Below are 57,671 nucleotides of genomic sequence, written 5' to 3'. Positions count from 1 at the left end.
TGGCCGGGTCCATCAAGCCGACCGCCAGGTTAAAACCGCCCATGTCCGGGGTCCGATAAGTGATTTGGGAGTTCGGGAATGGATACAGATAACCAGCGCCAATATTACCGAACGAGACATTGTTGCCATCGTCGCCGGTGGTCATGGTCTGACCGAAACCCAGCAGGATTTCGTCACCGAGGATGTTGGAGCGGTTGAACAGCGCAAAGTCCTTACCAATCAATATCTGACCAAAGCTGCCGTCTACCGTAGCGTAGAACTGACGAGTGTCGATCAAGGAATCAGTGAGGTTGGAGTTACCGTCGTTGATGGTCGCCCAGAAGGACGAGCGGCCACCCAGCTTGAGGTCATCTACCTGCTTGCTGAAGTTAAAACCAATCACGTTTGGCAGGAAGCCCATTTTGATCCGGGCCTGGGATACGTCGTTGGCACCGTCAGCGCTGGAGTCGCTGTTCACATAGAAAGTGTTGAACAGGCCATCGACGGAGAAAGTGGTCTCTTCATGATCGTACAAGGTGATCGCGGCGGATGCCTGTGAGCTGATGGCAACGGCTGCCGCGAGCGGCAGAAGTTTGGCAATATTATTATTTTTCATTGTCTAACCCTGATTGTGTTGTTGTTGTGTTCAGGAGAAGTGTTGCCCTGTTTGCCACAGCCAGCCGTCCGGCTAACTTCAGCAAACCCGTGCGCCCGCCGGGTCAGATGTCTGTATATGAAAAGGGGGTGGGCTTACGCCCACCCCAAACAGGAACACTCTGAAGCGGTGCAGGACACGAGCCCTGAACAACTGCTTCACTATCCCTGCGGCAGCGGCTGGCCGGTATGCTTCCTTCATTGGCATTGGCGCGCTCTTTGGTTGCTCGCCTTTGGTGCATTGGCTTCCTCACACCAAAGTCTTCGTCCCTACTCCCTGAGTACTGGAAATGCGGTAAAGCTGTCAGTTAAGTCATGAAACAGCTGTTAGAAAGCTGCTATCTAACGTATCAGAGCTCGTGTACCAGAGCGCCTTTACCGGTGAGAGCCCACCTTCTCAGTTCCCTGACCTGCGCGACCAGCCCGCCATCTACCGCTTTGGTAGCGCCCTGACCAACCCCAAAGAAGCATTGAGTTTGTGCCGCCCGGCTCTAGCATCGAATGATTCCCTGCAAACTCTGCAAACCAATAAGAACAACAAATCGGGAGTCGTTATGTCGGCGTTAAAGGAACTGACAGTCCGTCACGATGGTGTCTGGCTGTGGTTGCCAATTCTGTTATTACTCTGGTGTCTGCCGGTTGCTCCGGCACAGGCAAGCGATGAGGCTCAGCCACAGCTATCCATCGAACAGCATATTCAGCAGCTGTTTCCCAAGGCGACCCGCATAGAGCCGAAGCAAGCCGACTACCCGGTTTATCCGGTTTACCAGCTCAACGAATTGCTTGGCTATGCTTATGAATCCCGCGATATCAGCGACCTGCCCGGCTTCTCGGGCAAGCCCCTGAGTCTGCTGATTGGTATTTCGGCGATTGGGGAATTTGTGGGCGTCAGGGTGCTGGATCACCACGAACCTGTGTTTCTGCATGGGCTTGGCCCGCAGCCGCTGTTGGACTTTGTTGGCCAGTACCAGGGCAACTCACTCACCGACCATATTGTGATTGATTCCAGCAAGGGCGATGGCAGCACCACCGAGGGTGTGGTGTATTTCGACGGCGTCTCCAAGGCGACGGTGTCGGTGATAATCATCAACGACGTTGTACTGTCGTCGGCACTCAAGGTTGCCCGCCACAAGCTTGAAGGATTTGCCCAGCCGCCAGCGGCCCGAGCGTTGATGGATCTCTATCAGCCGCTCGATTGGCAAGGCTTGCTGGATAAAGGTTATGTCGATCACTGGCGCCTGGACATCAACGCCGCAGAACGGGCGTTGGGTACCAGTCTCGACAGTTACCCGTCGCTGCGTGAACCCGACCCGGATGAAGCCTTCAGTGAAATCTGGTACAGCTATATCAATGCGCCGTCGATTGGCCGCAACCTGCTGGGTGACGATGGCTACAACAAGCTGATGGCGTCACTGAAACCGGATCAACAGGTCATGGTGGTGATGTCTAACGGCCTGTTTACCCATGTGCCAGACGACTTCAAACCCGGCACAGTGCCAAGCCGATTAGCACTGGAACAAGGTGGTCTGTCGGTCGAAATGCGAGATATGAACGCCCTGGGGGGGACCATCCAGTTACAGGTTGCCGGGCTGCCGGAATTTGAACAGGCCAACCTGTTTGCAGTCGGCGGCAACGCCGGTTTTAACCCGGGCGCCCCCAGCCAGCTGGTGTTGAACCTGCAACTACCGCGCAACCACCTGGTCACTGACCATGCCCACTTCGAAGCGCCGGTCTCCTTCCCTCCCGAACTGTTTGAATTTATTGAAGTGGACGACAGCGCCAACCAGCGTGCACCTTTATGGGTGGGACTGTGGAAAGATCGTTGGCTGTCGATCACGCTGGTCAGTATCGCATTGGTGCTGCTGACGGCGCTGTTCGTCTGGCAACGCTATCTCACCCGTTTTCCGAAACTGCTGCACCGTTTCCGCTGGGGCTTCCTGTTTTTCACCCTCTTCTATCTCGGTTTTTACGCTCAGGGACAGTTGTCGGTGGTGAACATCTACACCCTGTTCCTCAACATCGTCGACGGCTTTGACCTCAATATATTCCTGCTCGACCCGGTGATTTTTATCCTCTGGAGCTACACCTTTGTCAGCCTGTTTATCTGGGGACGCGGGCTGTTCTGCGGCTGGCTGTGTCCGTTTGGAGCCTTGCAGGAAATGGCTTCCTGGCTCGGTAAAAAGCTGGGTTTTAGACAGTACAAGGTGCCAGATACCATTCACCGCAAATTGATCCTGCTGAAGTACCCGATTCTGCTCGGGCTGGTGGCCACTGCCTTTGGCTCGCTGACACTGGCCGAACGCCTGGCAGAAATCGAGCCTTTCAAAACCAGTATCACCCTCTACTTCGATCGTTATTGGCCATTTGTCTTGTATGCCGTGGCCCTGGTGGTCGGCAGCATGTTTATCCATAAATTCTACTGCCGGTACCTGTGTCCACTGGGTGCCGGGCTGGCGGTACTGGGGAAACTGCGGCTGTTCAGCTGGCTCGACCGGGTCGATATGTGTGGCACGCCCTGCCAGCTCTGTAGCCATCGCTGCGAAATCAAGGCGATCAAAAAGACCGGTGAAATCGATTACAACGAGTGCATTCAGTGTCTGGAATGCGTGGTGATCCTGCACGATCCGCAGCAGTGCGTCAGCAGTATCACCGAGCAGAAAAAGGCCCAACGGCAACAGCGGCAGTCTGCTAATAAAGAAGAAACCAACACCTTGATCGCAACAGGTTGATGGCAGCGCAATCCGCTGTCCCGACATGTCGAGCCCCTGCGAAGGTGATACAAGATTCACTTTCGTAGGGGCAAGGCATGCCTTGCCCGATTCCCATCCTCATGGCGGTCAAATCGCGCATTGTCGTTCGGGATGTCGTTCGAGTCGTCGTTCTGAATGTCGTTCGGAAAAAGCTGTATAAACAGCGTACAAACCAATACCTGCGAACGAATCTCACTAGACTAACGGATCAAATTTCCCCGTGGGGTTTGCGCTGTCCCGATTCGCGGTATAACTTGCTGCCAATCCCTACATCAAAATAACAACAATATGACTACCAGCATCTCCAGCCTCCGCAAATTTGTCGCTCCGGAAATCATTTTTGGCGTTGGTGCCCGCAAGGCCGTGGGTAATTTTGCCCGCAACTTTGGCGCCCAGCGGGTGCTGATCGTGACCGACCCTGGTGTGATCGCCAGTGGCTGGGTCAAGGATGTGCAGGACAGTCTGGATGAAATTGCTATCGAATACCGGGTATTTGCGGGCGTCAGCCCCAACCCGCGTGCTGAAGAAGTCATGACGGGAGCCCGTCTCTATAACGAAGAAGGCTGCAACCTGATTGTTGCCGTCGGTGGCGGCAGCCCGATGGACTGCGCCAAGGGCATTGGCATTGTTTCGGCCAATAACCAGCATATTCTGATGTTTGAAGGCGTCGACCGCATTCATTCGCCAATTCCGCCGCTGGTGTTTATCCCTACCACAGCCGGCACCTCGGCCGACGTATCCCAGTTCGCGATTATTTCGGATCAGGACACCCGTATGAAGGTGTCGATTGTCAGCAAGGCGGTGGTGCCGGACGTAACCCTGATCGACCCGGAAACAACCCTCACCATGGACCCATTCCTGACCGCCTGTACCGGTGTGGACGCCATGGTGCATGCGATTGAAGCTTTTGTGTCTACCGCCTCCGGGCCGCTGACGGATTCGATGGCGCTGGAAGCCATCAATCTGGTCTCCACCAATCTGCCAAACCTGATCAGGAACCCCAACGATGTGGCATTACGCGAGCAGCTAATGCTGGCGTCGCTGAAGGCCGGGTTGGCATTTTCCAATGCCATTCTAGGCGCGGTACATGCCATGTCGCACAGTCTGGGCGGTTTTCTCGACCTGCCTCACGGTCTCTGTAACTCGATTCTGATTGAACGAGTCGTCGATTTTAATTTCAGTGCCGCTCCCGACCGCTTCAAGGTCATTGCCAACACGCTGGGGATCGACACCCGCCAGCTGTCGACACCCCAGCTGCAAAAGGCGTTGGTGACTCATATTCGTGACCTCAAAACCGAGCTTGGGCTGACCCAGACACTGGGAGAAGCCGGTGTCAGCATGGCCGATATTCCAGCGTTGTCAGGTAACGCCATTACTGACCCTTGCATCCTCACCAACCCGCGCAAGTCGAACAAACGTGACGTTGAGGTCGTCTATGAAGAAGCCCTTTGAGGCTGGCTCGGGATGGCCATTCGATGTCACTGGCAGCGCTGGTGCACCACCACGCAAGCGTCAGGCGGTGGCTGAAACCAAACAACCTGACAGCGCCGTACGGCAGCCAACGCACTACAGCGAGCAGCAAAATCAGGAAGACAATACGCTGGTGCAAAGCCTGATCGGGCTGGGAGCCTTCTCTGCCCGCAAGAGTTATTACCCCGAATTACTGGAAAAAATCGACGAGCTGGAAGTCGAAAAGGAACGCTATCAATGGCTGTTTGAAAACGCCCTGCACGGTATTTTTCAGGCCAGCACCCATGATGGTATTCGTAACGCCAACCCGGCCATGGCGCACATTTGTGGTTATCGCAATGCCACAGAATTTCTGCGCGCCATGCACTCGGTGCGCGATGACCTGTTTGATGTTGCCGATGATTTCGACCGTCTGATGGAAGATCTGCTCGATCATTCCTCGATCCGCTCATTTGAAACCCGTTTCAAGCGCAACAACGCTCAGGAACCGGTGCCGGTTTCCATCAACGTGCTGTTAAAAGACGCCAGCCAGGGCCTGGTGGAAGTGTTTGTCTACGATATTACCGAACGCAAACGCGCCCAGGCTGCCATGGCTCGCATCAATACCGAGCTGGAGCAACGCGTCACCGAACGCACCCGGGAGCTGGAAGCGGCCAAACAGGAAGCCGAAGCCGCCAACCTCAGCAAGGACAAATACCTCGCTGCCGCCAGTCACGACCTGCTGCAACCAATGAACGCCGCTCGGTTGCTGGTGGCCACCCTGCAGGAAAAGCAATTAGGCCCGGATAATCAGATACTGGTCGAACGCATCCACACCGCGCTCGGCGGGGCGGAGGAATTACTGGGAGATCTGCTGGATATTTCCCGCCTTGACGCCAACGCAGTGACCCCCGACGTCGAAGAGTTTGCCGTCGCCGAACTGCTGCAGCCCTTGTTCAGCGAATTTCAGCCGGTTGCCGAACAAGCCGGGCTGGAACTGCGCATGGTTGGCAGCAACCACAGGATTCGCAGCGACTCCCGTTTGTTGATGCGCATCTTGCGTAACTTCGTCAGCAACGCCATTCGTTATACGCCGTCTGGCCGGGTACTGATTGGCTGCCGTCGCAAGGGGGATGAGCTGGAGCTGATGGTGGCGGACTCAGGCCCCGGTATCGCCGAGCACCTGCGAGCTGAAATTTTCCGCGAATTCCGTCAGCTCGACAACGCCACCAAGGGCCGCAGCAAAGGGGTTGGCCTGGGGCTGGCCATCGTCGAACGAATCAGCCGCATGTTAGGGCATCAGGTGTATGTCGATTCCCGGGTCGGTGTTGGCAGCCGCTTTTCAGTGCGGGTGCCAAGATTGGAGAACTTGCCCAATCAGGCTACCGAACAGCCGTTAAAGGCCGATACCTTGCCATTAATCGGCAACCTGCAACCCAGATTTGACCGCGCCCGGGTGCTGGTGATCGATAACGAGGAAAGTATTCGGGTCAGCATGATAAGCCTGCTGCAAGCCTGGGGCTGTCAGGTGATTACCGCCAGCAATGGTGAAGTTGCCCACGAAGCCTGGCTGTCGTTCCAGCCAGATATCGTGATGGCTGATTACCATCTCGATCATGGTGAAACCGGCACGGAAGTGATTCGCCAACTGCGCCAGCAACATCCAGATATGCTTTACACCCCGACGGTATTGATCACCGCCGATCGCAGCGATCCAGTGCGTCAGGAAATCCAGCAACTCGGCGCAGCCCGCCTCAACAAGCCGGTCAAACCGGCCAAGCTGCGGGTATTAATGTCGTATTTGCTGGATCGGGATTAACAGGGCGTTACTTCGACTCAATGAGCCACCACGGTATAGGGAATGGTCGCAATCGGCTCGAAACCGTGATCCGTGAGCTGGCTCAGCTCCACCTGCCAGCGGCCAACATGCGCCGTCTCCAGATATCGGGTGACCCGATAACGCATGCCTTTGGCGGTTTTCAGCAAGGTGTGCGGATACGGTCGGCTTTCATAACGGAAGCTCATACGGACTTCCGCATCCGCCTGTTTGGGAACCAGGAAACTCATCCACAGCAATGGCCGCGAGCCTTGCACAATACGATTGGTGTCCAGCTCGCCAGCACACTGGGCGGCATTATCAGCGCCTCTCACCACCTGACTACAGGCCTTGGCTTCCAGCAACAGCGGATACTGGCCTTCGTAGATATAGGAAAAAACCCGGTTTACCTCATCTGCTGAGGGATTTTCTGCGGCTATGGCAACTGGTGCTGCCAATAACAGTGGCAACAGACCAGCCAGCAACTTCAAGCGCATTTCAACGGCTCCTGATTAGCAATTCCGCCCGGCCAATTACCAGGCGGCGCTGACTATACCGTATCCTTACGACAGCATCACTGCACCAGCAGTATGATTTGTTGCTGCAAATTTGATCCCGCCAGCGCAGTAATCAGCCTTTTAAATAGGTCTGCACCGCCGTCACCAGTCCGTCGGTAAGTTTGCCAAGGTCCTCTTCGCTCATAACAAACGGTGGCATCACGTAGACATTGTCGGCAAATGGGCGAATCCAGATGCCCTGCTCAACGCACAGCGGCTGCAGTCTGGCCAGTTCGGCAGGCTGCTCCAGCTGCACCACCCCAATCGCACCTAACACGCGTACATCCCTGACACCAGCATGGCCTCGTAATGGCGCCAGCCCCTTGTTCAAACCGGCGGCAATACGTTCGACTTTTTGCTGCCAGCCAGATTGCATCAGCACGTCAATACTTTCGCAGGCCACCCGGCAAGCCAGTGGGTTGGCCATAAAGGTTGGCCCGTGCATAAAACAACCGGCTTCGCCCTTGCTGATGGTTTCCGCCACATGGGTCGTCGCCAGCGTGGCTGCCAGGGTCATGTAACCGCCGGTGATGGCTTTACCGACACACAGAATGTCCGGGCTGATATCCGCATGTTCACAGGCGAACAGCTTGCCGGTACGGCCAAAGCCGGTAGCGATTTCATCAGCGATCAGCAGTACGTCAAACTCATCACACAGCAGCCGCGCAGCTTTCAGGTAGTCCGGATGATAGAAGCGCATACCGCCGGCGCCCTGCACGATTGGCTCCACAATCAGCGCTGCCAGTTCGTGGTGATGCAGGCTGAGTTTTTCATGTAACGCGGCGATGTCCCGATCCAGCTGCTCAGCATCGAATTCGACATCATCACGAGGGAAACAAACCTGCGGCTCTTTCAAAAACAACTGCTGTGGCAACATGCCTGCGAACAGATGGTGCATGCCGCGCTGCGGGTCACATACCGACATGGCGCCCATGGTGTCACCATGATAGCCACGCTCCAGCGCCAGCAAACGCTGCTTCTGCGGATACCCACGGGCATGCTGGTATTGAATCGCCATCTTGATCGCGACTTCGACCGACACAGACCCCGAATCCGCCAGGAACACCTTGTCGAGCCCGGCAGGCGTCAGTGCCACCAGACGTTTGGCCAGTTCCACCGCCGGTTCGTGAGTCAGACCACCGAACATCACGTGCGACATGGCATCGAGCTGCTCGCGCGCGGCCTGATTCAGGCGTGGATGATTGTAACCATGCACCGCACACCACCAGGACGCCATGCCGTCGATCAGCTCACGGCCATCTTTCAGCCGCAACCGCACACCATGTGCCGAGACCACTTCCCACACCGGACCGGGCTGGGTCATGGAGCTGTAGGGGTGCCAGATGTGCTGACGATCAAACGCCAGGGTATCCAGTGGTGAGTAGCTTGGGCTGCGGGAAAAACCGCCAGCAGAACGGGAATCAGACATGCTGTACCTTCGGCAAATCGTTCAGAATTCAATTGCCGGCAAGACTACCGCAAATCTGTGACGATCCGCAGATCGAAAGCGCAACCAAGGCAACTACAGCGCCCGAAAATCTAACCAGAGTGGTATCAATCAGCACCAGTAAACCCCGGCGTCACATGCTGATTGACCTGTGCTGATGCTGGATTAGTGTCGATGCTGACGAATTCCACAAGGTTTATTCATGGCCAACGCCACTACTCCCATCTGGCAACAACGTATTGCCAGCGCCAATCAGCAACGGCAGCAGGCTAATCAATGGCGCCGTCGCCGTACATTGGCATCGGCGCAAGCGATTGAAGTAGAACAGGATGGCCGGACGCTGCTGAACTTCTGCAGCAATGATTATCTGGGGCTGGCCAATCAGGCCGGTGAAGACCTTGCCAAGGCGGCGCTGCAATGGGGCCTCGGCAGCGGCGCTTCGCATCTGGTGTGTGGCCATTCCAGTGTCCATGATGAACTGGAACAGGCACTGGCCGCCCATACGGGTTACCCCCGTGCCTTGCTGTTTTCGACCGGTTTTATGGCCAATCTGGGGTGTATCAATGCACTGACCCAGCGTGGCGACCTGATTCTGCAGGACAAACTCAATCACGCCTCGCTGATCGACGGCGCCTTGTTAAGCAGGGCCGATTTCCAGCGTTATCGCCATCTCGACTACGACCAGCTGCAACGCCAGTTAGAACAACGCAAGCAGGAAATGGCACTGGTCGTGTCCGACAGTATTTTCAGCATGGACGGCGACCTTGCCGATGTCGCCCGGCTCAGCCAGCTGTGCCAGCAACAGAATGCCATGTTGATGATTGATGATGCCCATGGCCTTGGCGTTTTGGGTCAACACGGCGCTGGCGTCCGCGATCACTTCGATTTGAGTGCTGCTGAACTGCCGCTGTATATCGGTACGCTGGGCAAGGCGCTTGGCGGTTTTGGAGCCTTTGCCGCCGGTGACGAAGCGACCATGGATTATCTGGTGCAGTTCGCCCGTCCCTACATTTATACCACCGCATTGCCACCGGCCGTTGCAGCGGCGATGCTGGCCAATCTCGAACGCATGAAAAACGATCAGCTGCGGCTGCAACTGCATGACTCGATCCGTTATTTCCGCCAGCGCGCCAGTGAACTGGGTTTGAATCTGATGGCTTCTGACTCACCGATCCAGCCGCTTATGGTTGGCCCGGAAACCGATACTCTGGCAATCAGTGCCGCGCTGGAAGCCGATGGCATCTGGGTTACGGCTATTCGGCCCCCCACCGTGCCAGAAGGCAGCAGCCGTTTGCGTATTACCCTTACCGCTGCCCATCAGAGCCAGCACATTGACCGGCTGCTGGTGGCACTCGACCGCCATGTACCTGCGGAGCAACGTCTATGACCGCTATCTGGCACGCCTTGCCATCTGCGACCGCCAAACTAGGTTCAAATGAAGGCGCTGTTTATTATTGGCTGCCGGGCTGGAGCTTCAGCGCCGATATTTTTGCCGCCATCAGCCAGCAACTGCCCGGTCAACACTACGGCCTTGACTACCGGGCCTTGTGGGCAGCGCTGCAAGAAAAGTCTGCCACAGCAGATTTTGCAGCGGCGGTTGAATTGATAAGCAGCAGCCCAGGCCATACAGATCAACAACAAACAGCACAATCGCGACCAGCCCACTGGATCGGCTGGTCATTGGGCGGCGCGCTGGCGCAAGCCTGTTGCAGCCAGCTCGCTAACAAGCCGCAAGCGGCTCAAAGCCTGACCGTGTTGGCCACCGGCAACCGCTTTTTACAGCAACAAGCCGGTGACAGCGGTATGGCGTCGGATACCTTTGAAGCATTCTGTGCCGGTTTCGACAAGCTGCCCGCCAAAACCCTCAAACGCTTTTTGATGTTGTGCTGTCAGGGTGCGGATAACGCCAAAAATCTGGCCAGCGAACTGGCTCAATTCCAGTTACCGCTGCAGAACAGCGATGAGTCCAGCAATCAAACCTTGCTGGCCACCACGTTGCAGTGGCTGACCCAATACGACCTCAATCAGCAATATCCGCTGCAGAACCTGACCGACAGTGCCGTTTGGTACGCCAGCAGTGATGCCCTGACGCCGGGCGACTTGCAGGCCAAACAGCTTGCAAACCACGGCCAAAGCCACGCAGCTGTGCTGGAAGCCGATCTACAAGATGCCCTGATCCAACGCCTGCAACTGCTGGCAGGAAGTCATTAATGAGCAATTTAACTCCAGCTACTCTGGCAGCTGATCAACAAGCGACCGATCAACAAGCAGCGGATCAACAAACGACTGACCAGCAAACCAGCAGCCCACAGCCGCTGCGTGACAAAAACCAGGTCAGCCGCCAGTTCAGTCGTGCGGCCAGCAGCTATGACAGCGCCGCGTCGATTCAACAACAGGCACTGAATCAGCTGATCCGCTTGCTGCAACAACAGCACCCGGACGGTATCAACGGCCACTGGCTCGATATCGGTTGTGGCACCGGCATGGGTCTGCAGCCACTGCAGTTGCTCGGTGCCAGCAGCCTGCACGGCATCGACCTGGCCGATGGCATGCTCAGAATCGCCCGCCAGAAAGCTGAATCCCTGCCCTGCCCGGTGCGTTTCAGCCAGGCCGATGCGGATCAGCTGCCGATTCAGCCGGAGAGTACCGGCGGTGGTCAGAATGGCAAAAGCAGGCTGCTCGCCAATGGCATTTTGTCCAGCCTGATGCTGCAGTGGTCGGAAGATCCGGAGTTAACCCTGAGAGAATGGTTTCGGGCGGCACAGCCAGGCGCCACCCTCGCCGTCGCCACCCTGCTGCCGGGCACCCATGCAGAAATTGCCAGCACCTGGCAACAGATCGACCAGTACCGTCACGTTAACAACTTCGTGACTGAACCGGTGCTGCAACAGGCGTTGGCCAACAGTGGCTGGCAGCTGCAGCAATGGCAAACCGGCCTGCTGCAGGAAGATTACTCGTCGGTCACTGCCTTGTTAAAAGGTCTGAAAGCCATTGGTGCCACCAATGTAAACAGTGGCCGCCGCCCGGGTTTGGCCGGACGTCAGCTGGTACGACTGTTCGAGCAGTACTACCCCAAAGACAACAACGGCCATTGTCCGCTCAGTTATCAGCTGTGCTGGTTTATTGCGTACAAACCTGAATCTCAAACGACCTGAATACCAGCAACCTGAATACCAGCAACCTGAATCTCAGCACCTGATCATCTCGAATTTCCGGAGTTTCCCCATGGCTGCCAAACAGCGCTTTTTCATTACCGGCACCGATACTGACGCTGGCAAAACCCTGGTATCGGCCGCCATCCTGGCGTCGGCACAACAACACGGGTTGTCGACTTTTGGTCTGAAACCCGTGGCTGCGGGCTGTGAACAGGATGCCGATGGTCAGCTGAAAAATTCCGATGCTCTACTGCACCAGATGTTCAGTGCTCCGGCGCTGGACTATGCCGTACACAACCCGATTGCACTGCAGGCCGCTATCGCGCCGCATATCGCCGCTGAACAAACAGGCAGCCCACTGACACTGGATGGCCTGCTGGCAGCCTGCCACCACAGTCTGGATCAAAGCAGCGCCGACGTTGAACTGGTCGAAGGTGCCGGTGGCTGGCTGGTGCCAATCAACAACCAGCATACGCTGGCGGACCTGGCGGTCGAGCTGAACAAAACCCGACCATTAAAAGTGATTCTGGTGGTTGGCCTGCGCCTCGGCTGTATCAACCACGCCATGCTGACCTTGCAGGCAATTCAGGCATCCGGACTGGACGTCGCGGGCTGGGTTGCCAACAGCCTGAGCCCGGCGATGGAAGTCGAAAACGCCAATATGGATTATTTGCTGCAGGCCTTCGCAAAACACAAGGTTCCAAATTTGGGTCATATCCCTTATTTCAGCAATCTTGAAACCGATCTGGCAGAAACCCCTCTGGACCTCAAGCAGCATGCAGCAAGGCTCGCGGCAGATTCACTGAGCTTGTTTGAAGGGTGAACAACCAGACCAGAGACAGCTGCGACAATGAGAAGCGGTCGCGAGTAATTCCCTTTTTGTTCAGGTCTATTTAAGATTCAAGTAATAACATCACCTGTTACACCCATGACCGTTAAAAAGGGAACCTCATGAAACTGAATTTCAAGGCCATCGTAACTGCTTCCATGATTACCGCAGCCAGTATTGCTTCTGCTCACGCCATGGAAGACGCTGAAGACGCCATCGAATTTCGTCAGTCCGTATTTCACCTGGTCGGTGCACACACTGGCCAGATGGGCGACATGATCAAGGGTAAAAAGGATTTCGACGCCGCTGAATTCCAATACCGTGCAGACAGCATGGCGGCACTGGCCAAGATGGGTCTGGAAGGTTTTACCTATCCAGGTTCCGACAAGGGCGACACCAAGGCCAAACCAGCCGTATGGGAAGACATGGACGGCTTCAAGACCAAAATGAACAAGTTTGTGTCTGATACCGCTGCGCTGTCTGCGGCTGCCAAATCCGGCAATCTGGACACCATCAAGCCAGCCTTTATGGAAGCCGCCAAAAACTGCAAGGCTTGCCATACCGATTACAAAAATCGTTAATTTGTAAAAGGCCTGCCAGCATACCAGAGCCGTTGTCCCGACATGTCGGGACCCTACGCAGGCGGTGTAAATTCACCTGCGTAGGGGCAAGGCATGCCTTGCCAGGTTGATCAAGCCGGGTTGCAACAGCAACCCGGCTTTGTCTGTTCTCCGAATCAACCAACAATCCAGTAGTAACAACCACCCCAGATTGGCAAAAACATTGCCCAGGCGATCAGGCCATTTTTCAGCTTCGGCGCAGTGACGTCAGCATCTACCATATCCTTGCGTTTGCCGCTAACCATGGCCTCCGCCAGCCGCTCACCCTTGATCCGATATACAATCACCGCCAGTACGTGGATCACCACAAAACCGATAATAAAATTAAATATCAGGTGATGCAGTTGCGAAAACGTCGTGGCGGTTTCAGCCGATACATATTGCACCAGTGGTCCTTCGGTAAAAATTTCATCGGTGGCAAATAAACCAGATACCCATTGCATGCCGATAACCAGTAACAATGCTACAACCATCAACGCCCCCATTGGATTGTGACCGGTATGATTTGTCGGTTTGCCTGACAATATGCTGGCAGCATATTGGCGAATAGCACCTGGGCCTTTGATAAAGGATGTAAAACGGGCGTTTTCCGAACCGATAAAACCCCACAGGATACGGGTAATCCACAATGCCCCCAGACAGGCCGCCAACGTCATATGCCAGCCCATTTCAGCCTCCTCGGCAGTCCACCAGCAGCCTCCAATTAACACCAGCTGCAGCCAGTGGTAGCCACGAATAAATCCGTCCCAGATTTTCACTGTCCATTCCCCTCTGTTTAACGCGTTATACTGTAAAAAAGTTATTAAGCTGTCGGCATTACCCATAACATCGGGTAAAGTTTCATTCGCCTTGTTGTAATGGATTTTGCCAGACAAGAATAGTTCTCGCCTCATTCACTGATGGAATATCACCAGAATATGAACAAGCCCAGTATTTTCGGTCTGTTTATCTGCTTGTCGCTGGCAGGCTGTAGCGCTCCTTCCTACATTCCAATGACCCAGGAGTTGCGCCAACAGGAAAAAATCTCTGACGAAGAGATGATGAAGCTGCAATATTTTGTGTGTCCGGGGGTAAGCATCTCGTTCCACGACAAGATCGATGACAGCATGGTCAAGAAGGGCGTGCTGATTCAGCGTGATGGCACTTATGACATCAAACTGCAGGCCGACGAATGGACTCCCGGGGTTTCACTGCTTGCAACTGAAAATATTGTCGCAATCAGCTTCGAACGTGGTCTTGGGTTACCATTCGGGGTAGAAAATGTTGGCGATCAGGGCGCCTACAAGATTCTTGGTCGCCAGCAAAATGGCAGTTTCGAAGTTTTCTACGATGGTAAATGGTTCACCATGCAAACTGGTCTGGCAATGGAATGTGGCCCGCAGCAGTTTCAGGTGCCACAGCTCTGGGTTGATACAGACTCTTTGCAGGAAGTAATTGATGAACGGCGGGAATTCAAGGGCCGGATGGTGGAAGACTACCGTGGTCGCGACAAGAAGCTGGAGCTGAATCCCTGAGTCGATCCATGCTGATTCGTCCAGCCGCTCCGCTTTATAAAATAACCAACCGTTGAACCCGGTATTGCCGTATGGATCCCGAATCTCGCAAGCTCGTTCGGGAAGACGGGTTAAAATCAATCAAACCGCTATACCACCACCGTCATCCCGGGCTTGCCCCGGGATTCATTCTGATTCGCCCGGCCGCTCCGCTTTATACAATAACGTCACTGCGGACCAACCGCTGGTAAAACGCCAACTCCCGTTCTAATAACAAAGCCCGGTTTGCTGCCTTGCGGAAGCCGTGGCCCTCGCCTTCAAACAGCTGGTATTCCGATTCAATTCCCCGATGCTGCAGGGCATCAAAAATATCCCGCGTCTGGGCCGGAGGCACTACTTTGTCGAGGCTGCCCTGAAAGAAGATCACTGGCAGCTGAAAGCTGTCGAGCTGCTCAATCGGCGAACGTTGCCGGTAGATATCCTGCTCCGTTGCCGCATCACCAATCAGCCAGTGCAAATAGTGCGACTCAAATTTGTGAGTGAATTGATTCAGCAGCAGTAAGTCGCTGATGCCATATAAACTGGCGCCACCGGCAATACCGTGTTGAGCCGCTTCCGCCTGAGCTAACACCTGCAAGACGCTATAACCACCAGCACTGTTGCCGCGCACAAAAATCTGGCCATGGTTTGCCAGCCCTTGCTGACAGATAAAATCGCAGGCGACAAACACGTCTTCAATGTCGGTGATTCCCCAGCGTCGCTGCAGGGCATGACGATAACTGCGACCAAAGCCGGAGCTGCCGCGATAATTCAGCACCAGCACAGCAAAGCCCTGATCGCACCAGAACTGCCGCTGAGCATCAAAGCTGCTGTCGGCAAAGGCCGTCGGACCGCCATGCAGCTGGATAATCAAACGCTTGTCAGCCGCTGCCGCAACGGCCGGATAAAACCAGCCATATAACTGTTGTACGGCGGCTGTCGCCATCGAGTCAGGCAACGGAATCGTTAATAGCTGCGGGCGGCTGATCGCTATTGATGTCTCGACCAGCTCTTCAGCACCCGGCTGCAGGCGAAACAAACAGGAAGCCGATGCCTGCAGGCCATAATCCATCTGCTGCCAGCTGGCAATCATCGGCCCACCCAACTGGCTTTCAACCATGGTAAAGCATTGCAACCGCTGATGATTGGCGACCACTGAATGATAGCGGGCGGCATCTGATATTCCCTGCGTCAGCGTCTGTATGCCTTGCTCAAACAGCTGGCCAAATCCCGCCTGTCCTTGCTGCGTAAATGCGGCGACCAATGTATTACCCGGTAAACAGGCCCAATGACGGCCGCCCAGCTGCCATTGTGCTGCTGCAAATTCCGCGTCGGAGGGACACAGGGATTCAACCTCGGCAGCTGAATCTGCAGAGATTGAATGATAACGGTATAAATTCCAGCTGGATTCCGCCTGATCCATCCCGGCTGTCGGGCTCAGATGATCACTAACCCAAACCAGCCGATCAGCAGAGTCAAATCCCGGCTGTACACAGGAGATGTCATCCAGCTCGGCATTAAACTGCCAGCTAATATCAGCAACGCCCCCGGTGTCGTCCAGCGAAGCCAGTGTCAGACTGGTTGCCAGCCAGGGTTGCCAGGGGTGGTTCCAGCTTAACCAGGCCAGTTGTGAGGAAGTTGAATCCAGCGCAGGGCTGGAATAAAAATCACAGCCCTCGGCCAGCACCGAGCGCTCCCCCGTCAGCGCAATCGCCACCAGCCGGTTCACTGCTTCCTTGGCAGTGCCCTGCTCAACTCCGCTGTGGTCTTCTTCCACCGCAACAATACGCTGGAACACAGGATCGAATATCAGATCGCCGTAGCGACAGTGCGGAGCCCACCAGAGGCAGACTGGCTCTGGCAATTGTGATACATCCCCGTCGTCGGTTAACTCCAGCCAATAAATGCGCTGATCTTTTTCGTTCACAAACGCGAGGCCTGCAGCAGTCTCCTGATGTGCTGAGCCAGACCACAAACACCAGCTACCACCACCGTATTCATGCACCCGGCTGCGACTGCTGAACTGCGGCAAGGGATACTCAAACAGATCCGGGCGATTCAGATTGGCCAGACAAATGCGGTTACTGGCCAGCAGCGGATCGAATTCCAGCCAGCCCAACCAGTTACCCGCGGTTCTCAGTTCTGCCCACTGTTTACCCTGTTGGGCCGCTCGCAGGCTGTCCTTATGAACGGGCGATGATGTTGCGTTCATTTAACGCCAGTGCTGCTTGCTGGTTATGCGTGTTACGGGCCAGTTTGGGACTGTGACCAGCTCCGCCAGCCGCCATCGACTCGGCCTCGTAACGGGCTTGCAGAATCTTGCCGTGGGCAGACGATTTGCTGCAAACCGGGTCGGCGTTGGCGGCATCACCGGTGAGCTTGAACGCCTGACAACGGCAACCACCAAAATCCTTTTCCTTTTCATCACAGGAGCGACAAGGTTCTTTCATCCACTCGTAACCACGGAAGTGGTTAAAGCCGGTCGAGCGATACCAGATTTCCTCTAACGAGTGATCGAGCACATTGGGGAAGTCGATCGGTAGTTCACGGGCACTGTGGCACGGCAAGGCAGTGCCGTCCGGAGCGATGGTAAGGAAAATATTACCCCAGCCATTCATACAGGCTTTGGGTCGCTCTTCGTAATAGTCCGGCGTTACGAAAATCAGCTTCGGCCCGGCACCGCCAAGCTTGTCGCGATACTGATTGGTAATGGCTTCCGCCCGTTGTAGCTGGGCTTTGGTCGGCAGCAGATGCTCGCGATTGATAAAGGCCCAGCCGTAGTACTGGGCGATTGCCAGTTCCACAAAATCTGCTTTCAGCTCAATCGACAGTTCAATGATCTTGTCGATTTCATCAATATTGTCACGATGAATCACGAAGTTGAGCACCATCGGATAACCCTGCTCTTTCACTTCACGCGCCATCGCCAGTTTTTGCTGAAAGGCTTTCTGACTACCGGCCAGCCGATTGTTGAGTTCTTCGGAACTGGCCTGAAAGCTGACCTGAATATGATCCAGCCCGGCGGCCTTGAAATCAGCCACCCGGCGATCATCCATCCCCAACCCGGAGGTAATCAGGTTGGTGTAATAGCCCATCGCGCGAGCTTCACGGATCAGGATTTCCAGATCCTGTCGCACCAGCGGTTCACCGCCGGAAAAACCCAGCTGAGCGGCTCCCATCTTGCGCCCCTGCTCAAACACACTGATCCACTGATCAGTCGTCAGCTCCTTGCCGCTACCCTTGAGGTCGAGCGGGTTTGAGCAATAGGTGCATTGCAGCGGGCACTTGTAAGTCAGCTCCGCCAGTAGCCAGAACGGTCGTCCGGCACCGTGCGGGTTGGCTGGTGTTTTGGCTGGCATCTCAGGCGAATTGAATCCACTGTCGCTCATGGGCTACTCCCAGAAATTCAACGATGTCGTCAGTCAAATCACCAGCTTCGGGGAATTTGGCCTGCAGTGCACTGATAATCTCAGCGACCGAACGCTCACCATCCACCATCACCATGATTTCACCGGCGCTGCCGTTCAGCTGCACCATACCTTCCGGGTACAAGAGTACGTGCGACTGCTGGCTGTCTTCCCACTGCAGGCGGTAAATCGAGCTGATAACCGGCACCTGTTCAGGTGTCATCAGAGCCATTAGTAAACTCCCTTGTGATACTGCACCGGGTTGCCCATGCCATCGGCATCTACCGTGTGATAGGGCTTGCGGTCGAGATAATAGGCCATGGTCATGGCATCCAGCATGGTCCAGAGGATATCCAGTTTGAATTGCAGGATATCCAGAGCCTGTTCCTGCTGGGCACGGGTCTGGAAGTGATCCAGCGTGACTCGCAAACCGTGTTGGACATCCCGGCGGGCCTCACTGAGACGACCACGGAAATATTGCAGCCCTTGCTGGTCAATCCAGGGGTAATTCTGTGGCCAGGTATCCAGTCGTGACTGGTGGATTTCCGGCGCAAACATTTCGGTCAGCGACGAACAGGCCGCTTCCTGCCAGCTGGCGCGCCGGGCAAAGTTGACGTAGGCATCAACGGCGAAACGTACGCCGGGCAATACCAGCTCCTGTGACAGCATGGTGTCACGATCAATACCGACGGCTTCACCGAGCTGCAACCAGGCCTCGATACCCCCTTGGGCACCGCCATAACCATCGTGATCCAGAATCCGCTGCACCCACTGACGACGCTCTTCGCGGTCCCGGCAGTTGGCCATGATGTTGGCATCTTTCACCGGGATCATGATCTGGTAATAAAACCGGTTGGCAACCCAGCCCCGAATCTGTTCCGGGGTACATTCACCCATGTGCATGGCTACATGGTACGGGTGATGAATATGGTACAGCGCGCCCTTGGCACGCAGGCGTTGTTCAAATTCCTCGCGGGACCAGGGCTGGTTGCTGTTTTGATCTGTCATGCGTTAACACCTCATATATGGTTCGCAGCCTTACTGCGATGGGGAATTTATTATTGTTCTGCGCTTTCCCCAGTGGTCGGATGGCACAGGCTGATCCGACCAACAATAGTTCACCGTTAAATCTCGATTTCCATTCCGTCGAAGGAAATCTCAACACCCTGACTTTCAACAATGGCACGTTGTTCAGAGTTCTCGTCCAGAATCGGATTGGTGTTGTTAATGTGGATCAACACCTTGCGCTTGTCGGGATACTGCGCCAGCACTTCCAGCATGCCGCCAGGGCCGGACTGCGCCAGATGCCCCATCTGCTGGCCGGTGGATTTACCCGCTCCCAGCACAATCATTTCGTCATCGCGCCAGACGGTGCCATCCACCAGCAGTACGTCGGCTTTTTCCATCCACGGAATCAGGTGCGGTTCAATCTTGCCAAGACCCGGCGCATAGAACACCGAACCACCGGTGTTGGTGTCTTGCAGGAACACACCAATGTTGTCGCCCGGCACCGGATTGTCACGGCGTGGCGAATACGGCGGAGCGTTGCTGTCGAGTGGCATCGCATGAACACGCAGGTTATCGATACCCGGCACTGTGAAACCGCTGTCGGTATCCAGTGAAATAGCCTTGCGCTGCAAACCGCCATTCCATTTTTTCAGCATGGTAAACAGCGGGTAGCCTGTGCTCAGGTCTTCATAAACCGGGTCGGTACAATAAACATCCAGTGGCAGACCTTCGCGCAACATCAATAGCCCGGTGGTGTGATCAATCTGGGCGTCCATCACCACCACGGCTTCGATACCGGTATCACGCAGCTTGCGCGCCGGTTGCAACGGCGCAAAGGAGGCCAGCTGATTACGAATATCCGGCGAGGCATTAAACAGCAGCCAGTGTTCACCATCGGTGGAAACACAAATTGAAGATTGGGTACGAGCCTGAGCCTGCACGGTGCCATCACGGAAGCCCTTGCAGTTGGCGCAGTTACAATTCCACTGCGGGAAGCCACCGCCAGCTGCGGAGCCAAGAACGTGGATTTTCATGAGATGTCCTGTACGACGCTTTTTCTAATTATTGTTGCTAACGGTCATTCAGTCTTTAGCGGAACAGTCTTTTCGGCACTACAAAAAGTTATGGATAGAATACCGAAATTCATACATCAGACCGTTTAAGCGAAAATGCCCGGAATATCACTACCCCGGGCATTCCCAGCCCTTCGGCATAGCCGAGGGCAATCAGCTCACGAGAGCGCTCTGAAACGGCATGGACAGGTTAAAAAGGTATAACCTGCTGTGCTGTATCATCACGCCCTGGCTTGCTTAGCGATGGCTGAAGTACATGGTTACTTCGAAGCCGATACGCAGATCTTTGTAGGCTGGTTTAGTCCACATAGTTGTTTCCTCTTATTGTTATGAGACAGGGTAATTCCTGTCCCTTGAACACCTTCCCAAAGGCTTCTGGTTTATACCATCCGCACTTGGGTCTATGGAGAGGTATCAGTAGTCGTAGACCTTTACGGCTAATATCGCCTTTCCGATACCAATGATATCACCAGCCTTTGCAGGTTCCAGCCGGAACGAATACCGATGATGATGTTGACAGTGTGTGGCAGGACTGGCCGCAAAAAAACACTACTTTAGCTGTTTCAGAATAGGCCCAAAGTATTGCTTTTAACGGTTGCTTGATGACTGTCCTGCGCGGGCATCCGGCTGCAGCTGTTCCAGCAGGAAGTCGATAAATACCCGAACCCGGGCAGGCATGTTGGCACCGCCCACAAACAGGGCGTGGATCTCTTCCCGGTCGCAGGGGTTAAAGTCTTCCAGCAAGGCCACCAGCTGGCCGCAGGCCAGTTCTGGTCCGACATGAAAACAGCCAATGCGGGTAATTCCCAGCCCCTGTAACGCAAGCTGCACCAGGGTTTCACCATTGTTTGCCCGCAAATTGCCATTGACCGGTAACAATTGATCTTTGCCCTCCAGGCGGAATGGCCAGCCAGGTTCAATCCGTCGAAAGCTGAAATCGAGGCAGTTGTGCTGTGTCAGGTCGAATGGATGTTGTGGCTCACCATGTCTTTGCAGATAGCTGGGGGAAGCCACTACCACGCGTCCGGTGCTGCCCAGATAACGAGCCGTCAGCGCGCTGTCCGGCAAGCTGCCAAAACGAATCGCCACATCCACGTGGCCGCCCTGAACATCCGCCAGTTCATCACTGATCTGTACTTCCAGTTGGATACCCGGGTAGCGTGCCAGGAATTCCTGCAGCAGTGGCACTATGATCAAACGCCCGTGCGCGTGGGCCATGCTGACCCGCAGCTGACCTTTAGGGCTGGCCCTGTCGGCAATGGCAGATTCAGTTTGCTGCAAATCGGCCAGAATACGCCGCGCCGCCAGGGCGTAATCCTCGCCTTCTCGGGTCAGCCGCAAGCTGCGCGTCGTCCGCACCAGCAAGCGAATGCCAAGTCGTTCTTCAATCCGAGAGACCACCCGACTGACTGCCGATGGTGTCAGCCCCAACGTCCGGGCGGCACCACTCAGGCTGCCCGCACAAGCCACCGCCAGAAAGGTTTCCATTTCACTGGTGCGATCAATTCGCCGGTTGTTCAAAGCCATTTATCCACCTGCTGCAGTTGTCCATCAACAACGCAAGAATCGCTCTTATTTGTGCGCCGTATGCAAAGCTGGCTAACAGTATGCCTCTCTAATCCGCACATTCAAGCTCCTGTATATTCGCCACATTCACAAATTACGGAGAGTAAAAATGAAGATAAATCCTCCCCTGCTGGCGCTGGCACTGGGTGCTTTTGGGATTGGTGTCACCGAGTTCGGCCCGATGGGTATGCTATCCAGCATCGCGGAAGATCTACAGGTCAGCATCCCCACTGCCGGTATGTTGATTAGTGCCTATGCGCTGGGAGTGGTGGTTGGTGCGCCCATCATGACGCTGGGGTTTGCCAATATGTCACGCCGTAACCTGCTGTTGCTGGCGATGAGTATTTTCACTATCGGTAATCTGGTATCCGCATTGGCCGACAGCTACAACACCTTGTTGATTGGCCGCATCATTACATCCTTCAACCATGGCGCATTTTTTGGTGTCGGTACCGTCGTCGCCACCACCCTGGTGGCGCCGGACAAACGGGCGGGTGCCGTGGCAGCCGTGTTCTCCGGTCTGACCATCGCCAATATTGGTGGCGTGCCGTTGGCAGCCTATGTTGGCGAAACAATCGGCTGGCGCACCTCCTTTTATGGCATGGCCGCCATCGGCCTGATCACCCTGATTGCCTTGCGGATTTGGCTGCCGAAACTGGCCTCCAATGGTGCAACCAGTATTCGCGATGAACTGGCCGTCCTTGGCCGCGGCTCAGTGCTGTTTGCGCTGCTGTTAACTGTGGTCGGCGCCAGTTCCATGTTCACGGTATTCACCTATATCGTACCGATTCTGGAAGACGAAACTCTCGCCAGCACCGGCTTCATAACCACAATACTGATTATTTATGGCTGTGGTCTGGCAGTCGGCAACTGGCTGGCCGGACGCTTTGCCGACCGTTCGCTCGACGGTACTCTGGTCATTGCGCTGCTGGTCACTGTGCTGTTATTGGTACTGTTCGCCTTTACCATGCAAAGCCAGTGGCTGGTCGCACCACTGATCTTCTGCTGGGGGATCGTCAGCTTTGCCATTGTGCCGCCGCTGCAAGCACTGGTGGTGCAGCAAGCCAGTGATGCACCGAACCTGGCCTCATCCATGAATATCGCGGCCTTTAATCTTGGGAATGCCTTCGGTGCAGCGCTGGGTGGCGCGGTAATTTATGCCGGCCTGGGGTTGCCGTCAGTGGCACTGGCAGGCGCGGCCACCTCGGCCAGCGGGCTAGTACTGGTGCTACTGTTCCAGCGCAGCAAACAAAATGCCGCCATCAGCACCGTGGTTAATGAGTAACCAGCGAAGTTCGAATGGATCTGATAACGGCTCTGACGACGGCCAGGAGACTGGCCGCCCGTCAACTGAGAGTCTGCGCTGTGACGGCTTCAATATGCGCCCGAATCACTTCCAGAACGTGTCGCACGCGTAATGGCGTCACTTCACGTTGCGGCGTCACCACCCGTACAAATCTGGCTGTTCCCAGGGTGTATTCCGGCAGCAGCCGCTGTAACAGGCCCCGGTTGATATATTCCTGTACCGACCATTCGGATTTCACCGTGATACCGGCGCCATCAATGGCCAGCCAGCTCAGATAATCACCAGTGTTGCAGTACATCACCCGCTGCAGCGGCACCCTTACCGTCTCGCCATTGCCGACCAGATCCCAATGCCGCATGTGCAAATGACTCAGAATCAGATGATCCTTCAGCTGCGCCGGCCGCTCAGGCTCACCGTAACGCTGCAAATAGTCCGGGCTGGCGATCAGAATACGTTTATCGACAATCAGATCCTGGCTGGCGACATGGCTCTCACCGAGGTAACCAATACGAAACGACAGATCAATGCCCTCACGCACCAATGGTGTCAGCTGATCATCTAACAAGAGTTCGATTGTCAGTCCGGGGAATTGCTGGTGCAGCATTCGAATCGGTTGGAGCAGAAATACCCGGGCAAACGAATGCGGTGCGCCAATGCGCACCTGACCCTGAATCGCCTGGCGATCATCTGACGCCCGTGAGGAAGTCATCAATTCCGCCAGATCCAGTGTCTGCTCCGCCAGCTGCAGTAACTCGCGGCCCTCCTCCGTGATGGCGATGTGGCGCGTCGACCTCAGAAACAGGGTTTTACCTGTCACAGTTTCAAGCCGCTTCACCCGCATACTGACCACTGCTGGCGAGTAGCCCAGCTGCTCTCCCGCCTGACGAAAGTTGAGGGTTTTACTGATCTCCCGAAACAACCGCAAATCCGACAAATACTCGATCATTATCAAATATTTCCAAACAAATAGTTCACGAAAAAGCCAATTATAAATTTGCAACAAACAACGAACATATCACTCAAGGATATATTCCGAAATGCACAGGAGCTTCGTCATGCAAAAACAATTTCTGGGTCGTTCGAAACTGCAAATTGCCCCCGTGGTGTTTGGTGGCAACGTATTTGGATGGACTGCAGATCAGCAGCGCTCATTTGAATTACTGGATGCCTGTCTTGACCATGGCATCAATATGATTGACAGCGCCAACGTCTATTCGGCCTGGGCTGAGGGCAATCAGGGAGGAGAATCAGAAACCGTCATTGGTAACTGGCTGCAAAAGTCCGGCAAACGGCAGCAGGTCATCATAGCGACCAAGGTAGGCATGCCATTGACTGACGGTTCCAGAGGACTCGGCAGACAGTACATCATAGACCAGACAGAAGCGTCTCTGGAGCGTCTTAAAACCGACTACGTTGATGTGCTCTACGCCCATATCGACGACCCCACCGTTCCCTTTGAAGAAACCTTTGCGGCTTTTCAGCAATTGATTGAAGCAGGCAAGGTACGCCACATTGCTTCCTCCAACTATTCTGCCGAACGGCTACAAGCTGCACTCAGCTTCAGCAAGCAGAACAATCTGCCCGCATTTATCGCCCATCAGCCGGAATACAACCTGTTTGATCGAGCAGGCTATGAGGATGAACTGGAATCCGTTTGCCAGCAAAATGAGCTTGGCGTTGTCACCTATTTTTCACTGGCCAGTGGATTTTTGTCTGGTAAATACCGTAATGCAGAAGACCTCAAACAATCCAGGCGCGGTATCTTCCTCGACAAATACATGACCGAACGGGGATTGAAAATTCTGGCCGCGCTTGATCAGGTTTCCCGGGCTTATAACTGCCCTGCAGCCACGGTTGCACTTGCCTGGATTATCAATCGTCCATCCGTCACAGCGCCCATTGCCAGCGCCACCAACGTTGAACAGCTGCGGCAGATTGCAGCCGCTGCTGACCTCAAACTTGCGGCATCAGACATACAGCTGCTCAACGATGCCAGTGCCTGTTAAATGCAACGCCTCCTGCGTCGACACAAGGCAAAGGGATGCAACCCTTTGCCATTGCATTCACGAAAAACGTCTCCCACCAGCCACGGAGTTCTGGCATGAGTTCAGACAAACTTTTTTCTTCATTCACTCACGGTGATCTGACCTTCGCCAACCGGATCGTCATGCCGCCCATGACCCGTTGCCGCTCAGCCCAACCGGGCAATATTCCAACAGCTCTGATGGCTGAATATTATGGTCAGCGCGCCAGTGCCGGTTTGATTATTGCCGAGGCGACCCAGGTCTCTGCCGATGCCCAGGGCTATTCCTTTACGCCCGGCATTCACACCCCGGAACAAATCGCTGGCTGGCAGCTGGTGACCCGAGAAGTTCACCAGCAAGGTGGCAAGATTTTCCTGCAACTCTGGCATACCGGCCGGATGTCGCATACCAGCTTCCACGCAGGCCTGCCCCCCAAGGCACCATCCGCCATTGCTACCCCACCGGGTACAGGCGTGTGGATTGCCAACCCCGATGGCAATGGTGGTACGGTACATGAGTGCACGCCGCCAACCGCCATGACACTGGAGGATATCAAGAACGTGCAGGATGCCTTTGTGCAGGCGACGGTAAATGCCCGTGAAGCCGGTTTTGACGGTGTCGAATTACATGGTGGTAACGGCTATTTGATTGACCAGTTCCTGCGTAAAAGCTCGAATCAGCGAACCGACCAGTATGGAGGCAGCCCGGCCAACCACATTCGCTTTGTGATTGAAATACTGCAACGCATGGCTGAGGTGTTCCCGTCGGAGCGTCTGGGAGTGCGTTTTGCTCCCCATAACCAGACCCGTGGTATGGACGACCCGGACACCCCGGAAACCGTATTGCTGGCGATGAAAAAAATGGCCGATCTACAGATTGGTTTTGTGCATTTTGCCGAGGTCGACTGGGACGCCGAACCAGATGTGCCAGAGGAATTCCGGGCGCTGGCACGGGCAATCTATCCGAATATGATCATTGTCGCGGGCAACTACACCTACGAACGGGCGGAATGGGTATTACAACAAGGCTATGCCGACATGGTCGGTTTTGGCCGCCCGTTTATTGCCAACCCGGACCTGCCCCACCGCCTGCAACAGGCGATCCCATTAAATGAGGTACGGGCGGACCTGCTATTTGGTGGTGGTGCCGAAGGTTTGCTGGACTACCCGACCGCACAATAGCCTCAGCCAATCAACGGTAAGCAATCAGCGCTGGCGGGCCCAATCACGGGCATCCGCCAGCTGACGGAACAGTCGACACTGGAACACCGCATCGCGCATGTGCTGCAGATAGGCCTCACAAACCTCGGTATATTCATCGTTGTCGATGACCAGGGCGATTTTCATTTCCCCCAGCGACACGGCGATAACTTCATCCGCCCCTGCAAGAATACGAGTCTGACCAGGCGTGACGCTATGACCTGTGATGGCACTGAAATCGTTAATGACGTAACGCATCTGAAAATAGGCCGGGTTGCGGTGCATATCGAAATTGGCCTGCAGAATTTCTTCCGCACTGGTGACGCCGTAAAAACGCCGGTAAATGCCAGCGGCCTCCCAGTGAGTATGATAGGCCATACGCCAATAACTCCCATGCTCAAGCTTTTAAACCAACAAAGGCTCAAATTAAGACCACTAAAAAGAAGTACCTATATCACAAAATAAGCATTGAGTAATTTTTTCTAATAAATAACTTCTCTGAGTGTAGGGATTTGTTGACCTCTGTTGCGGTCGTTGACAAGCCGACGCAACTGGTTTTCTATCACCCGGTCAAGACCCTTCAGCACCTCAAAGGAGCAAGTTGTGAGCCTGAAAAAACTGGCAGTTGCCGTTCTATGCAGTTGTTCATCCATTTCGGCCATGGCCGGCGTGGGCTATATCACCGCAGGCCACAATCGGCTGACCTACTCCGAATCAGGCCTGGCTGATTTTAACGCCCAGGCTATTGAGGGTGCGATCGGCTATAAGTATGACCCTTATATCGGCACAGAACTGCGTTATGGTCTGGGCCTTAATGACGATGAGCACAGCGGTTTCAAACTGGATCCGGATTATTATTTTCAACTGATGGCAGTGCCGTCGTACCCCATCAACCCTCGTATTTCGGTGTTTGGAGCGCTGGGTTTTACCATGTTTAACGCGACCGCTACAGGTGGTGGTGTTGCCGCCAATGACTTCACCGATACCGGCATTTCGTGGGGATTTGGAGCCTCATTCAAATTCACCCCGGACTGGGGCATGAAGATCGAATACGACAATATGCTCAGCACCGGACGTTACGATCTGACCGGGTTCTCCGCACGGGCGACTTACACCTTCTGAGCATAGGCGGCACGGTGCGGCTGGCGCTACCCGTGCCGATCCCACCACACCACACCACACCAGTTATCCTTTACAGGGTTAGCGCCTGCTACGCCCAAAATCCACCGTGACAATATTGTCTTCAATCGATGTCACCGCTACCGGCAAGTCGGGCTCAGCAACCGCTGGATTTTCCTCCAGATATTGCTCCAGCCAGTTCAGGCAGTGATTGCCCATCATCTCCAGTGCAGTCGGTGCATCTTTGTTACGCCCCTGACGGCTGTTAAAGGCGAAGCCAAATTCAAACGCTGAACGGCCATCGGCTGGCAGCGGTTGCTGTTTATAAAGGAAATGCCGCTCCAGCTTTTCACTGGCCTTGAGCACTCGCCCTTCTTCGATGGGATAAGGGTCATGATGGTAATACTGATCGGCAAACAGCGCCTGAAAACCACTCGCCAGCGTCTGGCTGTCGTAAGCACCGGTATGTTTGCAAATAGCCGCCAGCTCGCGCCAGAACCGATCCCGAAACAGCTGTGGGAATCGGCCGAAATCGCGCTCATCCAGACAACAAAAGACCATCACATAGCCGGTCTGGATTTCTTCCGCCACCACGCAGGGTTCGGTGCCAATCACCACCAGGTCAGCGCGCCAGTAGAGGTCTGGCGAGGTCGGCGCACCACTGCGAATATGACGTGCCAGAGGTTTCGCCAGCATGGTCGAGACATCACAGCGGATCATGATAACTACCCTTCATCACCGGTCGGTTCTGCTCGAACTCACTCATCATCTGAATACTCTGGGCCGGACCGTAGAACTTGCTGTTCATGTATTCCTGCAAGGCTGGTTCGTAGCCCATATCCGCCAGTGCCTGCTGCATGCAATCGAGCCAGCTGCGGGTGGTGTCGTTGTCGATAATAAAATGTTTATGGGTCATCGCCAGGCTGCGGCCACCATAACGTTCGGCATACAGCGCCGGACCGCCGCTCCAGCCGGAGATAAAGGCCACCAGCTTGTTGCGGGCGCCCGTCAGATCAGCCGGATGCATGTCGCGCAGCTCACGGGCATGCGGCTCGCTGTCCATCAATTCATAAAAGCGGTTTACCAGCCGGGTAATACCATCCAGCTCTCCCAGCGCTTTGTACGCCTGATCGCCGTCGTTATAGTTCGGGGTTGGATTCTGTGTCTCAGTCAAGGTTTGCTCCAGACTCTGTTTATCCATTGGCATGCGCGCCGAACAGCGCGCACGTTGTGGTTGCTGGCGAGGTCATTCAACAACGGAAGCCCGCCGGCCCAGCGAACGACAACCAACGCCGGCGTCGTACAACCGCTCCAGCAGCTGCCGCCGGCCCTCTTCGCCCTTGCCGACCAACCAGCTCAATTCCTTGCCTGTCAGCAGCGTCGCGGCGATCAGCTGCACCGGTCCGAATTCGGTATCAATCTGACTGACCATGTCCCTCGGCTGGTGCAGCAACGCCCCCACCAACCCGCGGCCGTCCTTGATATGTTCGATGTTGAAGCGCAACGACAGCGGTTCAGCTGCCAGCAACTTGCTGCACAACCGCGGATAGCAGGCCAGGGTGTGGCTGATCTCGGCAATCATCGGGAACATCCAGGTGTCGGCCATGACCATGGCCGACTCACCTTCCACCAGCTGAAAATCAGATGACACCAACAACACTTCCAGCCCCAGCCCGGTTTGTGGCCGGTCGGGTTCCACCCAGGGGTCCGACAATCCATCCGAGATCAGGCACGCCTCTCCTTCCAGCTTGCTGACCAGCCAGGCCGCATCCGACGGCCAGTCCGGCCCGTCAACAGGCCCCATCAGTGACGTCAGCGAAAACAGTGGATAGTCAAACAGCTGTTGCAAAGCCTGCTGGCGAGAGCCTGCGGCCAGTTCCAGCTTGTCGGCGTAGCTGAGTGCAGTGGTGTTCATCAATATTCCCCATCAAGCATTTTTTGATTGTTGTAAGGCTGACGAAGCAAACGCCGAACCATCAGACCCGCGTATCCAGAGCATCATTAGTTATTTGAAATCAATGAGTTAGGAAAAATAAGCGAAAGCTTCAGCGAGGCAAGCCCAACAATTTGGAGCAAAGCCGCCAAATCCGACAGTGCATTCAAATGGAGCAGGCAGGCACGTCGAGTGCCGCAAACAAGCAATCAGACAATCCGGCAATCGAGGATTATTGACCCAAGTCAACTTTTACACCCTGCCATGGGGAGCCTTGAGAGAACGCCATGAACCGAGTTAGCCAATCCCTGTTTGCCGGACTGCTGAGTATCAGCAGTGTTCTACTGCCGACCGCTGCGGTTCAGGCTGATCCGGCCAGTTGTCACAATGTCACCCTGGGACTGGTGGAATGGACCGATCTGGAAGTGACCAGTACCGTGGCTGAGGTGTTACTGGAAAAACTCGGTTATAAGGTCAATACCGTGACCGACAGCGTTGATGGCATCTACCAGCAAATGGCCAGCAAAAACGCCGATGCCTTCCTCGGTAACTGGATTCCAACCTCTTCCGAATCAATCGCTCCCTATCTCGGTCGTCGCGAGCTGGAGGTACTGGAAACCAATCTCAACGGTGCCATGTACACCCTCGCAGTACCACAATATGTCTACGACCAGGGCGTCACCAGCGTAGCTGATCTGGCCCGATATGCCGACCGTTTCGGCGACCGCATTTATGGTCTGGAAGCCGGTAACGACGGCAACAAGGAAGTCCAGTCAATGATCGACAAGAACGCCTTTGGTCTTGGCAAATTCAAGCTGATCGAAACCTCCGAACGCCTGATGCTGGCCCAGGTAAAAGGCAAAACCCGCAAGGGCGACTGGATCGCGTTCCTGGCCTGGACGCCACACCCGATGAACCAGAACTTCGACATCGCTTATCTTGACGGTGCCGACGACTATTTTGGCCCCAACAAGGGCGCCGCCCAGGTTCGTACGATTGTCCGTGGTGGTCTGAAAGAAGAGTGTCCGAACGTTGCACGGCTGCTGACCAATCTGACCTTCTCACTGGAGATGGAAGAGAAAGTCATGGATCAGGTGATGAACGGTTTTGTGCCAACCAAGCGTGCAGTGCACATGTGGATGAACCAGAACGAGGCTCAACTGGCCCATTGGCTTAAAGGCGTCAAAACCCTGGATGGCCAAAGTCCGGACAGCATGGCGATTGCCAGCTCCCTCAAGGTTGGTCTGGGCCGTGATCCTGATTGATCAACAACCAACAGGATGGGGTCAGTAGTCTGTACTGACCCGACCCTGTATCGCCATCAGGCCGTTAAGCCACAGCGGTAATCCAGTCTTTCGCCCACATCGCCGCTTCCAGCGCTGGCTTGTCGTGCTGTTGGGCGTCCAGGGTAAACACCTCTCCCAGGCGGGTCGCGCCACTGCGATAGAACGCATCTTCCAGCAACAAGCCAGCATGGGCAAAACGCGGATAACCACTGTCACCGAGTGAAATCACCCCATACTGACGTCCCTTGAGCGACACCGCTTCGTTATCCAGCGCCGCATAAACAGGGTAAATATTGCGCGGCACCTCGCCGTCGCCAGTGGTGGCACAACAAACCAGCAGAATTTCTTCCGGATCACGCAGTAAATCCGCTGGCACCGACTCCTCATTGGTCTCCACGTCATGCCCCAGTTTGCGCAACAAGGCAGCAACCACCTCGCCTACTTGCCAGGCCGTGCCATTAACCGTACCCACTATCAGCTGAATTTTTGCCATTCGGATCCACTCCTGAATACAGACCATTTCTGTGTGTGCTGACAGGGCACTGCAAAAATCCGACCGCCTCAAAACCCTGCGAAAGCAACCGATTCCAGCCCCAAACTCCCATACAACCAACAAAATCCGCCAGCATTTGTACCAAAGCTGACAGCCCCGGCACTTTGCCATCCTGCCAAAGTCGCCAGGGCCAATTTCAGGATCAGGCTCAGACTGGCAAGATTTACCAGCCACCCAAGCGAGACTGGCACGAATCATGATGCCAGACACAGGCCCGGCAGCCCCTGGCTGCAGCGCCAATCATTTTCCCAGCCAGACAACGGATTGACTTATATGTCCCGACCGCCATTTCCGATCACCGCCAAATCGCCCCACCTGCGCCTGATCAAAACTGCCCAGGACAACAATCAACCACGACCGGAACACCGCCCAGCCCTGATCATTCGGGGCCTGGCGTATCCGGCAGAAACCCTGATGGATGCTGACGAAGAGGGTTGTGTCAGCGGTCAGAACCTGACGCTGACCAGCGGCAGCGCCGATGCTTCCCCGACCCAAACCGCCTTTGTCTGGGACAACGACGCACTGCCTGCCAGCCAGCTGGCGGCCAATGAGTTCCAGCTGATGAAATCGGCTCTGGAGGGGCCGGAAATTCTGGCTGGTGCCAATGGTTCATGGCTGTCAATCCTGGCGGTGTTTCATGTCCGTTATCTGGCTCGGGACTATGCCGTGCGACTGGGAGAGGTCCGGCTGGTCAGTTCCAAACGCCTGCTGACCCTGGAAGATGGCTCGACGCTGGTGCTACAAGACAGTGAGGACGATGCGCTGTTGTACCTACAGGACCACGAAGACCAACAGGTTGTACGTCAGCAAGCACCCTGGCAACCGCAGGGCAGTACCCGCGATCATGTATTTGACTACCGCATTGAGCAGTTCTTGCCTCGCCAGGCCAGCGGGCTGGCCGTGAAAAGTGTGACGGTACTGGAGCAATTCTGCAGTTATTTTATGGAACGGCCCCTGTCAGACGTGCCAGAAAACTCCATCTGGGTGCCCGCCTATGCACCGATCAGCTGGGGCTGGAGTATGCGGGTCGAACCCACCGACAGCAGCTGGACAATCAGCCGTCGTAAATTGATGCCACCCGTTGTTGGTCATGAAGGCTGGCAGCTGCCACAGTGGCAATCCAATACCCTGAGCGGCTCGGACCAGCTCTGATGGCGATTCTCGATCTGGCAATTATTGGTGGCGGTTTATCGGGTCTGGCCCTCGCCGCTCAACTAAGCCAACAGGCGCCTGACAAGCGACTGGCTGTCTTTGAGGCGAACAACCGGCTGGGTGGCCGTATTCTCTCAACGCCGCTATCAAGCGAAAGCCCGCATACAAGCGAAAGCCCGAATAGCCGCTTTGATCTTGGCCCTACCTGGATCTGGCCGGATGACCAAAGCCATATTCGCCAGTTTGCTATCCAGCACCAGTTACCGGTTTTTCCGCAGTACCAGCGTGGTCAGGCGGTCTACAAAAGCGCGCTGGAACAGCCCACCGTGCAGTTCCCCGATCAGCAGGGTTATCGGGGTGCCTACCGCATTGAAGGTGGTGTTGAACGCCTGATAGAAATTTTGCAGAGACAGATTCCAACCACATGCATTCACTTGCATCAGCGGCTGACAGCGTTGCTGAATCATGACGATCGGGTCGAACTGGTATTCAACACGCCGAACCAGAACGAACTGCGTCTGCAGGCCCGCAAGGTGGTGCTGTGTCTGCCGCCGCGACTGGTCAGCCAGCAAATCCAATGTGAGCCGCCACTCGATAACAAACTAAAACAGCTGTTGGATAACACGCCAACCTGGATGGCAGGCCATGCCAAAGCCATCATTCAATACCCGACGCCGTTCTGGCGTCAGCAGGGTTTGTCCGGCAATGGTTTTGCGCAATATCCCGGTGCGATGCTGGGAGAAATTTTTGACGCCTGTAATGCCGATACCAGCCAAGCGGCGCTGGGCGGATTTTTTGCCTTGCCAACCCAGCTGCGCCAGCAATACCGGCAAGACTTACCTGACCTGATCGTCGAGCAGTTATGTCAACTGTTTGGACCACAGGCCGCCAGCCCGGATGCCATTCATATTCAGGACTGGTTCCGGCAAGACACCACCGCCGTGGCTGCCGATGCCAACTTACCCACCAGTCACCCGGACTATGGCCATCCCTGGTTGCGGCTCGACCACTGGAGCAACAAACTCTGGTTTGGCAGCAGCGAAACCGATCCGGCTTTTGGCGGCTATCTGGAAGGCGCTCTGCGAGCCGCATCCAGAATCGCAGCTGAGCTGCTGACGGATGAACGGCTGGCGGAAGCAGCTGACAGAGGAGCGTAATCAGCCCGGCGCATTACGCTGATCTGCTGAACGCTGAAAATGGCCAATGGCCTGATGAGGATCAACCGCGGCACGTTGTTTGGCCGTCGCATCCGCCCACCACAGCAGCTGATTAAAAGTGCGACCGAAATACGCCTGCCAATCGGCCAACTCAACCCCGGCCAGAGGCTCACCCTGCTCATCAAACACGTCCTGCACTTTCGGTACGTGAATCATCGCCGATACCGGCAAGCATCCCAATTCAGATAAAAAGGTGCGCATTCCCACCGCCGCTCGCATACCACCCCACTGGCCTGCCGAATAGGTAACGATGGCGCTGGGTTTAAAGGCGAACAGCGAGCTGCCAAAGTGGTTCAGCAGGTTGGCCAGCGCCGGACTCATGGAATGGTTGTATTCCGGGCTGACCATCACATAGCCGTCTGCTGCGGCAATTTTATCAGCCAGCCGCTGAAGGGGTTCAGGAACCTGACGACTGGAATAGGCAAAATGTGGTTTGAATACGGGTTCGAGTGGATAGTCGAGCGGATCAATAACTTCAAATTGATGGTCGCCATAATTCACCTGCAAACACGTCAGGCACGCTTGCACCAGCCGGGCCCCCAAACGCGCCGGACGCGGCGGCGTACTGTCACGCACTGACCCCAGGAATATCAGAAACTTCATGTTTTTCTCTCTTGCTCTACCGTCGCCAGATCCGTTTGTCCCTGCCACATTTGCCCTCTCAAATTCGTTTTTTGCACCGCTCCTTTAAATTCAGAGCAACGCCAAACAATGAAATGACCAATCGAACAAATACATAACAATGGCAACTTTGCCAATTAGGCACACACCTCATCCAGTCACCTGGCGGCAATTTTTGCTGTATTGATCACCAAGCCATTTTGTCAGTCTGTTAACCTGTCCATCTCGCATGGATGCCATGAACCGGGAAATCGTCACTCAACCAACTGTTGCTTGCGATCACCGCCGCAGCACCATGTGATTCGCCCAGTCATTACCAAGGAACAGATCATGCGATCAGGTTATCTCGCTGGCTGCCTGCTGTCTTTATTCAGCACCTTTGCGTTTGCCAGCCCGGCTTATATTTCTCCCAAACCCCTGCTCGAACTGCCCGTCCAGTATGGCGATGTCGCCTCGGTCCGCTCGGTCTCTGTACCCGTCATTACCTGGCCCGCCGATATGAAGGTGATTCACGCCAACGGTGACCAGCCCAAAACGGCCAATGCCTCGCTATTCCAGCAGTCCAGCCTGAACCTGTCGATTGAACGGGTCGATTCCTTTGATACCCAGTTAGAGAACTTTGTCAGCGGTAAATCTCCCTACCTGCGTGGCACGCTGGGGATGGTGCTGGCCTCGCAGGAATTGCTCGCCAAACACAACATCAAGCCAGTAGTGATTTACCAGATGAGCTGGTCGGCCGGTGGCGACGCTCTGGTGGTGAAAGACAACATTCGTTCTCTGGCTGATCTGAAAGGCAAAACCATTGCCCTGCAAGCTTACGGCCCTCACGTTGACTATATGGCGCGGGTACTGAAAGACGCTGGCATTGGTCTCAACGAGGTCACCCTCAAGTGGCTGCCAGACCTGACCGGCACGGAGAATTCCCCCGCGGAAGCCCTCTACCAGCAAGACGTTGATGCGGTCTTTGTGATTACCCCGGATGCACTTGCCCTGACTTCCGACGGTACTGTTGGTACCGGTGCAGAAGGTTCCGTCAAAGGTGCCCGAATCGCGCTGGATACCCGCTCTGCCAACCGCATCATCGCCGACGTTTATGCCGTCCGTGATGACTACCTCAAGCGTAATCCGGCAGCGGTAGAGGCCTTTGTCTCCGGTCTGATGCAGGCGGATGAACAGGTAGTGGCACTGATGAAAAGCCGTGCAGGCGGCTACGACAAACTGGCCCGTGGTTCTGCAGCAGTGCTGTTTGACAGCGCCAACGCAACCGACGAAGTGGCCGGTTTCTTTGCCGATGCCCAACTGGCTGACGCCGAAGCCAACCGTTTGTTCTTCAACGACAGCAACTACCCACGCAACGTGTTCAAACTGGCTGATGAAATCCAGGCGGGTCTGGTTTCACTGGGCATGTTGAAAAGCGCCCATCCGGTACAAATCGCCAGCTGGAACTTCGCCAATCTGGCAGCCGGTGTTAAATCGTCCGGCGTTTCCCGTAACCAGCAATTCGATGAACAGAAAGTTGCCTCGCTGGTGAGCCAGAAACAGAAAGCCGGTACGCTGGAATCCGATGGCGAGTTCTCCTTCGAGGTGTTGTTCCGCCCCAATCAGGAAAACTTCTCTACCGATTTGTATGGCAGCGACTTCGCCAAAGCCATGGATATGGCGGCTACCTACAGCGGCGCGATTATTACGGTCGAAGGCCATTCCGATCCGATGGCCTGGCTGCGGGCCCAAAAAGAGGGCAAGAGCAGCATCGTTCTGAACCGCCTGAAACAGTCTGGCAAGAACCTTTCCTACAGCCGAGCCCGCGAAGTTCGTGACGCCATTATTGCCTACAGCAACAAGGCCGGCGTAGCACTTGATCCATCCCAGTTCGCGCTGGTTGGTTATGGCATTACCAACCCGGCCACCGGCATCTGCGGTCAGGACCCCTGTGCGCCGAAAACCGAGGCTCAGTGGTTGTCCAATATGCGAGTGGTGTTCCGGATGATTCCAATCACTGCTGAAGAAGACATCTTCAAGCCACTGTGAGGAGCACTCGGATGAAAAAAGGATTTAGCCAAACCCTCGGTAGTCCGGCCCTACTGGCACTGCCGCTGGCGTTCACCTTGCTGGTCAGTGGTTGTGACGATTCCGCTAACCCGGGCCAGACGACGATGGCCAACAGCAGCTTCAACAGCCAGCCAAAGCAACCACCCGCGGCAGCCTATGGAGCCCGGGGAACGGATAACAGCTGGCCCAAAGTGGCTCAGGGCAGCCCGGCCGCACTGGACTCCGAACAGATGTTGCAAGCCAATTATCTGTTGTTGATCGACGGTTCAGGGTCGATGGGGTCCACTGAATGTTCCGATCGAGGCACCCGTCTGGACGCCGCCAAACGAGCGGCCCTCAGTTTTATGACATCCGTCCCGACCGACGCCAACGTCGGTATCTATGCCTTCGATCAGGCTGGCATGGGGCCTCGGCTGGGGCTCGGCCACTACAATCAGCAGCAGTTGGCCGCAGCACTCAATAAACTGGTCGCTGGTGCCGGCACGCCATTAAAAACTTCCATCAGGGAATCCGCTGGCATGCTCACCGAGCAGGCCATTCGCCAGTTGGGATATGGTGAATACCACCTGGTGATTGTGACCGATGGCCTGCCCAGCGACGGTGAAGCACCGGATAACGTGATTACCAAACTGAACCACACCACACCGATCAACATTCACACCATTGGTTTCTGTATCGGTAAGGATCACCCGCTCAATCAACCAGGCATTACCGCCTATTACCAGGCCAATGACGAAAAATCACTGACCGCCGGTCTGGAAGCGGTGGTCGCTGAAGCTCCGTCGTTTGATGTCACCAGTTTCAGTGATGGAGGCAGCCAATAAACCATGGCCCAGCACAAGCATATTGCGCTTTCGATCCTGCTGGTTGGCGCCGTCACCATTGCTGGCTACGCCACTTACAATAAGTGGCAACAGGTATCGAACCAGAAGTCGGTGTCGGATTCGGCGCAGATTCGCCAGACCCTGACGGTCGGCGTTGATGGCTGGGTGGGCTATTTCCCACTCTGTTCATCCGAGCTGCAAAAGCGTTTGTATCTGGAAGGTATCCGGCTTGACTGTGTGAATGATTATGGCGACTACGCCAGCCGTTATCAGGCCCTCAGTAGTGGCAAACTCGATCTGGCAGTCGGCACCGTCGATTCCTGGTTGCTGCACGGTCAGTCCAATCAGTGGGCCGCCAGCATGATTGCGGTAATCGACGAGTCCAAGGGCGGTGACGCGCTGGTTGGCTGGGCGGATCAGGTGGCATCACTGGACGATCTCAAGCAAGGCGACAGCCGTATCGCGCTAACGCCCAATTCCCCCAGTCACCAGCTGCTGAAATCACTGGCGGTGCATTTCGATATTGAACGCCTGCGCCAGGATGACAGCTGGGCCCGTTATACCGACGGCTCCCAACAAGCGCTGGCAGCACTGCAACAGCATCAGGTGGCGGCGGCTGTTTTATGGGAACCGGATGTCAGCAAGGCGCTGCAAATTGACGGTATCAAACGTCTGATCGGTACCGAAAGCACCGAAGGTGTGATCGTTGATATCCTGCTGGCCAACCGCGACTTCGCCAGCAAAAACCCGGATGCCCTGCGTACCGTGCTGAACGCCTACTTCCGCACCTTGCGTTATTACCGCAGCCAGCCAGACACCCTTAACAAGGATCTGCAGGACTGGACCGGCCTGAAAACGGCCCAGAACGCCGAGCTGGTTCGTGGTGTTGGCTGGGCCGGTTTGCAGGCCAATGCCGAACGCTGGTTCGGTATTACCGACGCACTGGCGGATATTGGTTTGGTACAAACCATCCAGGATACCCGCGCAACGCTGCAGGCGTTTGCCAGCCAGGACAAGGTGAATCTGCCGGATAACGATCCCTTTCGGCTGATTTACAGCAACCCGTTAAAACAGCTGTATTCGGTACTGCAAAACACCGGTGACCTGGCCGAGCCTGGTAACCCGACAACCCGCTTCACGGAATTATCGGCTGCGGCCTGGCAGCAGCTGGAAACCGTGGGCACGTTAAAAATCCAGCCGGTGTCATTTCTGAACGGCTCTCACAGCCTCACTCCGGAAGGTGAAAGCCTGCTCGATGATGCGATTCAGACCCTGCGTCACTATCCCAGCTTCCGCCTCCTGATTGCCGGACATACCACCAATCAGGGCGATGCTGACGCCAACAAGGCGTTGTCACTGGCCCGTGCCCAGGCCGTTGCCGACTATTTGAGCAGCCACTATCAGCTCGACAGTAAACGGCTGATGGCCACAGGTTTTGGGGGCGAGCAACCGCTGCAACGCCAGCCTGGCGAATCACTGCGAGCCTGGCGTTATCGTTTGCCACGGGTTGAACTGATACTGAAACGAGATCCCATTTGAGGAAGCAGTATGTCTCTCAATAACTATCTCGATCCGGCCACCGTCAAACGCAAACTGATTGTCTCGGCGGTTGAGCATCCGGGTACTGTCTACCCGCTCACGGGGGCGTTACTGGCGGGTGCCGCCAATCTGTTTGTGTTTGGTAATCAACTCTACCTGTACGCCGCTGCCGGGCTGATGCTGGCCTGGTCCTGCATCAATTTGCCAGTGCTGTTGGCCACCGGCCAAAGCCGTATCGAAAAACGCCTGCTACAGCAATATCAGCAAGCGATGGAACAACAACGCGAACAGAAACTGGCCGCCCTCAAAGCCAGCTTTGTTGAACTCGATTCGGCTATCGGCCAGCGCCAGTTCAGCAAACTGAATGAAAAATTCGATAATTTCCGTGAGCTGTTGGGCCGCAAGCTGGACCCGCAGGAGCTGACCTATTCACGTTATCTCAACAAGGCCATGACGGTTTATCACGCCAGCCTCGACAACCTGATTCAGGCAGCGGACCTGCTGAAATCCATCAGTACCATCCAGGTTGCAGAGCTTGAACAGCAACTGCAACAGCCAGATTTACCGCAGCAGCAACACACGGCCCTGAGCACCCGACTGGCGCTTTATCACGACAAACAACAGGCCGTGCAGCAGTTGTTCGTTGATAACGAGGCAGCGCTGACGCTGTTGGATGTTTCTGCCGCCGAGCTGGCCTCAATCACCACAGGTGCACTCGAAAAAATGGCATTGCAGGATGCCATGAAAGAATTTGACCACCATATCCAGCGCCTGGCGCGCTACTCCATTCGTCAAGACAAGGAATGAATACGATGACTAACCCAGTTGAACACGCCAGCCCGGGTCTTGAACTCAAGCCGGTGACTCTGACCCAGCTGAAGCAGGAAAAGCTGCCGCAATTGAACGCATCCCGCGACCAGCGTGCCGCTTCCGTTGAAAGCGAATACGAACGTCAGGCCGACCAGTTCGTCGCTTCCCTGCTGGCTATTGATGGCCGTAATGAAGCCGCCCAACGTCAGGCTGTCGCGACCGTAGAAACACTGGGCGCGGATGCCCAGCAACAACTCAACCGCCACAGCAGTGCCATGCTGAAAGCCCCGGCTCACCTGATCTCCGAAGCCGATGACGGCGGCCCTGTGGCGAAAAACCTGCTGCAACTGCAGGAGCGTGTGGCCGAGGTTAACCCCAACAAGTTCAATCTGTCAGAAAGTGGCTTTCGCAAGCTGCTGTCGCTGATTCCCGGCTTTGGTACACCGCTGGCACGTTGGTACGCCAAGTACCAGACCGTTGAAGCCGTGCTGAAAGACATTGTTCAGAACATGGAAGCGGGCAAACAGCAGCTGGTAAACGACAACACCACGCTGATGAATGACCAGTCGGTAATGCGCCAGCTCACCTATCAGCTGGAAGACTACATCACCCTCGGCCAGCTGGCCGAAAAGAAACTCAGCGCGGCGGTCAGTGCCATGACGACTGACGACCAGCAAAAAGGCTTTCTGCAAGACAAGGTGCTGTTCCCGATCAACCAGCGCATTATGGATCTGCAACAGCAACTGGCGGTCAACCAGCAGGGATACCTGTCGATTGATGTGATTGTTGAAAACAACAAACAGCTGATCCGTGGTGTCGAACGGGCGTTAAACGTCACCATTACCGCACTGGGCGTGGCGGCAACCCTGGCAATCGCCCTCAAACGTCAACAAAAGGTGCTCGACGCCACCAACGAGCTCAACAGCACCACCAGCGATATGCTGCTGTCGACATCCGAACAGCTGCGTACCCAGGGTGTTGAGATCCAGAAACAGGCCAGCTCTGCCAACCTCGACATCAACAAGATCAAGGCTGCCTTTGCCAATGTCGAACAGGCGATTGCCGATCTGTCGAGCTTCCGCAAGCAGGCTCTGACACCGATGCGTGAATCCATCGAAGACATGAACCAGCTCAGCGAGCGTATGGAAGAAGCCATTCGCAAGGTCGAGCAAGGCCGTGCCGCCGAACAGGAGCAGGGCTTGTTGATCATCGATGCCACCGATCCAGCCTGAGCCAATTGAGACAACGGACACCCAACGAGGAAAAATGGATGGAAACCAAGCCCTATCACGTTGAAAGCTGGCGCGACTGGATTGTACCGGTTGCCGAAGAACAGCTGACCTTACGCGAAATTCTGGCCACTGCCCTGCATCTTCAGGCAGGCCAGCAAGACATCCCATTGATCGTTCAGCTGGTTGAGAACCCCAAATTTGATATTCCCGGCATCAACCTGTTTAACGGTGCGGTCGGCCTGGAAGCCCACGACTGTATTCACGCCATACTGGGTCGCGGCATGCTGCCGAAGGACGAAGCCTTTGTGATTGGCTTCACCATGGGCAGCTCCAATCGGGTGACCACCACCGAAGAACGACTCTTTACACTGGCCGCCAAGTATCTGTACCCCGGCCCGTACAAGTTCAATGACGAAGACATTCACGTCTTCAAGGATGCCGTGCGACTTGGCTTTGTATCGGACTGCACGCCACTGGCGGAAGTAGATTACGAGCCGTATATGGATATGCCAATCAAACAGGTGCGACAGGAAATTGGTGTTGAGGTCGAACTGTTAAAGGCCTACTACCAGATTGAACGCCGTCGTTACCCAGCCGACAAGGCCAGCCAACGGACCTTGTAAGCCAGCGTCTGGCAAGGCTACCGACAAGGTATGCCTTTCCCCTACGCAAGCGAATTTACACGTCTTGCGTAGGGGCATGATATGTCGGGACAGCAGCCTAGGTTCTTCATCAACAGCCACTGATCACAGTCGCCACCTTGCCATTTTCATCGTTCAAGGATTCATCATGTCAGCTACCCTGACTCCAGCGCCCAGCCAACAAGAAAGTATTACCCTGCTCAACACTGCCTGCACCGCCATCGAGTATTTTCACACCGGACTTGGCCAGGCCATTGCCAGCTACATTCTGACCGGCTCACCGGCAACGGCTTTGGATGATCTGGCCAGCCATAATCAATCCCTCTACCCCGGCAGCAGTCGTGGCGGTTTCCCGGATGAGTTGACCAAACAGCACAGCAAGGTCGAGCAAGCCCTGAAAGAATTTCTCGCCTCCGAAAGCGGAGCTCAACCAGCTATATGGGTGCGTTTGGGGCGGGTAATGCACGCAGGTAGGTACTACGACTATCGTTACTCCCGTCATATGAACAACCGCCCGGATGGCTGGGCTCTCAAAATGCTGGCTCTGTTGGCGGGCCATTACGATGCCATCGACCGTGAGGTACTGGTGTCTACCCTGCAGGAATACCAGCAAGACCCGATGTTGCTGGATACCTGGCTGCTGGAAAATACCTACAGCTACTATTTAAATTACTGCAAATTACATCAGCGTCTTCAAAACACCACCGACTGGCTGACCCTTGCCTGCGACCCGGACTGGCTGCAAGCGCTGCAAGATCTGCACGTCAGTGCCCGTGCCACACTGGCACGCCTGTTAGGCAAACAACTGCAAACTGACCAGACCACCAATTCCGAAGCATTTATTGAGCCCTTGCTAAAACTGGCGGCCGACAGCGCCAAAGGTGTGCGTCAGGCCACCCTACTGGAAATCCACCGACTACCGGGGCAACCGCTGGTCGAGTACCTGCAACAACAATATCCCAAAGCCAAAGCATCCACCCGGCTACACTGGGTCGCCGCCGCCGCAGAACACCCGGATTGCAAACCACTGTTAGAACAATGGCTTGAAACAGAAACTGCTCCCAAAGCACTGGAAGCCCTGCAGCGGTTGGCCAATCACCAGCAGCCCGATGATGACACGCCGTTTGAATGGCAGATTCCTGCGGCCAGCCCGATTGAAATCAGCAAGGAGATTCCGGCCCACTGGTTCGGACTGCTGCAGCAGTCCCGCCAGCAGCGCATTCGTTACACCGAATCCAGTATTGAAAACCAGCAGCGTTATCTCGAGCAGTCTGAGAGCCCTCGTCCATACGAAGTCCAATATCTTGAAAAGGCCAAACAGTCACTGGTCAAACTGCGTTCAATTACCGATGCCGACCTGCAACAGGTGATTGACTGTCTGGCCAATGCAGAAGCTCGGCCAGCCAACCCGCAACTGGACACCATCTTCAGAAACGCCAATCTTATCCAGCAACCGGATACCAACCTCCGCCACCTGTTTCGTTTTCTGGGCACACACACTCTCTCCTGGGGATTTTTACGCCATCAGCCGTACTTTGCCCGACTGGTGAATGAACTGAGCGACTTTCGCCAACTGATGGCCATTGCCGCCGAAGAAGTCGTTGAATCGCAATCCATCGAAACACTGTTATTTGCCAGCAATGGCGACATACCGGAATACTTGCTCGAGCTGAAAATATGGCCGTATCTGGCAGAGCATGAATCGCTGATTGATGATGGCCTCAAAGGCCAATATACCGCTACAGGCCATCTGGACAGCAACGACATCATCATGAGCAGCCTGCGCTTGCTGCAGTATTTTCCACAGCTGCCAGCCCGCTGGAGTAACGCCCTCTATGACCTTTGCCTGCATGAATCCCGTTATGTACGCCAGCAAGCGTTCCGTACCGTTGAGGCTCTCGGCATCGACCTCTCACGAGTGTTAGAAATGCTTGCAAGTCGTGAAAAAGCCCTGCGTGCAGACATCATCCAGTGGCTTGGCCGCCTCGGCCTTGAGGAATCACAACCAGCCTTGCTGCAAGCCTTGCAAAAAGAAAAAGACGCACCGACCCAAGCACTGATCATCGATGCCCTGCAACGCAGTGGTTATGACATCAGCGAGTTTCTGACTCTGAAGCTGCTGGAAAAAGAAGCCAATGCCGGTCTGCGCAAGGCACCACCAAAATCGATGGACTGGTTCCCGCGCGAGCAACTGCCGGCAGTGACCTTTAGCGACGGCAGCGCGGTACCGGAACCGCTGTTGTTCTGGTGGATAGTACTGGCGGTCAAACTCAAACAACCGGAAGGTAACGCGCTGCTGGACAGCTATCTGACCTTGCTTGACAACAACAGTAATCAGCGCCTCGCACACTTCCTGCTATCCAGCTTTATCGACCAGGACACCCGCTGCCCAACCGATGAAGAGGCTCACGAACACGCCGAGCAAGGCAAATCTGCGCTTTACAGCCGCTATCAGCAATGGGCCAAATCCAGCTGGGGAGCCGAGTATGCCAACAAAACCACCGACGACGCCTACCGCGAGCTGTATCGCAATCGCAAGGTGCAGTTGTTCGGTTCAGCCATCAAGGAAAAAGGCCTGCTGGCACTGACCAAACGCGGTGACAGCCAGCAACTGCTGGGGCTGATTCGGCCATTCATGAAAGAGCATTACAAGCGCCGCTCACAAATCGAAGCCATGCTGGCGGCGGTGGGCGACAGTGATGACCCTGTCATGATCCAGTTTGTGCTCGGTATTGCCCGCCGCTACCGCACCGCCTCAGTACAGAGTCTGGCTCGTCAACTGATCGACAATATCGCGACCCGCAATGACTGGAGTGCTGACGAGCTGGCCGACCGCACGATTCAGACCGCCGGTCTGGAACAGCTGCACGGCCCGACCGAATTTGAATACGGCAGTCGCACCCTCAGCATCCAGCTCGACGACAGCTTGAAACTGCAACTACTCAGCACTGATGGCAAGCTCATCAAAGCCCTGCCACAGCCTCGTCAGGACGACGACAAGGAAGCCATCAGCGACACCAAAAAGTGGTTCAGCAACAGCAAGAAAGAACTCAAGCAAGTGGTCGAGCAACAACAGGCCCGACTGTACGACGCCATGATCACCGACCGCGAATGGCACAGCGGCGACTGGCTGCAATACCTGCATCAGCACCCGGTGATGAACCGTCTGTTACAACGTTTGCTGTGGCAAGTAGAGATCGACGGCGAATGGGTCAGCTTCCGCCCCACCGAAGAGGACGAATTCATCAACCTCGATGACGACGAAGTCAGCATCCCTTACAACAGCCGCATCCGACTGCTCAGCGCCGTAGCACTGGCTGAAGCCGATATGGCAGACATCAAGGCCTGGCAACAGCACCTCAAGGACTACAAGGTCACACCGCTGTTCGATCAGCTCAGATCAGCGCAAATCGCCTTCAAGCAGGGCCAGCGTAAAATCGATCATTACCATGGCTATCTGACCGATGCCTTTACCGTGCGCGGCGTAATGACCAAAGCCGGTTACGAGCGCGGCCAGGCTGAAGACGCTGGCTGGTTCGGCGAGTACACCAAAACCTTCGACCGCTTTGGCCTCAAGGTGATTTTTACCTTTAGTGGTAACTGCCTGCCGGAAGAGCAAGTCAGCGCCGCCATCTACAGCATGCAGGTGGTAAAACTGTCGAACCGCAGTTACTGGCACCAGGAAGATGATTACATCCCGCTGGCCGAGCTGCCCGCCAACCTGCTCAATGCCATTGCACTCGACTACGAAGCGGTGGCCGCCAAAGCCACTGCTGATCCGGACTGGGAGAAAAAACTGCCGTGGTAAACGTCATTCGAGAACGCGCCGAACAGCGCTACCAACAGGAACTGGACACCCTCCGCGAACACGACAGCAGCCCGCGGCCGCCGGGCTGGGCGCTGTCAGCCGCTGCGGTGCGCCGCTTTATCTGCGGCGATGCCGTGCATGGCATCAGTCGCAAATACTATGGTGACGACGCGCTGGTTGAGCGCGCTATTGTCAGCCTGATGGGCAACAACGGTTTGATGCTGGTCGGTGAACCAGGCACCGCCAAATCCATGCTGTCGGAACTGCTGACCGCTGCCATTAGCGGCCATAGCGAATTGCTGATTCAGGGCACCGCCGGTACCACTGAAGAACAGATCAAATACAGCTGGAACTTCGCCCTGCTACTGTCCGGCGGGCCGAGCCTGGAAGCCTTACTGAAAAGCCCGGTGTACGAGGCCATGGAACAGGGCAAGCTGGTGCGCCTGGAAGAAATCACCCGCTGTCCGCAGGAAATCCAGGACGTACTGATTTCAGTGATGTCGGAGAAAACCCTCACCATTCCCGAACTGGGCATTGCGATTCAGGCCAAACCCGGCTTTAACGTCATCGCCACCGCCAACCTGCTCGACCGTGGTGTTAACGACATGTCCAGCGCCCTCAAGCGCCGCTTCAATTTCGAAACCGTGCCGGTGATTAACGATGCAGCCATGGAGAAAACCCTGATCATGAGCCAGGTGCAGCAGCGGCTGGCCGACAGTGGCACAGAACACCCGCTCGACGCCGATCTGGTCGAACTGCTGGTGCAGGTGTTCCACGAGCTGCGCCACAGTACCGGCCCACAAGCGCTGGAAGCCACGCTGTCCACTGCCGAAGCAGTGAACATCGTCCATGCCTGCGCCCTCCACAGCCTGTACTGGCAGCAGCCGATGAACACCGCCCAGCTGGTCCAGCAAATGCACGGCACCCTGATCAAGGACAAACCGGACGACATCAAGAAGCTGGCCCACTATCTGGATGTGGTGGTGCGTGAGCGTTCCAGCTGGAAAGAATTCTTCACGGCAGGTAAAGCACTGTGGATGAAATAGCCGAACCGGATATTGGCCAGTACCTGGTCGACTGCCGGGCAGCGTTTTTGCGTGACGACGGCCTGAGCTGGCTGCCGGTACGCCATCACAGCCCGGCCTGTGCCGCCATGACCATCGAGCAGCTCGACCGCCAGCAACCGCAAATGGTACTGATCGAAGCGCCGATGGCCTTTGTCGACCAGCTGCCCTTGCTGCAAGGCGACGAGGTGCGGCCACCACTGGCGCTGTATCAGCACCAGAGCTACTACCCGATGGCCGAAAACAGCCCGGAGTGGCAGGCCATTCGCTGGGCCGCCGCTCATCAGGTGCCGGTCTGGTTTATCGACCTCGACCAGCCAGACCGCGCCCCCAATAACAGTAACGAGGTAGACAGCAACGAGGGCGACAGTGATGAAGGCGGCAATCGCTGGAGCGACAGCCGGCTGCTCGGCTCCGAATACACCCGCCAGCTGCAACAGAAACTGGGCTGCCGCTCGCAGGACGAAGTCTGGCAACGGCTGTTTGAATGCCGCGACTTTGCCAGCGCCGACGACTTCTTTTTGCAGGTCATGCTGTACTGCGCCGCCAGCCGTGCCTGTCACGATGACGAGTCCCTGCAACAGCTTGGTGACCTGCCCCGCGAACAGTGCATGCGCGCTCATATTCGCGACGCCCGCCAGCAGGTTGAGCGCATCGCGGTGCTGACCGGCGGCTTCCATACCCCGGCGCTGTTCGACTTTTCAAGCGAAAGCGCGCCGATTCCGGCCAGTGCGCTGGACCAGACCGATGCCGCCGCCCCGCGTCAGGCTGCGGTGCTGGTACGCTACAGCGACGAGCTGCTGCATCCGGCCTCCGGCTACGCCGCCGGTATGCCCTGGCCTGCCTTCAGTCGCTGGCAACTGGCCGACCGGCTGAAGAAGAAACAGAGCGATGCCGAAGAATGGATACTGTTTCTGCTCAAGCAACTCGGCCTGACTCTGGTGCAGCGCCAGAACGTTATCCACCACCTGCAACAGCTGTGCGTGCTGCGCCAGCTCGACCGCCCCGGCAGCAATGATCTGCTCGACTCGCTGACCAGCTGTCTGGTCAAACAGCAATTCACCGCCGATGCGCTGGAGCCCTGGCAACAGATTCTGCGCGGCGATGCCATTGGCGAGCTGCCGGAAGGTCTGCCCGGCCTGCCGCTGGTCGATGAAGTTCTGCAACAGGTCCGTGCAAGCCGCCTGAAAGTCGGCCCCGCTGGCCAGTGCCATTTTGATCTGCTGGATATGAACGAATCCGCCGCCAAACGCCGCCAGCTGCTGTGTCGGCTGGCCTTTGTCGAAGCCGGATTTGCCTCCCCTTCAGGTGGACCAGGCAGTTTCTACAGCTTTAGCGCCAGCAAGAAACGCGAATCCTGGAGCTATCAGTGGACGCCATCGGTGGAAGTACGGCTGGCCAAACTGGGCCGTAACGGCAGCACGCTGGAACGCCTCATCATCATCCAGCTGCTGAATCGGCCCCAGCAGAGCCTGGGCCAGAGCGTGACTCTGCTGCAACAGGCCATGCAAATGGGTCTGCAGCAGCATCTGCCGCAGCAACCCCTGTATCAGCAAATTCACGACTGCACCGACATCCAGACGCTGTCGCAGAGCTTTATGCAAATCTTCCAGCTGTCGCGCCATCCGCTGTTTGCCGACCAGCCGCTGGATAAGCTGTACCGGGCACTGTGGCAGCAACTGGGCTTTCATCTGGCGGCACTTAACCAGCTCGATATGGACGAAGCACTGGAACTGCTGGTTGCCCTGCAAGGCATCGCCCGCCAGCACGAGGACGAACTGCACCAGCCCTGGCAAGACCGCCTGCACTGGCTGATCTGCCACAACCGCCACCGGCTGCCGATGTGGTTTGCCCTGCAAGCGCTGGAAGTGGAACTGACCGACGGTGACGCCAGCGCGCTGCTGCAACAGGTTCACAGTCAGGGCTTCAGTGAGCGTTATGCCATCCTCGAAGCCCTCATCACCGTGGTGCCACACTGGTTGCGCCAGTCGTCCGGGCTGCTGGAGTTGCTCAACCACTGGCTGGAACAACTGGATGACGACCACTTCACCGAGCAGCTGCCTGCCCTGCGCAAACTGTTCAGCCGCATGGACGCCCGCGAGATCGACGGCATTACCCGCCAGCTGCGTACCCTCAACGACTGGGACGACCCGCTCGAATGGCTGAAAAAAGGCCTCTCCGAGCAAGACGTCGAACAGGGCATGGTGCTCGAACAGCAACTGCAACAACGCCTCGACCAGCTAGGACTGAACGCATGGCTGAGCTACTGAAACAACGCTGGCGGCTGGTACTGGGCCGCTACGCCGACGACCTCAACGCCAACCTCAGCTCGCAACAGCAAGGTCAGGATCAGGTCCTGCAAACCCTTTATCAGCAAGGTCTGGTGGAACGCGGTTTTGATTTGTCGGGCGGTCTGGAGAGCGGCGAGCCGCAGATCATCCAATGGCTTGAACAGGCCGAAAAGCTGTTTCCGCGCAGCGTCAACGACAAGCTGCAACAGGACGCGGTGGATCACTACGGCCTTACCGATGTGCTCAAGCAGCCCGGTGTGCTCGACAAGATCACCCCCAGCGTCGACCTGCTCAAACAGCTGATGAAACTCAACGCCCACCACAACCCGGCCCTGAGGGACCAGGTCGAGCGGATTATCCGTGGCGTGGTCGAGGAGCTGCTGCGCAAGCTGATGCCGGTGTTTAGCCACTGCCTGACCGGCCGTCTCAACCGGCAAGCCCACAGTCCGGTCAAACGGCTGGCCAACCTCGACTGGCAAACCACCATTCGCAAAAACCTGAAAAACTTCGACGGCGAACGGCTGCGCTACGAGCGGGTGTACTTCAACGCCCGCCAGCAAACCAGCCTGCCGTGGCGAGTGATTCTGTGCATCGACCAATCCGGTTCGATGGCCGAGTCGATGATCTATTCGGCGGTGATTGCCGGGATTCTGACCCGCCTGCCCACCGTGAAACTGTCTCTGGTGGTGTTCGATACCCGGGTGGTCGACCTCAGCGAACACGCCGACGATCCGGTCAGCGTGATGCTGCGCACCCAGCTCGGTGGCGGCACCCTGATCGGTCAGGCCTGGCAATACTGCGAGCAACTGGTCAGCGCCCCTCAGAGAACCGTGGTCGCCACCGTCTCCGACTTCTGTGAAGGTGGCCCGCTGCAAGGCATGCTCGGCCAGGCCGCGCAAATGGTCGACAGCGGCATCAAAATGCTCGGCATGACCGCCATGACCAGCGACTCGACGCCCTTTTACAACAGCCAGTCCACCAGCCAGCTGCAACAACTGGGCATGGACATCAACGCCCTCAGCCCGGACCAGTTTGCCGACTGGCTGGCGCGTGTTATGGGATTCAGAAAATGAACGACGATTTGCTCGCCAGCCTCAGCAGCCCCGGACTGGTGCGCCGCGCCCGCAAGGCACTGGACAAGGCCAGCCCGATTCTGGCGGATGGCGACCGCTTTGAATTTGAAGGCCAGCACGGCCAGTTCAACCGCGACAACCCCAACCTCAGCCAGTGCGACTGCGCCGCCTCCGGACTGTGCAAACACATCATCGCCGTCTGTTTGTATGTGGCGGAGACCTTAAATCAGACGTCTGACGCTGGAGGTCTGACGCCGGATACTGAAGGGCAAGGGTCGGACGTCGGACGTCAGACGTCAGACGCTGAAGTCCAAAAAGCTGGCTGCCAACCCTGGGCACCTGACCTCGATATCCCCGCCCTGCTGAAATCTGCGGGCAAGGCGAAGGTCCGCCAGTTATGGAAGCAAAGCCAAAAACGCTGGGCCTACAGCATCGAGACTCAAAACGACTCTGGCATGGTGCGGGTACAGATCCATCAGGATGAGATTCACTTTCGCCAGGCGCGCGGTCTGGATGATCTGATCTGTCACTCACAAAGCGAGCCGATGCGCTTGCTGGCGGTGTGGCTGTACTGCCAGCAGCAACAGCTCAGGTTTGAATGGCCGGACTGGCTTGGCGCAGAACAGCAGCAACAGGCCGGCATCAGCCAACAATCACAACAGTGGCTGGGCGAGCGGATTCGCCATCATCTGCAACACATGCTGATGCAGGGCATCGACCAGCTGCGCCCTACCGCCTTGCTGGAACTGGAAGCCATGGAGATGCCGATGCAGCGGCTGGGCATGAACAGCGCCGCGCTGAAGCAGCTGCTCAGCGGGCTGGAGCGTTACGTCAGCGGTCGGGGGATTCGTGATCGCAGCGCCATTCTGGTCAGCATGGCCAAACTGCTGGTCAGTCTGGAGCAGGTCCAGCCGGAGCAACTCAAGCCGCTGCAACAGGCTCCGCAACAGCTGTTCGGACTGGGCGGCTATCCATGGCGCAACGACAGCGGTGCCCATGGCGTCACCCTGATTCTGCAAGACCCGCAAGGACAGTTTGTGACGCTGGCCGAGAGCCGGGCCAGTGCCAGCCCGGCGCTGAGCTTTGAGCAGACCTGGCAAAGCGGCGGCTGGCTCGACGGTGCGCCGTCCGGCATGGCCTGGATGGGCAAAATCATGGCCCTCGACAATGCCGAGCTGAACGGCTGGAACCGGCTGCGACGGATGCAGGCCACCCGGGTTTATGCCCAACCGCCCGCCTCTGTGAATTCCGATCAGCCATTAGCGCCGGCCGAGCCGGTCAGCATTGATCATGTCGATGAGATCGACTGGCAGGCAGAATTCCTCTGCTTCCGGCCCAGTGCCTGCCACAGCACTCAATTTGATGAAGCCAGCCAGACCCTGACCGTGCAGTACGCCGATCGAGACGGCCATATGCTGGGGTTTGAGCTGACCAGCTCCCCCCTGACAAAACAGGCAATCATCAACCTGATGGCGCTGGAACAGCATTTGCCGGAACTAATCGTCGCCCGCATTGAGCGCAACCATGTACGCGTGCGGCTGACGCCCTGTACCCTACGGCTGCCAGCCAGCGTTCTGCCGAAACCACCGAAAAGTCGCTATTCAGAGCCCTCAGCGCAGGACAAAGAGCCTTCAGCTCAGGGCAAGGAGCCCTCAGCTCAGAATAAAGAGCAAGAGACCCAGGAACAGACCACAGCGCCAGCAGGCGAGAAAAAACCTGCTCTCTGGTTCAACCTCTACTTCGATACGCTGGAAAACCGCTACCGGCCCACCCGCTTCAGCTGCTGGCTGGCCAAACTCAACAGCCAGCCAACCCAAAACGGGCAAACCAGCCGTCTGCAACAGCTGCTGATTCATTGCCTCGATCAGCTCGCCGACCAGCCACCGGGCGCCGCCGCCCATGCCGAACTGGCGCGGCGCTGCGAGGATATGGGCCTGAAAGCCCTGGCCCGGCTGCTGCAATCCGCCGCACCGCTCGATTCGCTGCGTGCCGTCTGGTGTGTCACTCAGTTATTGGACATGGCAACAATCCTGCCAGTAGTAAGAGTAATTCATCCGATGGAAAGCCCGGCATAAGCCGGGTGATCAGCACAATGACACCAGCCAGCGCGATGCATCGAGTTGCTGCTGTTGGAAACGTTGGCCAGTCAGCTGTTCGATCAGCTCGATATTGGTACGGGTATGCAGGCTCGGTGCCGTGGTGGTAAAGCGACCGGCACCGGCCAATGCAATTGGTAACAACAGTTGGTCGGCCAGATATTCGTCCACCGCGACATTGCTGTGCTGCCATTTTCGATAAAACCCGGCCAGCCTGCGGGCGATCTTTTCTGCACTACTGCCCATTGCGGCAGGCAGTTCAAAGCGTTGGACAAATTCCGGCAAAGCCACTTCAAGCGCCAGCATATTGCCAGCACCGAGGGCATCGACAAATTCCACGGTTGTGACCAGATCCATTCCCAACCGGCGCTTCAGCTCGGTCAGCTGACGCTCGGCAATGTTGCGCGGTAACTGATTCTGACAAACAACAGCGACCGGGTCAGCAACGGCTGGAACTACGTGCTCCAGTTGCAGGGGCACAAGCTGCTGCACGGGCACGATTTCCAATGTCCAATGACCGCCACCCGCGGGCATGAAGCCATGTCGATGCAGGCTTAACCGGGTGGTTACCCCCATCGTTTGCAGCAACGGCAAAAACGATTGCCGCAGAAAATCCACTGACGGCGACAAGCCATTGTGAGTACCACCCCGAAACTCAGCCGTCGACGGCTCCGACGCCAGTACCAGTGGCAGCAGTACGGTCTGGCAGACCAGCGCCGTGCTGCCTGCGGTACTGATGGCGAATTCGTAAAGCCCGCCCTTGACTGGCGCAGGTTCAAACTCAAGCCAGTCCGAGCCCGGCTCATCCCCCCGCAGCGTACCAGCACAAATAGCTGCTGCTGCGCGAGCACAGGCCAGATGCTGACGCATCAAGCCGGGTTTGCTGCGACCGGCACGAATGTTGGTTATCCGCAGTGGCCGCTGCTGCAACAACGCCAACGTCAGCGAGGTGCGCAGCACCTGACCACCGCCCTCGCCCATGGCACCGTCCACCTGCATCCATGAAGATGTCACAACCATCGTTCCTTACCCTTTCACGCAGACAATTTGTTTCAGGGTATGGACCACCTCGACCAGATCCTGCTGGGCTGCCATCACCTTGTCGATGTCCTTGTAGGCATGCGGGATTTCATCAATCATGCCTTCGTCCTTGCGGCACTCGACTCCGGCGGTTGCAGCCTCCTGATCGGCAATTGAGTAGACCTTTTTGGCTTTGGTGCGTGACATCACACGCCCGGCTCCGTGACTGCAACTGTTGAAGCTTTGCGGATTGCCCAACCCTCGAACGATGTAGGATCGTGCTCCCATGCTGCCCGGAATAATCCCCATTTCACCTTGCTGCGCGCGCACCGCACCCTTGCGGGTAACGTAGCAATCCTTGCCAAAGTGGTGCTCACGCGAAACGTAGTTATGGTGACAATTCACCGCTAATTTCGCGCTCTCGAACGGCCGTCCCAGAACTTTCTGCAAGGCAGCAATGGCATTTTTCATCATGATGTCGCGGTTGATAGCAGCGTAATCCTGAGCCCACTCCACCGCTTCCACGTAGTCATCAAAATACTCACTGCCTTCTTCAAGATAGGCCAGATCCATGTCCGGCAGCTGAATCTGGTGGCGCTCCATTTCCTTACGGGCCAGTTCAATGAAGTAGGTGCCAATACGGTTACCCACCCCACGACTGCCAGAGTGCAACATCAGCCAAACACTACCCTCCGTATCCAGGCACAGCTCCAGGAAATGATTACCTGTCCCCATGGTGCCGAGGTGATTGATGTTGTTGGTTTGGCGGATCGCTGGATGCTTGCTGCAAATTTTCTCAAAACGCTGCGCCAGCGTGCTCCAGCCGGCCACCACCAGCTCAGGCAAATCGTGCCAGGCACCGGTATCGCGGCGACCACGCCCGGAAGAACGCCCATGCGGTACAGCCGCTTCGAAAGCGTGGCGGATTTCCTTCAGGCTGTCAGGCAGGTCACGGGCTTTCAGGCTGGTTTTGTTGGCGACCATACCGCAGCCGATGTCCACGCCTACCGCCGCAGGAATCACCGCGTTGACCGATGGAATCACGCTGCCAATGGTCGCACCTTTACCCAAATGTACGTCAGGCATCACCGCTATGTGGGAATGCACCAGATCCATACTGGCAATGTTGGCCAACTGCTTGCGAGCCTCATTTTCAAACGGCACGCCGTTAACCCAAGCTTTGACAGGCACTCGGCCAAGCTGATCGAACACTTGATAGTTATCGTGGTTACACATGGTTTTTTCCTTGTTTCTGAGCCTCAGCGATTTGAGCTGGCTGCATCGTCACCAATCCTTTCATCAAGCCATCAAGGCCGTTATGTACCGTCAGGCTGTCGATTTTTTCAGCCACTTTTTCAAGTGCTTCCAGTTCCTTCAGGCGCAGCAAAATCGGGTTGTTATCCATCACTTTGGCGGTATTGTGCAGGCTGCGAGTGGCGGCGGTTTCTTCCCGTCGCTTGATCACATTGGCTTCTGCCGCTTTCTGGGCTTCGACCACCTGATTCAGGATCGCCTTCATCTCACCGGGCAAAATGATGTCCTTGACGCCCACGCCTACCAGCTCGATACCGATGGCTGTCAACGACTCACGCACGATGTCGCGCACTGTCTCGTTGACGTACAGTTTGTCGAGCAGCAGTTCGTCCAGGGTCTTGGTACCAACGGCTTCCCGCAATGCCAACTGCAGCAGTTTGTAGATGTACTCATGGGGCTGGTCGACACTGGCAGCCAACAGCGTGACGTCGATGGTTTTCACCGTCGCTGACAGGTTGATTCGCAGACTTACCCGATCCTTGCTGAGAATCTCCTGACCACTGATGTCCAGCATGGTGGCGCGCAGGTCAAACTGACGAACCTCATACTCATGATTGAATTGCCAGAAGCCATAACGTCCCGGCGCCAACTGCCGTACAAACTCGCCGTCCTGATACAACAAACCCACATGCCAGCTGGCCACCGTGAATTCAGTCACCGGCTTCACCGCCACCGAAGCTTCGCTGCGAATCAACCGTTTGGACTGGTTGGCCCCCACCCGATTGATTTCGCGTAGCAGACCGTTATCGAGCTGCAACTGTTGTTCAAAGTCGATGGTTTTCAATTCCACCTTGCCAACATCCTTCCAGATATAAACCTGTTCACCCGGTGCCACGACGCCACGCAACATGCCGTCGAGATACAGCAGCCCCAGCTGGTCAGGCTGTAATTGCCAGAAGTGAACATGCTGTTGCAGCAGCTTCGAACGGGCGTACCAGCGAAGGGTGTCCGGATCACTCAGGTAAATGTCGTTCACATCAAAGCTGTGAAAAGTCAGGGACTGTTTCCAGTCAAAAAATGAATGCCGTCCGGCGGTCAGGATTTGTACCAGCTGGCGGTCTTTGTAGACCAGCTCACGCTGGCTATCGGTAACGTTCCGGATTGTTTTGAATTTCATAAAATGTCCTTTTCAAACATCGAGAGTGGGAAAATCAGCGTGTGGAAGAAGGGGCGAAGAACCGGAATAACAGCGGCAATCCGGCCTGTGTTATTCGTTATTCTTACGCCCGTTACATCCTCAGAGACTGTCTTCGCACCCCCTCTTTCGCTTGGGTATTTAGTCAGGAGCGGGGGCTCGAATCCCGCGTTTTGTCGAGCTTCCTGGTTATCGGAGCAGGGATCGAACCTGCACCTCCGGCCTCTCGACCGGGCTCAGCCATAGAGCTATCCGATTCATGTGTTTGTAACGGCATACGCAAAGGTATTCCTGGCGCACCGGGGTGATTCAGAATCACACCCTGAGTTACACCCTTGTAATTCCAAGTCGCGTGCCAGTTTTTGAAATGGCCTGAAAATTAATTTTAAGTCATTGTTTTTATTATATTTATTTAAATCGGGATTATTTTCTGGATAAAACAGGCAGTATTTCCTATAGCCCGGATATATCCTTAAAGATAGGTATTTATATTTATGGATAGGATCCAGGACAGAATGAAAAAGACCATCGTTTTGAGTTTTCTGGGCACCCAACTCGACTTCAGTGGCAAGAGAAATGATCGCTGGGCTCGCTGGCGACCAAATATTTCCCTGTGCAGCCAGCCACATCTGCAAATTGATGAGCTATATCTACTGCACGACAGCGACTACGAGCGCCTGGCAGGCCGAATCAGTGCTGATATTGAATCCGTTTCGCCTGAGACCAGAGTGATTCCGCAGCAGATCAACTTCCGCGATCCGTGGGATTTTGAAGAGGTCTACGCTGGTTTGTTTGACTGGTGCCAAAACCACACCTTTGATACAGACAACAACGACTACCTGTTTCACATCACCACCGGCACACACGTCGCCCAGATCTGCGGCTTTCTGCTCACAGAAAGCCGCCACTTCCCTGGCAAACTGATACAGAGCTCACCGGATTCCAGTAACCCGGTAAAATCGATTGGTCGGGTACAAACCATTGATCTCGACCTCTCACGCTACGACCAGCTCGCCAGCCGCTTTGAAACCGAACACCAGCAAGGTAGCGACTTTCTGAAACAGGGCATCAATACCGCTAACCCCCGTTTCAACCGCATGATTGCCGAAATCGAAAAGGTCGCTATTCGCTCGGCAGAGCCAATTCTGTTGACCGGCCCGACCGGCGCAGGCAAATCCCAACTGGCTTCCCGTATTTATCAGCTGAAGAAAATCAGGGGGCAGGTCAAGGGCGAACTGGTCAGCGTCAACTGCGCCACCCTGCACGGTGACAACGCCATGGCCGCCTTGTTTGGTCACACCCGAGGCGCTTTTACAGGCGCCCACAGCAGTCGCGAAGGCTTTCTGAAAAGAGCCGACAGAGGCATACTGTTTCTGGATGAAATTGGCGAACTTGGTCAGGAAGAACAAGCCATGTTGCTGCATGCGTTAGAGCATAAAAGCTTTTACCCGGTCGGCAGCGATCAACCACAGCACAGTGATTTTCAGCTAATTGCTGGCACCAACCGCAACCTGCTGCAACGCATTGGCGAAGGGCTGTTTCGTGAGGATTTGCTGGCGCGCATTAATTTATGGAACTGGCAACTTCCCGCACTGAACGAACGCCCCGAAGACATTCCTGCCAACCTGAACTTTGAACTGGAACAGTACAGCCAGAAAAATGGTCGCAGGGTGCTTTTCAATAAGGAAGCCCGAGATCAGTTCCTGAGCTTTGCCCAGTCACCGCAAAGCCTTTGGCGCGGTAACTTCCGTGATTTGAGGGCCGCCGTGACTCGCCTCTGTACCCTGGCTGAGTCTGCCCGCATCACTACTTTCGATGTACAGCTGGAAATAGATCGCCTACAACGCAGCTGGAACGGCGCCAAAGATTCAGGGCAAGACCATGCAGCACAACAGACCGGGGAGATTCTCGGTCAGTATCTGGACCAGCAAGCCATTCAGCAAATCGACCAGTTCGATCAGCTGCAACTGGCTGCTGTTCTGAAGATCTGCCAACAGTCCGGTTCGTTAGCCGCAGCCGGTCGCAAGTTGTTTGACGTCAGCCGTCAGCACAAGAACTCCAGTAATGATTCCAGTCGCCTACAAAAGTATCTCGCCAAATTCAGCCTCAAATGGAGTGATCTCCAACGCTCCTGAGACTGACGGCCGGTATAAAAAGGTTCATCACACTTTACCGGGAAACGCCGCTTTGATTTTCAAAAAGAAGTAAGCGTTATCCCGGTGTCCATACGCCATCCGTTTGATCACCTTTATATTGTTGTTCATGCCTTCCAACACGCTGGTGTTCAATCGGTACAGCCCAGATGTGATGCCGCCAAGAGAGCCTTCAGGTGCTTGACAGTCAGCTCTCTGACACATAAATCTGCTGGATTCCGCAAACGCTTCTGACAAGGCATGTGTAGTGGTCAACTGATTCCGGACACGGTTTTAAGTTTTTCTTCTGCGGCGTGAGGACTGATTCCATCATTCGCAGTATGTGGCCGTTGCTGGTTGTAAAATCCCATCAGATAACGGCCGATATCCA

The 57,671-nt window shown here is 55.8% G+C and carries 49 protein-coding genes, 1 tRNA gene and 1 pseudogene (1 of these 51 running past the window's edge); 28 read left to right on the top strand and 23 right to left on the bottom strand.

What is annotated here, in order from left to right; genetic code table 11:
* Nucleotides 1-595, bottom strand: the 5' portion of a protein-coding gene (locus K6123_RS04395; protein WP_221794563.1) for a porin. It extends 506 nt beyond the left edge of the window; only the first 595 of its 1,101 coding nucleotides appear in the window; it begins with the start codon at nt 593-595; its stop codon lies off the left edge, out of view.
* A 592-nt stretch (nt 596-1,187) separates the two neighbouring features.
* On the opposite strand from K6123_RS04395, the gene K6123_RS04390 reads away from it, so the two are divergent.
* The 3 genes from K6123_RS04390 to K6123_RS04380 all read left to right on the top strand — a co-directional run bounded on the left by K6123_RS04390 (nt 1,188) and on the right by K6123_RS04380 (nt 6,651).
* Nucleotides 1,188-3,362, top strand: a complete 2,175-nt coding sequence (locus tag K6123_RS04390; protein WP_221794561.1) for a 4Fe-4S binding protein — start codon at nt 1,188-1,190, stop codon at nt 3,360-3,362.
* 309 nt (nt 3,363-3,671) lie between these two features.
* Nucleotides 3,672-4,835 (top strand): alcohol dehydrogenase-like regulatory protein ErcA, encoded by a 1,164-nt coding sequence (ercA, locus tag K6123_RS04385; protein ID WP_221794559.1) that lies wholly within the window; start codon nt 3,672-3,674, stop codon nt 4,833-4,835.
* Nucleotides 4,819-6,651 (top strand): hybrid sensor histidine kinase/response regulator, encoded by a 1,833-nt coding sequence (locus K6123_RS04380; protein ID WP_221794557.1) that lies wholly within the window; start codon nt 4,819-4,821, stop codon nt 6,649-6,651. Before ercA ends, K6123_RS04380 begins: the two co-directional genes overlap by 17 nt.
* Before the next feature lie 17 nt (nt 6,652-6,668).
* Here the strand turns inward: K6123_RS04380 and K6123_RS04375 are convergent, their stop codons facing one another.
* Nucleotides 6,669-7,145, bottom strand: a complete 477-nt coding sequence (locus K6123_RS04375; protein ID WP_221794555.1) for a hypothetical protein — start codon at nt 7,143-7,145, stop codon at nt 6,669-6,671.
* A gap of 133 nt (nt 7,146-7,278) precedes the next feature.
* Entirely contained in the window at nt 7,279-8,634 is a 1,356-nt protein-coding gene (bioA, locus tag K6123_RS04370; RefSeq protein ID WP_221794553.1) for an adenosylmethionine--8-amino-7-oxononanoate transaminase, read from the bottom strand.
* Nucleotides 8,635-8,854: 220 nt separating this feature from the next.
* Here bioA and bioF point away from each other — a divergent pair, with 220 nt between their 5' ends.
* From bioF to K6123_RS04345, 5 genes are all read left to right on the top strand, one after another.
* Entirely contained in the window at nt 8,855-10,039 is a 1,185-nt protein-coding gene (gene bioF, locus K6123_RS04365) for an 8-amino-7-oxononanoate synthase (RefSeq protein WP_221794551.1), read from the top strand.
* Nucleotides 10,036-10,863 (top strand): thioesterase domain-containing protein, encoded by an 828-nt coding sequence (locus K6123_RS04360; RefSeq protein ID WP_221794549.1) that lies wholly within the window; start codon nt 10,036-10,038, stop codon nt 10,861-10,863. The genes bioF and K6123_RS04360 overlap by 4 nt, the downstream gene beginning before the upstream one ends.
* Complete coding sequence (locus K6123_RS04355; RefSeq protein ID WP_221794547.1) at nt 10,863-11,807, top strand: methyltransferase domain-containing protein; 945 nt, start codon at nt 10,863-10,865, stop codon at nt 11,805-11,807. The genes K6123_RS04360 and K6123_RS04355 overlap by 1 nt, the downstream gene beginning before the upstream one ends.
* Nucleotides 11,808-11,877: 70 nt before the next feature.
* Nucleotides 11,878-12,630, top strand: a complete 753-nt coding sequence (gene bioD / locus K6123_RS04350) for a dethiobiotin synthase (RefSeq protein ID WP_221794545.1) — start codon at nt 11,878-11,880, stop codon at nt 12,628-12,630.
* Nucleotides 12,631-12,758: 128 nt separating this feature from the next.
* A complete protein-coding gene (locus K6123_RS04345; RefSeq protein WP_221794542.1) occupies nt 12,759-13,217 on the top strand; it encodes a c-type cytochrome in 459 nt (152 codons plus the stop codon).
* A gap of 155 nt (nt 13,218-13,372) precedes the next feature.
* On the opposite strand, the gene K6123_RS04340 is transcribed toward K6123_RS04345, so the two are convergent.
* Nucleotides 13,373-14,131: a cytochrome b/b6 domain-containing protein gene (locus K6123_RS04340; RefSeq protein WP_221794541.1), complete on the bottom strand. Its 759-nt coding sequence runs from the start codon at nt 14,129-14,131 to the stop codon at nt 13,373-13,375.
* Nucleotides 14,132-14,173: 42 nt separating this feature from the next.
* Here K6123_RS04340 and K6123_RS04335 point away from each other — a divergent pair, with 42 nt between their 5' ends.
* On the top strand, nt 14,174-14,770 hold the full coding sequence (locus K6123_RS04335; protein ID WP_221794540.1) for a hypothetical protein: 597 nt from the start codon (nt 14,174-14,176) through the stop codon (nt 14,768-14,770).
* A gap of 193 nt (nt 14,771-14,963) precedes the next feature.
* Here K6123_RS04335 and K6123_RS04330 read toward each other — a convergent pair whose 3' ends face one another.
* The 7 genes from K6123_RS04330 to K6123_RS04300 all read right to left on the bottom strand — a co-directional run bounded on the left by K6123_RS04330 (nt 14,964) and on the right by K6123_RS04300 (nt 21,803).
* Entirely contained in the window at nt 14,964-17,000 is a 2,037-nt protein-coding gene (locus K6123_RS04330) for an alpha/beta hydrolase family protein (protein ID WP_221794538.1), read from the bottom strand.
* Nucleotides 16,972-18,177 carry a pyrroloquinoline quinone biosynthesis protein PqqE gene (pqqE, locus tag K6123_RS04325; protein WP_425517699.1) on the bottom strand — a complete coding sequence of 402 codons (1,206 nt, stop codon included), beginning with the start codon at nt 18,175-18,177 and terminating at the stop codon, nt 16,972-16,974. Before pqqE ends, K6123_RS04330 begins: the two co-directional genes overlap by 29 nt.
* The gene (gene pqqD / locus K6123_RS04320; protein WP_246624626.1) at nt 18,149-18,427 is read right to left on the bottom strand and encodes a pyrroloquinoline quinone biosynthesis peptide chaperone PqqD; all 279 of its coding nucleotides are present in this window, start codon (nt 18,425-18,427) and stop codon (nt 18,149-18,151) included. Before pqqD ends, pqqE begins: the two co-directional genes overlap by 29 nt.
* Nucleotides 18,427-19,203, bottom strand: a complete 777-nt coding sequence (gene pqqC / locus K6123_RS04315) for a pyrroloquinoline-quinone synthase PqqC (protein WP_221794536.1) — start codon at nt 19,201-19,203, stop codon at nt 18,427-18,429. Before pqqC ends, pqqD begins: the two co-directional genes overlap by 1 nt.
* A 116-nt stretch (nt 19,204-19,319) precedes the next feature.
* Nucleotides 19,320-20,237, bottom strand: a complete 918-nt coding sequence (gene pqqB / locus K6123_RS04310) for a pyrroloquinoline quinone biosynthesis protein PqqB (protein WP_221794534.1) — start codon at nt 20,235-20,237, stop codon at nt 19,320-19,322.
* A gap of 276 nt (nt 20,238-20,513) precedes the next feature.
* The gene (pqqA, locus tag K6123_RS04305; RefSeq protein ID WP_084644881.1) at nt 20,514-20,585 is read right to left on the bottom strand and encodes a pyrroloquinoline quinone precursor peptide PqqA; all 72 of its coding nucleotides are present in this window, start codon (nt 20,583-20,585) and stop codon (nt 20,514-20,516) included.
* 279 nt (nt 20,586-20,864) lie between these two features.
* Nucleotides 20,865-21,803, bottom strand: a complete 939-nt coding sequence (locus K6123_RS04300) for a LysR substrate-binding domain-containing protein (RefSeq protein ID WP_246624625.1) — start codon at nt 21,801-21,803, stop codon at nt 20,865-20,867.
* Nucleotides 21,804-21,951: 148 nt separating this feature from the next.
* On the opposite strand from K6123_RS04300, the gene K6123_RS04295 reads away from it, so the two are divergent.
* Nucleotides 21,952-23,127: an MFS transporter gene (locus tag K6123_RS04295; RefSeq protein WP_221794532.1), complete on the top strand. Its 1,176-nt coding sequence runs from the start codon at nt 21,952-21,954 to the stop codon at nt 23,125-23,127.
* 61 nt (nt 23,128-23,188) lie between these two features.
* Here K6123_RS04295 and K6123_RS04290 read toward each other — a convergent pair whose 3' ends face one another.
* Nucleotides 23,189-24,094 (bottom strand): LysR family transcriptional regulator, encoded by a 906-nt coding sequence (locus tag K6123_RS04290; RefSeq protein WP_221794530.1) that lies wholly within the window; start codon nt 24,092-24,094, stop codon nt 23,189-23,191.
* Between the two features lie 109 nt (nt 24,095-24,203).
* On the opposite strand from K6123_RS04290, the gene K6123_RS04285 reads away from it, so the two are divergent.
* Together K6123_RS04285 and K6123_RS04280 are read left to right on the top strand one after the other, a co-directional pair.
* Nucleotides 24,204-25,154 carry an aldo/keto reductase gene (locus tag K6123_RS04285; RefSeq protein WP_221794528.1) on the top strand — a complete coding sequence of 317 codons (951 nt, stop codon included), beginning with the start codon at nt 24,204-24,206 and terminating at the stop codon, nt 25,152-25,154.
* Between the two features lie 95 nt (nt 25,155-25,249).
* A complete protein-coding gene (locus K6123_RS04280) occupies nt 25,250-26,353 on the top strand; it encodes an alkene reductase (RefSeq protein WP_221794527.1) in 1,104 nt (367 codons plus the stop codon).
* A 24-nt stretch (nt 26,354-26,377) separates the two neighbouring features.
* Here K6123_RS04280 and K6123_RS04275 read toward each other — a convergent pair whose 3' ends face one another.
* Nucleotides 26,378-26,749 carry a hypothetical protein gene (locus K6123_RS04275; RefSeq protein ID WP_221794525.1) on the bottom strand — a complete coding sequence of 124 codons (372 nt, stop codon included), beginning with the start codon at nt 26,747-26,749 and terminating at the stop codon, nt 26,378-26,380.
* Nucleotides 26,750-26,974: 225 nt separating this feature from the next.
* Between K6123_RS04275 and K6123_RS04270 the strand changes: the two genes are divergently transcribed.
* The gene (locus tag K6123_RS04270; RefSeq protein ID WP_221794523.1) at nt 26,975-27,493 is read left to right on the top strand and encodes a porin family protein; all 519 of its coding nucleotides are present in this window, start codon (nt 26,975-26,977) and stop codon (nt 27,491-27,493) included.
* Nucleotides 27,494-27,571: 78 nt separating this feature from the next.
* Here the strand turns inward: K6123_RS04270 and K6123_RS04265 are convergent, their stop codons facing one another.
* From K6123_RS04265 to K6123_RS04255, 3 genes are all read right to left on the bottom strand, one after another.
* Entirely contained in the window at nt 27,572-28,210 is a 639-nt protein-coding gene (locus K6123_RS04265) for a hypothetical protein (RefSeq protein ID WP_221794521.1), read from the bottom strand.
* Nucleotides 28,197-28,664 carry a group II truncated hemoglobin gene (locus K6123_RS04260; protein ID WP_221794519.1) on the bottom strand — a complete coding sequence of 156 codons (468 nt, stop codon included), beginning with the start codon at nt 28,662-28,664 and terminating at the stop codon, nt 28,197-28,199. The genes K6123_RS04265 and K6123_RS04260 overlap by 14 nt, the downstream gene beginning before the upstream one ends.
* Nucleotides 28,665-28,736: 72 nt before the next feature.
* Entirely contained in the window at nt 28,737-29,405 is a 669-nt protein-coding gene (locus K6123_RS04255; protein ID WP_221794517.1) for a hypothetical protein, read from the bottom strand.
* A 305-nt stretch (nt 29,406-29,710) separates the two neighbouring features.
* Between K6123_RS04255 and K6123_RS04250 the strand changes: the two genes are divergently transcribed.
* A complete protein-coding gene (locus tag K6123_RS04250) occupies nt 29,711-30,688 on the top strand; it encodes a glycine betaine ABC transporter substrate-binding protein (protein WP_221794515.1) in 978 nt (325 codons plus the stop codon).
* 64 nt (nt 30,689-30,752) lie between these two features.
* Here the strand turns inward: K6123_RS04250 and K6123_RS04245 are convergent, their stop codons facing one another.
* Nucleotides 30,753-31,202, bottom strand: a complete 450-nt coding sequence (locus tag K6123_RS04245) for a flavodoxin domain-containing protein (RefSeq protein WP_221794513.1) — start codon at nt 31,200-31,202, stop codon at nt 30,753-30,755.
* Nucleotides 31,203-31,535: 333 nt separating this feature from the next.
* Here K6123_RS04245 and K6123_RS04240 point away from each other — a divergent pair, with 333 nt between their 5' ends.
* Entirely contained in the window at nt 31,536-32,414 is an 879-nt protein-coding gene (locus K6123_RS04240) for a hypothetical protein (RefSeq protein WP_221794511.1), read from the top strand.
* On the top strand, nt 32,414-33,571 hold the full coding sequence (locus K6123_RS04235; protein WP_221794509.1) for a flavin monoamine oxidase family protein: 1,158 nt from the start codon (nt 32,414-32,416) through the stop codon (nt 33,569-33,571). Before K6123_RS04240 ends, K6123_RS04235 begins: the two co-directional genes overlap by 1 nt.
* On the opposite strand, the gene K6123_RS04230 is transcribed toward K6123_RS04235, so the two are convergent.
* Nucleotides 33,572-34,234 carry an NADPH-dependent FMN reductase gene (locus tag K6123_RS04230; protein ID WP_221794506.1) on the bottom strand — a complete coding sequence of 221 codons (663 nt, stop codon included), beginning with the start codon at nt 34,232-34,234 and terminating at the stop codon, nt 33,572-33,574.
* Between the two features lie 348 nt (nt 34,235-34,582).
* On the opposite strand from K6123_RS04230, the gene K6123_RS04225 reads away from it, so the two are divergent.
* The 11 genes from K6123_RS04225 to K6123_RS04175 all read left to right on the top strand — a co-directional run bounded on the left by K6123_RS04225 (nt 34,583) and on the right by K6123_RS04175 (nt 51,658).
* Nucleotides 34,583-36,280 (top strand): ABC transporter substrate-binding protein, encoded by a 1,698-nt coding sequence (locus K6123_RS04225; protein WP_221794504.1) that lies wholly within the window; start codon nt 34,583-34,585, stop codon nt 36,278-36,280.
* A gap of 11 nt (nt 36,281-36,291) precedes the next feature.
* Nucleotides 36,292-37,125 carry a vWA domain-containing protein gene (locus K6123_RS04220; protein WP_221794501.1) on the top strand — a complete coding sequence of 278 codons (834 nt, stop codon included), beginning with the start codon at nt 36,292-36,294 and terminating at the stop codon, nt 37,123-37,125.
* Between the two features lie 3 nt (nt 37,126-37,128).
* The gene (locus K6123_RS04215) at nt 37,129-38,664 is read left to right on the top strand and encodes a phosphate ABC transporter substrate-binding/OmpA family protein (protein ID WP_221794499.1); all 1,536 of its coding nucleotides are present in this window, start codon (nt 37,129-37,131) and stop codon (nt 38,662-38,664) included.
* Nucleotides 38,665-38,673: 9 nt separating this feature from the next.
* On the top strand, nt 38,674-39,471 hold the full coding sequence (locus K6123_RS04210; protein ID WP_221794497.1) for a hypothetical protein: 798 nt from the start codon (nt 38,674-38,676) through the stop codon (nt 39,469-39,471).
* A 5-nt stretch (nt 39,472-39,476) separates the two neighbouring features.
* A complete protein-coding gene (locus K6123_RS04205; RefSeq protein ID WP_221794496.1) occupies nt 39,477-40,706 on the top strand; it encodes a toxic anion resistance protein in 1,230 nt (409 codons plus the stop codon).
* A gap of 38 nt (nt 40,707-40,744) precedes the next feature.
* On the top strand, nt 40,745-41,329 hold the full coding sequence (locus tag K6123_RS04200; protein ID WP_221794494.1) for a hypothetical protein: 585 nt from the start codon (nt 40,745-40,747) through the stop codon (nt 41,327-41,329).
* 166 nt (nt 41,330-41,495) lie between these two features.
* Nucleotides 41,496-45,155 (top strand): DUF4132 domain-containing protein, encoded by a 3,660-nt coding sequence (locus K6123_RS04195; RefSeq protein ID WP_221794492.1) that lies wholly within the window; start codon nt 41,496-41,498, stop codon nt 45,153-45,155.
* Nucleotides 45,149-46,201 carry an AAA family ATPase gene (locus K6123_RS04190; protein WP_221794491.1) on the top strand — a complete coding sequence of 351 codons (1,053 nt, stop codon included), beginning with the start codon at nt 45,149-45,151 and terminating at the stop codon, nt 46,199-46,201. The genes K6123_RS04195 and K6123_RS04190 overlap by 7 nt, the downstream gene beginning before the upstream one ends.
* Nucleotides 46,189-48,489 carry a DUF5682 family protein gene (locus K6123_RS04185; RefSeq protein WP_221794489.1) on the top strand — a complete coding sequence of 767 codons (2,301 nt, stop codon included), beginning with the start codon at nt 46,189-46,191 and terminating at the stop codon, nt 48,487-48,489. Before K6123_RS04190 ends, K6123_RS04185 begins: the two co-directional genes overlap by 13 nt.
* Nucleotides 48,474-49,583: a VWA domain-containing protein gene (locus K6123_RS04180; protein ID WP_221794487.1), complete on the top strand. Its 1,110-nt coding sequence runs from the start codon at nt 48,474-48,476 to the stop codon at nt 49,581-49,583. Before K6123_RS04185 ends, K6123_RS04180 begins: the two co-directional genes overlap by 16 nt.
* Nucleotides 49,580-51,658 (top strand): SWIM zinc finger family protein, encoded by a 2,079-nt coding sequence (locus K6123_RS04175; protein WP_221794485.1) that lies wholly within the window; start codon nt 49,580-49,582, stop codon nt 51,656-51,658. The genes K6123_RS04180 and K6123_RS04175 overlap by 4 nt, the downstream gene beginning before the upstream one ends.
* Nucleotides 51,659-51,667: 9 nt before the next feature.
* Here K6123_RS04175 and rtcA read toward each other — a convergent pair whose 3' ends face one another.
* From rtcA to K6123_RS04155, 4 genes are all read right to left on the bottom strand, one after another.
* The gene (rtcA, locus tag K6123_RS04170) at nt 51,668-52,693 is read right to left on the bottom strand and encodes an RNA 3'-terminal phosphate cyclase (protein WP_221794483.1); all 1,026 of its coding nucleotides are present in this window, start codon (nt 52,691-52,693) and stop codon (nt 51,668-51,670) included.
* 12 nt (nt 52,694-52,705) lie between these two features.
* A complete protein-coding gene (locus tag K6123_RS04165) occupies nt 52,706-53,935 on the bottom strand; it encodes an RtcB family protein (protein ID WP_221794481.1) in 1,230 nt (409 codons plus the stop codon).
* The gene (locus K6123_RS04160) at nt 53,928-55,130 is read right to left on the bottom strand and encodes a slipin family protein (protein WP_221794479.1); all 1,203 of its coding nucleotides are present in this window, start codon (nt 55,128-55,130) and stop codon (nt 53,928-53,930) included. Before K6123_RS04160 ends, K6123_RS04165 begins: the two co-directional genes overlap by 8 nt.
* A gap of 204 nt (nt 55,131-55,334) precedes the next feature.
* Nucleotides 55,335-55,406: transfer RNA gene (locus tag K6123_RS04155), tRNA-OTHER, on the bottom strand.
* 257 nt (nt 55,407-55,663) lie between these two features.
* Between K6123_RS04155 and rtcR the strand changes: the two genes are divergently transcribed.
* On the top strand, nt 55,664-57,283 hold the full coding sequence (rtcR, locus tag K6123_RS04150) for an RNA repair transcriptional activator RtcR (RefSeq protein WP_221794477.1): 1,620 nt from the start codon (nt 55,664-55,666) through the stop codon (nt 57,281-57,283).
* A gap of 27 nt (nt 57,284-57,310) precedes the next feature.
* On the opposite strand, the pseudogene K6123_RS04145 reads toward rtcR, so the two are convergent.
* Nucleotides 57,311-57,436 (bottom strand): annotated as a pseudogene (locus K6123_RS04145) (transposase); the annotation flags it as partial.
* Nucleotides 57,437-57,671: the final 235 nt, after the last annotated feature.

This window comes from Oceanobacter mangrovi, from assembly GCF_019740315.1.
GTDB lineage: Bacteria > Pseudomonadota > Gammaproteobacteria > Pseudomonadales > Oceanobacteraceae > Oceanobacter > Oceanobacter mangrovi.
This window is presented reverse-complemented; position numbering and strand designations above follow the sequence as displayed.

Coding starts and splice junctions, on each gene's coding strand:
- K6123_RS04390 (WP_221794561.1), top strand. CDS start 1,188: ATGTCGGCGTTAAAGGAACTGACAGTCCGTCACGATGGTGTCTGGCTG.
- ercA (WP_221794559.1), top strand. CDS start 3,672: ATGACTACCAGCATCTCCAGCCTCCGCAAATTTGTCGCTCCGGAAATC.
- K6123_RS04380 (WP_221794557.1), top strand. CDS start 4,819: ATGAAGAAGCCCTTTGAGGCTGGCTCGGGATGGCCATTCGATGTCACT.
- K6123_RS04375 (WP_221794555.1), bottom strand. CDS start 7,145: ATGCGCTTGAAGTTGCTGGCTGGTCTGTTGCCACTGTTATTGGCAGCA.
- bioA (WP_221794553.1), bottom strand. CDS start 8,634: ATGTCTGATTCCCGTTCTGCTGGCGGTTTTTCCCGCAGCCCAAGCTAC.
- bioF (WP_221794551.1), top strand. CDS start 8,855: ATGGCCAACGCCACTACTCCCATCTGGCAACAACGTATTGCCAGCGCC.
- K6123_RS04360 (WP_221794549.1), top strand. CDS start 10,036: ATGACCGCTATCTGGCACGCCTTGCCATCTGCGACCGCCAAACTAGGT.
- K6123_RS04355 (WP_221794547.1), top strand. CDS start 10,863: ATGAGCAATTTAACTCCAGCTACTCTGGCAGCTGATCAACAAGCGACC.
- bioD (WP_221794545.1), top strand. CDS start 11,878: ATGGCTGCCAAACAGCGCTTTTTCATTACCGGCACCGATACTGACGCT.
- K6123_RS04345 (WP_221794542.1), top strand. CDS start 12,759: ATGAAACTGAATTTCAAGGCCATCGTAACTGCTTCCATGATTACCGCA.
- K6123_RS04335 (WP_221794540.1), top strand. CDS start 14,174: ATGAACAAGCCCAGTATTTTCGGTCTGTTTATCTGCTTGTCGCTGGCA.
- K6123_RS04330 (WP_221794538.1), bottom strand. CDS start 17,000: ATGAACGCAACATCATCGCCCGTTCATAAGGACAGCCTGCGAGCGGCC.
- pqqE (WP_425517699.1), bottom strand. CDS start 18,177: ATGAGCGACAGTGGATTCAATTCGCCTGAGATGCCAGCCAAAACACCA.
- pqqD (WP_246624626.1), bottom strand. CDS start 18,427: ATGGCTCTGATGACACCTGAACAGGTGCCGGTTATCAGCTCGATTTAC.
- pqqC (WP_221794536.1), bottom strand. CDS start 19,203: ATGACAGATCAAAACAGCAACCAGCCCTGGTCCCGCGAGGAATTTGAA.
- pqqB (WP_221794534.1), bottom strand. CDS start 20,237: ATGAAAATCCACGTTCTTGGCTCCGCAGCTGGCGGTGGCTTCCCGCAG.
- K6123_RS04300 (WP_246624625.1), bottom strand. CDS start 21,803: ATGGCTTTGAACAACCGGCGAATTGATCGCACCAGTGAAATGGAAACC.
- K6123_RS04295 (WP_221794532.1), top strand. CDS start 21,952: ATGAAGATAAATCCTCCCCTGCTGGCGCTGGCACTGGGTGCTTTTGGG.
- K6123_RS04290 (WP_221794530.1), bottom strand. CDS start 24,094: ATGATCGAGTATTTGTCGGATTTGCGGTTGTTTCGGGAGATCAGTAAA.
- K6123_RS04285 (WP_221794528.1), top strand. CDS start 24,204: ATGCAAAAACAATTTCTGGGTCGTTCGAAACTGCAAATTGCCCCCGTG.
- K6123_RS04280 (WP_221794527.1), top strand. CDS start 25,250: ATGAGTTCAGACAAACTTTTTTCTTCATTCACTCACGGTGATCTGACC.
- K6123_RS04275 (WP_221794525.1), bottom strand. CDS start 26,749: ATGGCCTATCATACTCACTGGGAGGCCGCTGGCATTTACCGGCGTTTT.
- K6123_RS04265 (WP_221794521.1), bottom strand. CDS start 28,210: ATGATCCGCTGTGATGTCTCGACCATGCTGGCGAAACCTCTGGCACGT.
- K6123_RS04255 (WP_221794517.1), bottom strand. CDS start 29,405: ATGAACACCACTGCACTCAGCTACGCCGACAAGCTGGAACTGGCCGCA.
- K6123_RS04250 (WP_221794515.1), top strand. CDS start 29,711: ATGAACCGAGTTAGCCAATCCCTGTTTGCCGGACTGCTGAGTATCAGC.
- K6123_RS04245 (WP_221794513.1), bottom strand. CDS start 31,202: ATGGCAAAAATTCAGCTGATAGTGGGTACGGTTAATGGCACGGCCTGG.
- K6123_RS04240 (WP_221794511.1), top strand. CDS start 31,536: ATGTCCCGACCGCCATTTCCGATCACCGCCAAATCGCCCCACCTGCGC.
- K6123_RS04235 (WP_221794509.1), top strand. CDS start 32,414: ATGGCGATTCTCGATCTGGCAATTATTGGTGGCGGTTTATCGGGTCTG.
- K6123_RS04230 (WP_221794506.1), bottom strand. CDS start 34,234: ATGAAGTTTCTGATATTCCTGGGGTCAGTGCGTGACAGTACGCCGCCG.
- K6123_RS04225 (WP_221794504.1), top strand. CDS start 34,583: ATGCGATCAGGTTATCTCGCTGGCTGCCTGCTGTCTTTATTCAGCACC.
- K6123_RS04220 (WP_221794501.1), top strand. CDS start 36,292: ATGAAAAAAGGATTTAGCCAAACCCTCGGTAGTCCGGCCCTACTGGCA.
- K6123_RS04215 (WP_221794499.1), top strand. CDS start 37,129: ATGGCCCAGCACAAGCATATTGCGCTTTCGATCCTGCTGGTTGGCGCC.
- K6123_RS04210 (WP_221794497.1), top strand. CDS start 38,674: ATGTCTCTCAATAACTATCTCGATCCGGCCACCGTCAAACGCAAACTG.
- K6123_RS04205 (WP_221794496.1), top strand. CDS start 39,477: ATGACTAACCCAGTTGAACACGCCAGCCCGGGTCTTGAACTCAAGCCG.
- K6123_RS04200 (WP_221794494.1), top strand. CDS start 40,745: ATGGAAACCAAGCCCTATCACGTTGAAAGCTGGCGCGACTGGATTGTA.
- K6123_RS04195 (WP_221794492.1), top strand. CDS start 41,496: ATGTCAGCTACCCTGACTCCAGCGCCCAGCCAACAAGAAAGTATTACC.
- K6123_RS04180 (WP_221794487.1), top strand. CDS start 48,474: ATGGCTGAGCTACTGAAACAACGCTGGCGGCTGGTACTGGGCCGCTAC.
- K6123_RS04175 (WP_221794485.1), top strand. CDS start 49,580: ATGAACGACGATTTGCTCGCCAGCCTCAGCAGCCCCGGACTGGTGCGC.
- K6123_RS04165 (WP_221794481.1), bottom strand. CDS start 53,935: ATGTGTAACCACGATAACTATCAAGTGTTCGATCAGCTTGGCCGAGTG.
- K6123_RS04160 (WP_221794479.1), bottom strand. CDS start 55,130: ATGAAATTCAAAACAATCCGGAACGTTACCGATAGCCAGCGTGAGCTG.
- rtcR (WP_221794477.1), top strand. CDS start 55,664: ATGAAAAAGACCATCGTTTTGAGTTTTCTGGGCACCCAACTCGACTTC.